Source organism: Pedobacter segetis, from assembly GCF_016623585.1.
GTDB classification, from domain to species: Bacteria; Bacteroidota; Bacteroidia; order Sphingobacteriales; family Sphingobacteriaceae; genus Pseudopedobacter; species Pseudopedobacter segetis.
Genome location: NZ_JAEHFY010000017.1, coordinates 57,672 through 103,595, shown reverse-complemented (window position 1 = coordinate 103,595; position 45,924 = coordinate 57,672). Strand labels below are relative to the sequence as shown.

General features: G+C 35.2%; 49 protein-coding genes (1 of these 49 cut by a window edge). 25 read left to right on the top strand and 24 right to left on the bottom strand.

Annotated features, from left to right (window positions below; genetic code table 11):
* Positions 1-98: 98 nt before the first annotated feature.
* The 11 genes from I5M32_RS12650 to I5M32_RS12600 all read right to left on the bottom strand — a co-directional run bounded on the left by I5M32_RS12650 (position 99) and on the right by I5M32_RS12600 (position 14,174).
* Complete coding sequence (locus I5M32_RS12650; protein ID WP_200586920.1) at positions 99-479, bottom strand: GxxExxY protein; 381 nt, start codon at positions 477-479, stop codon at positions 99-101.
* 394 nt (positions 480-873) lie between these two features.
* A complete protein-coding gene (locus I5M32_RS12645; protein ID WP_200586919.1) occupies positions 874-1,038 on the bottom strand; it encodes a hypothetical protein in 165 nt (54 codons plus the stop codon).
* Positions 1,025-1,489 carry a PIN domain-containing protein gene (locus tag I5M32_RS12640; RefSeq protein WP_200586917.1) on the bottom strand — a complete coding sequence of 155 codons (465 nt, stop codon included), beginning with the start codon at positions 1,487-1,489 and terminating at the stop codon, positions 1,025-1,027. The genes I5M32_RS12645 and I5M32_RS12640 overlap by 14 nt, the downstream gene beginning before the upstream one ends.
* Positions 1,490-1,730: 241 nt before the next feature.
* Positions 1,731-2,231, bottom strand: coding sequence for a cytidine deaminase (locus I5M32_RS12635; protein ID WP_394370321.1), 501 nt, complete (start codon positions 2,229-2,231; stop codon positions 1,731-1,733).
* Between the two features lie 203 nt (positions 2,232-2,434).
* A complete protein-coding gene (locus I5M32_RS12630) occupies positions 2,435-4,339 on the bottom strand; it encodes a DNA topoisomerase IV subunit B (protein WP_200586913.1) in 1,905 nt (634 codons plus the stop codon).
* A 198-nt stretch (positions 4,340-4,537) separates the two neighbouring features.
* A complete protein-coding gene (locus I5M32_RS12625; protein WP_317193134.1) occupies positions 4,538-5,842 on the bottom strand; it encodes a prephenate dehydrogenase in 1,305 nt (434 codons plus the stop codon).
* A 315-nt stretch (positions 5,843-6,157) separates the two neighbouring features.
* Positions 6,158-6,835 (bottom strand): peptide-methionine (S)-S-oxide reductase MsrA, encoded by a 678-nt coding sequence (gene msrA / locus I5M32_RS12620; protein WP_200586911.1) that lies wholly within the window; start codon positions 6,833-6,835, stop codon positions 6,158-6,160.
* Between the two features lie 156 nt (positions 6,836-6,991).
* Positions 6,992-8,533: a YifB family Mg chelatase-like AAA ATPase gene (locus tag I5M32_RS12615; protein ID WP_200586910.1), complete on the bottom strand. Its 1,542-nt coding sequence runs from the start codon at positions 8,531-8,533 to the stop codon at positions 6,992-6,994.
* A 115-nt stretch (positions 8,534-8,648) separates the two neighbouring features.
* Complete coding sequence (locus tag I5M32_RS12610) at positions 8,649-10,295, bottom strand: amidase (protein WP_200586909.1); 1,647 nt, start codon at positions 10,293-10,295, stop codon at positions 8,649-8,651.
* 116 nt (positions 10,296-10,411) lie between these two features.
* The gene (locus I5M32_RS12605) at positions 10,412-12,478 is read right to left on the bottom strand and encodes a carboxy terminal-processing peptidase (protein ID WP_200586908.1); all 2,067 of its coding nucleotides are present in this window, start codon (positions 12,476-12,478) and stop codon (positions 10,412-10,414) included.
* A gap of 166 nt (positions 12,479-12,644) precedes the next feature.
* Positions 12,645-14,174 (bottom strand): glycoside hydrolase family 10 protein, encoded by a 1,530-nt coding sequence (locus tag I5M32_RS12600; protein ID WP_200586907.1) that lies wholly within the window; start codon positions 14,172-14,174, stop codon positions 12,645-12,647.
* A gap of 259 nt (positions 14,175-14,433) precedes the next feature.
* Between I5M32_RS12600 and I5M32_RS12595 the strand changes: the two genes are divergently transcribed.
* Complete coding sequence (locus I5M32_RS12595) at positions 14,434-15,336, top strand: hypothetical protein (protein ID WP_200586906.1); 903 nt, start codon at positions 14,434-14,436, stop codon at positions 15,334-15,336.
* A 90-nt stretch (positions 15,337-15,426) separates the two neighbouring features.
* Here the strand turns inward: I5M32_RS12595 and I5M32_RS12590 are convergent, their stop codons facing one another.
* From I5M32_RS12590 to trmD, 3 genes are all read right to left on the bottom strand, one after another.
* Positions 15,427-16,569: a mechanosensitive ion channel family protein gene (locus tag I5M32_RS12590; protein ID WP_200586905.1), complete on the bottom strand. Its 1,143-nt coding sequence runs from the start codon at positions 16,567-16,569 to the stop codon at positions 15,427-15,429.
* Positions 16,570-16,671: 102 nt separating this feature from the next.
* Positions 16,672-17,019, bottom strand: coding sequence for a 50S ribosomal protein L19 (gene rplS / locus I5M32_RS12585; RefSeq protein WP_200586903.1), 348 nt, complete (start codon positions 17,017-17,019; stop codon positions 16,672-16,674).
* A gap of 239 nt (positions 17,020-17,258) precedes the next feature.
* Positions 17,259-17,933: a tRNA (guanosine(37)-N1)-methyltransferase TrmD gene (gene trmD, locus I5M32_RS12580; protein WP_200586901.1), complete on the bottom strand. Its 675-nt coding sequence runs from the start codon at positions 17,931-17,933 to the stop codon at positions 17,259-17,261.
* 189 nt (positions 17,934-18,122) lie between these two features.
* Between trmD and pheS the strand changes: the two genes are divergently transcribed.
* The 3 genes from pheS to I5M32_RS12565 are packed head-to-tail and all read left to right on the top strand — an operon-like array spanning position 18,123 to position 20,177.
* Positions 18,123-19,178: a phenylalanine--tRNA ligase subunit alpha gene (gene pheS / locus I5M32_RS12575; protein WP_200586899.1), complete on the top strand. Its 1,056-nt coding sequence runs from the start codon at positions 18,123-18,125 to the stop codon at positions 19,176-19,178.
* Between the two features lies 1 nt (position 19,179).
* Entirely contained in the window at positions 19,180-19,602 is a 423-nt protein-coding gene (locus I5M32_RS12570) for a Rieske (2Fe-2S) protein (RefSeq protein WP_200586898.1), read from the top strand.
* A complete protein-coding gene (locus tag I5M32_RS12565) occupies positions 19,602-20,177 on the top strand; it encodes a TetR/AcrR family transcriptional regulator (protein ID WP_200586897.1) in 576 nt (191 codons plus the stop codon). Before I5M32_RS12570 ends, I5M32_RS12565 begins: the two co-directional genes overlap by 1 nt.
* Here I5M32_RS12565 and I5M32_RS12560 read toward each other — a convergent pair.
* Both I5M32_RS12560 and I5M32_RS12555 read right to left on the bottom strand, forming a co-directional pair.
* Entirely contained in the window at positions 20,153-20,563 is a 411-nt protein-coding gene (locus I5M32_RS12560; protein ID WP_200586896.1) for a type II toxin-antitoxin system VapC family toxin, read from the bottom strand. The two genes, I5M32_RS12565 and I5M32_RS12560, sit on opposite strands and share 25 nt — an antisense overlap.
* Positions 20,554-20,784: a hypothetical protein gene (locus I5M32_RS12555; RefSeq protein WP_200586895.1), complete on the bottom strand. Its 231-nt coding sequence runs from the start codon at positions 20,782-20,784 to the stop codon at positions 20,554-20,556. The genes I5M32_RS12560 and I5M32_RS12555 overlap by 10 nt, the downstream gene beginning before the upstream one ends.
* A gap of 97 nt (positions 20,785-20,881) precedes the next feature.
* Between I5M32_RS12555 and I5M32_RS12550 the strand changes: the two genes are divergently transcribed.
* The 14 genes from I5M32_RS12550 to secG all read left to right on the top strand — a co-directional run bounded on the left by I5M32_RS12550 (position 20,882) and on the right by secG (position 32,284).
* Entirely contained in the window at positions 20,882-21,934 is a 1,053-nt protein-coding gene (locus I5M32_RS12550; protein WP_200586894.1) for a helix-turn-helix transcriptional regulator, read from the top strand.
* A gap of 55 nt (positions 21,935-21,989) precedes the next feature.
* Positions 21,990-22,376: a hypothetical protein gene (locus tag I5M32_RS12545; RefSeq protein ID WP_200586893.1), complete on the top strand. Its 387-nt coding sequence runs from the start codon at positions 21,990-21,992 to the stop codon at positions 22,374-22,376.
* A gap of 26 nt (positions 22,377-22,402) precedes the next feature.
* The gene (locus I5M32_RS12540; RefSeq protein WP_200586892.1) at positions 22,403-22,687 is read left to right on the top strand and encodes a hypothetical protein; all 285 of its coding nucleotides are present in this window, start codon (positions 22,403-22,405) and stop codon (positions 22,685-22,687) included.
* A 216-nt stretch (positions 22,688-22,903) separates the two neighbouring features.
* On the top strand, positions 22,904-23,524 hold the full coding sequence (locus I5M32_RS12535) for a hypothetical protein (protein ID WP_200586890.1): 621 nt from the start codon (positions 22,904-22,906) through the stop codon (positions 23,522-23,524).
* Positions 23,525-23,641: 117 nt separating this feature from the next.
* Entirely contained in the window at positions 23,642-23,896 is a 255-nt protein-coding gene (locus I5M32_RS12530; protein ID WP_200586889.1) for a type II toxin-antitoxin system Phd/YefM family antitoxin, read from the top strand.
* On the top strand, positions 23,893-24,150 hold the full coding sequence (locus I5M32_RS12525) for a Txe/YoeB family addiction module toxin (RefSeq protein ID WP_200586887.1): 258 nt from the start codon (positions 23,893-23,895) through the stop codon (positions 24,148-24,150). Before I5M32_RS12530 ends, I5M32_RS12525 begins: the two co-directional genes overlap by 4 nt.
* A 99-nt stretch (positions 24,151-24,249) precedes the next feature.
* Entirely contained in the window at positions 24,250-24,810 is a 561-nt protein-coding gene (locus I5M32_RS12520) for a DUF4142 domain-containing protein (protein WP_200586885.1), read from the top strand.
* A gap of 125 nt (positions 24,811-24,935) precedes the next feature.
* Positions 24,936-25,751: a serine O-acetyltransferase EpsC gene (gene epsC / locus I5M32_RS12515; protein ID WP_200586883.1), complete on the top strand. Its 816-nt coding sequence runs from the start codon at positions 24,936-24,938 to the stop codon at positions 25,749-25,751.
* Positions 25,751-26,623, top strand: coding sequence for a cysteine synthase CysM (gene cysM, locus I5M32_RS12510; protein WP_200586880.1), 873 nt, complete (start codon positions 25,751-25,753; stop codon positions 26,621-26,623). Before epsC ends, cysM begins: the two co-directional genes overlap by 1 nt.
* A 322-nt stretch (positions 26,624-26,945) precedes the next feature.
* The gene (gene miaB / locus I5M32_RS12505; protein ID WP_200586878.1) at positions 26,946-28,370 is read left to right on the top strand and encodes a tRNA (N6-isopentenyl adenosine(37)-C2)-methylthiotransferase MiaB; all 1,425 of its coding nucleotides are present in this window, start codon (positions 26,946-26,948) and stop codon (positions 28,368-28,370) included.
* 169 nt (positions 28,371-28,539) lie between these two features.
* On the top strand, positions 28,540-29,784 hold the full coding sequence (locus I5M32_RS12500) for a sigma-54 interaction domain-containing protein (protein WP_200586876.1): 1,245 nt from the start codon (positions 28,540-28,542) through the stop codon (positions 29,782-29,784).
* Positions 29,785-29,787: 3 nt separating this feature from the next.
* A complete protein-coding gene (locus I5M32_RS12495) occupies positions 29,788-30,303 on the top strand; it encodes an LptE family protein (protein ID WP_200586868.1) in 516 nt (171 codons plus the stop codon).
* Positions 30,304-30,346: 43 nt separating this feature from the next.
* The gene (locus I5M32_RS12490) at positions 30,347-31,942 is read left to right on the top strand and encodes a hypothetical protein (protein ID WP_200586866.1); all 1,596 of its coding nucleotides are present in this window, start codon (positions 30,347-30,349) and stop codon (positions 31,940-31,942) included.
* A 9-nt stretch (positions 31,943-31,951) separates the two neighbouring features.
* Entirely contained in the window at positions 31,952-32,284 is a 333-nt protein-coding gene (gene secG, locus I5M32_RS12485) for a preprotein translocase subunit SecG (RefSeq protein ID WP_200586864.1), read from the top strand.
* A gap of 72 nt (positions 32,285-32,356) precedes the next feature.
* On the opposite strand, the gene msrA (I5M32_RS12480) is transcribed toward secG, so the two are convergent.
* Complete coding sequence (gene msrA, locus I5M32_RS12480) at positions 32,357-32,905, bottom strand: peptide-methionine (S)-S-oxide reductase MsrA (protein ID WP_234461949.1); 549 nt, start codon at positions 32,903-32,905, stop codon at positions 32,357-32,359.
* A 100-nt stretch (positions 32,906-33,005) separates the two neighbouring features.
* Here msrA (I5M32_RS12480) and I5M32_RS12475 point away from each other — a divergent pair, with 100 nt between their 5' ends.
* Positions 33,006-34,019 carry an aldose epimerase family protein gene (locus tag I5M32_RS12475; RefSeq protein WP_200586862.1) on the top strand — a complete coding sequence of 338 codons (1,014 nt, stop codon included), beginning with the start codon at positions 33,006-33,008 and terminating at the stop codon, positions 34,017-34,019.
* 7 nt (positions 34,020-34,026) lie between these two features.
* Here the strand turns inward: I5M32_RS12475 and I5M32_RS12470 are convergent, their stop codons facing one another.
* The 3 genes from I5M32_RS12470 to pgi all read right to left on the bottom strand — a co-directional run bounded on the left by I5M32_RS12470 (position 34,027) and on the right by pgi (position 37,153).
* Positions 34,027-34,368: a HopJ type III effector protein gene (locus tag I5M32_RS12470; protein ID WP_200586860.1), complete on the bottom strand. Its 342-nt coding sequence runs from the start codon at positions 34,366-34,368 to the stop codon at positions 34,027-34,029.
* 62 nt (positions 34,369-34,430) lie between these two features.
* On the bottom strand, positions 34,431-35,393 hold the full coding sequence (locus I5M32_RS12465; RefSeq protein WP_200586858.1) for a Fic family protein: 963 nt from the start codon (positions 35,391-35,393) through the stop codon (positions 34,431-34,433).
* Positions 35,394-35,512: 119 nt separating this feature from the next.
* A complete protein-coding gene (pgi, locus tag I5M32_RS12460) occupies positions 35,513-37,153 on the bottom strand; it encodes a glucose-6-phosphate isomerase (protein ID WP_200586856.1) in 1,641 nt (546 codons plus the stop codon).
* 235 nt (positions 37,154-37,388) lie between these two features.
* On the opposite strand from pgi, the gene I5M32_RS12455 reads away from it, so the two are divergent.
* The 3 genes from I5M32_RS12455 (at position 37,389) to I5M32_RS12445 (ending at position 40,805) form a co-directional block, all read left to right on the top strand.
* The gene (locus I5M32_RS12455; RefSeq protein WP_200586854.1) at positions 37,389-38,705 is read left to right on the top strand and encodes a M16 family metallopeptidase; all 1,317 of its coding nucleotides are present in this window, start codon (positions 37,389-37,391) and stop codon (positions 38,703-38,705) included.
* Between the two features lie 45 nt (positions 38,706-38,750).
* Positions 38,751-40,145 (top strand): M16 family metallopeptidase, encoded by a 1,395-nt coding sequence (locus I5M32_RS12450; RefSeq protein ID WP_200586851.1) that lies wholly within the window; start codon positions 38,751-38,753, stop codon positions 40,143-40,145.
* Positions 40,146-40,373: 228 nt separating this feature from the next.
* Positions 40,374-40,805, top strand: coding sequence for a nuclear transport factor 2 family protein (locus I5M32_RS12445; RefSeq protein ID WP_200586849.1), 432 nt, complete (start codon positions 40,374-40,376; stop codon positions 40,803-40,805).
* A gap of 142 nt (positions 40,806-40,947) precedes the next feature.
* Here the strand turns inward: I5M32_RS12445 and I5M32_RS12440 are convergent, their stop codons facing one another.
* The gene (locus I5M32_RS12440) at positions 40,948-41,691 is read right to left on the bottom strand and encodes a LytR/AlgR family response regulator transcription factor (protein ID WP_200586847.1); all 744 of its coding nucleotides are present in this window, start codon (positions 41,689-41,691) and stop codon (positions 40,948-40,950) included.
* Entirely contained in the window at positions 41,688-42,737 is a 1,050-nt protein-coding gene (locus I5M32_RS12435; protein ID WP_200586845.1) for a sensor histidine kinase, read from the bottom strand. The genes I5M32_RS12440 and I5M32_RS12435 overlap by 4 nt, the downstream gene beginning before the upstream one ends.
* A gap of 248 nt (positions 42,738-42,985) precedes the next feature.
* Between I5M32_RS12435 and I5M32_RS12430 the strand changes: the two genes are divergently transcribed.
* Positions 42,986-43,501, top strand: a complete 516-nt coding sequence (locus tag I5M32_RS12430; RefSeq protein ID WP_200586843.1) for a DUF2452 domain-containing protein — start codon at positions 42,986-42,988, stop codon at positions 43,499-43,501.
* Here the strand turns inward: I5M32_RS12430 and I5M32_RS12425 are convergent.
* Positions 43,452-44,282: a Rossmann-fold NAD(P)-binding domain-containing protein gene (locus I5M32_RS12425; protein WP_200586842.1), complete on the bottom strand. Its 831-nt coding sequence runs from the start codon at positions 44,280-44,282 to the stop codon at positions 43,452-43,454. The two genes, I5M32_RS12430 and I5M32_RS12425, sit on opposite strands and share 50 nt — an antisense overlap.
* Positions 44,283-44,360: 78 nt before the next feature.
* On the opposite strand from I5M32_RS12425, the gene I5M32_RS12420 reads away from it, so the two are divergent.
* The gene (locus I5M32_RS12420; protein ID WP_200586840.1) at positions 44,361-45,047 is read left to right on the top strand and encodes an OmpA family protein; all 687 of its coding nucleotides are present in this window, start codon (positions 44,361-44,363) and stop codon (positions 45,045-45,047) included.
* A 196-nt stretch (positions 45,048-45,243) separates the two neighbouring features.
* Positions 45,244-45,690: a hypothetical protein gene (locus I5M32_RS12415; RefSeq protein WP_200586838.1), complete on the top strand. Its 447-nt coding sequence runs from the start codon at positions 45,244-45,246 to the stop codon at positions 45,688-45,690.
* 86 nt (positions 45,691-45,776) lie between these two features.
* On the opposite strand, the gene recA is transcribed toward I5M32_RS12415, so the two are convergent.
* A protein-coding gene (gene recA / locus I5M32_RS12410; RefSeq protein WP_200586836.1) for a recombinase RecA crosses the window boundary here: on the bottom strand, positions 45,777-45,924 show its final stretch. 881 nt of this gene lie beyond the right edge of the window; only the last 148 of its 1,029 coding nucleotides appear in the window; its start codon lies beyond the right edge, outside the window; it ends in the stop codon at positions 45,777-45,779.

The window sequence follows — 45,924 nt, the reverse complement described above, 5'->3', positions numbered from 1 at the left end:
TTGTTTTTGACCTCTAAGCTTTTTGATCAGGTCGTTTGTTTAAACCGCAGTGGACTCGGAGGTCACAGAGCTGGTTTGGTTGTTGTTTTTGTAAATTATTAATATTCATTTATAACTCTCTTGATTCCATCTTTCAACAATAAAACATTAAAATTGATGAGCAATCCTAATTTACATTCCGATAATTTTAAATAAGTTAATGTTTGAGCTAAATAAATATCGTTCATTTCTTTGACAGATTTAATTTCAATTATTAGCCTGTTAGCTACAAATAAATCTAAACGATAGCCACATTCTAACTCTACTCCGTCATAAAATATGGGTAAGGCTTTTTCTTTTTCAACAAATAAACCACTTTTCTTCAATTCATAAAATAAACATTCTTTGTAAACAGATTCTAACAATCCCGGCCCTATTTCTTTATGAACCTTAATTGCAAAACCAATTACTTTTGTTGCCAAAGAATTTTCTAACTCCATTTATAAATCAAATTTATTTAACTTTTAGCTTAAGCACAATCCAACTCCGTAACCTTCGCGTTCTCCGCGGTTAAAAAATTGTCCTAATCATGATTTCCAGTATTAATGGATTAAAACAATTTTACATGCCTTAAGATTATCTACCCAACTCCGTGTACTTTGCGCACTCTGCGGTTAAAAAACTGTCTTAATCATGATTTACAGTATTAATGGATTAAAATAATTTTACATGTCTTAAGATTACCTACCCAACTCCGGTTTGCAAGTTTAAGCTGTGCCCGAATTATTGCAATGATTTCCGCCCGAGTAAAAACATAATTAATTTTCACAAAAGGAAGTGAAAGCACTTCGCCCGGGCATAGCTTGAACTTGCTGTTATGTATAGTGCCTTCTATTACGCTTGTCCTACAAGTTTGCTCTTGCTTTCGGTCAACTTTTTCTTGATGTAGTCTTTTAATTCTTCAAAGGTCATATTTTGGGTTTCAGAACTAATTTTGTCCCTAGTTTCCCTCATCATTTTAACTGAGTCAAATGTTTTTTCTTTTTTAATCGTTTCCATATTTAACAAGGTCTCTTGGGCTACGGATTTCAATAATTGGAAAGCCAAGTCGCATATTAACAGAATTGTAGCCTTTTATTCTGTCAAGATTTACGATGTGTTTAAAGTTCCAACTGGCAAGAACGTCAACTTTATTTATTGTCGCCAACGCAATGTGCCTGCAATCTTCTAAACTAGTTCTGCCTACCACTTTTTCAGATATGTAAGTGTCGGCAAGTTTTATGGCATCTTCGGTCAGTTCTATGCGTTCAAATTTGTCGGAAGAGAATTGTAAAAGATGATTTCTAACATGTTCTGGAGCATTGATTAACTCAAGGTCGAGAAGGTCGGAAACAACAAAAATAACCTCGTTTCTTACAAATCGTTCAAATAGCATAACTGTAGCTTCTTTGAATTCTTCGTCAAAATAACCGCCCACAACTGATGTGTCTATGTAGATTCTCTGCTTCATTGGTGTAAAGATAGCGAAAAAGTTGTTTTAACAGATGCCATTGTGTTCGGTCTAGGCATTATACATAAGGTTTACTTTGCGCCCTCTGCGGTTAAAAAATTGCCTTAATCATGATTTCCAGTATTAATGGATTAAAATAATTTTACATGCCTTAAGATTATCTACCCAACTCCTTCTACTTTGCGCCCTCTGCGGTTAAAAATTTACCATGCTACTTTCAAAAACATTTCTGTGGTTAATATTATCCTCTCAACCTATCCTCAAAGAACAAAAAAGGCAAAAAACTACCCACGCCCCTCGCCTTCCAAATTGGCCCATCAATACAGTATAACAAAATATCAAATTCTTGCTCTTGCTTTTTTTCTGATTCTGCCATCACCTGTAAACAAGCGCCACATGGTGTGGTGGGAAGTTTTAATTCAAAACTATCTGTACTTGCGGTAATAGCGATCGATATGATCTTATCATCAGGATAATTTGCGCCAATTGCAAAAAGAGCTACACGCTCTGCGCACAGGCCAGAAGGATAAGCAACGTTTTCTTGGTTACTGCCATAAACAATTTTCCCCGAGGTTAACTTCACGGCCGCACCAACCTTAAACTTAGAATAGGGCGAATGGGAATTTTTTAAGGCTTTTACCGCCTCCAAACAAAGTTCCCTATCCGTTTCATTTAATTCATCTATGCTCCCAAAATCATCAAAAGCAATATTTATTTCTTTTTTTATCAATGATTGTTTTATTTTTAAATGGGCGTTTTAACACGCTATCCACTATAGTTTTTTTGCTATCTGCTAAATGGCAAGCGCAAAAAAAGCATGCCCGACTACTGGCGTGGCTGCCGTTACTATTGTTAACGCAAATTCTAATGTTTTTAAATATTAATTATTCTTAATTAATTCAGTTAATCTGCTTTAAACTTTTTTGCCTTAAGCTTTCAGCCTATTTATGCTGCTGTTTCTTCTAATGCTTCTGCTGCCTGTTTTGCATCGGCAATAATATCGGCATCATCTTTTTCTATCCTTAAATTTTGGACAATGTGTTGCTGCCTATCCATGGTGTTTTTGCCCATGTAATACTCTAATAAGTTTTTAATCTTGGTTTCACCCTGTAAGATCACAGGGTCCAAACGGATATCTTCCCCAATAAAGTTCTCAAACTCATCTGGTGAAATCTCGCCTAAACCCTTAAACCTAGTTATTTCTGGCTTGCCGCCGAGTTTATCTATTGCCAAAACACGCTCTTCATCGCTATAGCAATAAATGGTTTCCTTTTTGTTCCTTACCCTAAACAATGGGGTTTGCAAAATAAAAACATGGCCGGTTTTAACCAGATCTGGGAAAAACTGCAAGAAAAAGGTCATCAGCAGTAAACGGATGTGCATCCCATCTACATCGGCATCGGTGGCAACCACTATATTATTGTAGCGTAGGCTTTCCAAACCATCTTCGATATTTAAGGCGTGTTGCAGCAGGTTAAATTCCTCGTTTTCATAAACCACTTTTTTGGTAAGGCCATAAGCGTTTAATGGTTTCCCTTTAAGCGAAAAAACAGCTTGTGTTTTCACTTCCCTTGCCTTTGTGATAGATCCCGAAGCAGAATCTCCTTCGGTTATAAACAAAGTGGTCTTTTTACGGTCCTCTTCGCTCAATTTTTCATCATCCAAATGCCATTTGCAATCACGTAATTTACGGTTGTGCAAACTTGCTTTTTTAGCCCTATCGTTAGCCAATTTTTTGATGCCCGCAATATCCTTACGTTCCCTTTCAGATTGTAAGATGCGTTTTAAGAGCGCATCGGCAGTTTCTGGGTATTTATGGAGGTAATTATCTAATTCTTTTTTAATAAAATCGTTAACAAATGTTCTTACCGTTGGCAGATCTGGGCCAATGTTTAGCGATCCTAATTTTGTTTTGGTCTGAGATTCGAAAACCGGCTCTTGTACCCTTATCGATATCGCTGCCACAATAGATGCCCTGATATCCGAAGCATCGAATTCTTTTTTATAAAATTCCCTAATCGTTTTCACAACCGCCTCTCTGTATGCTTGTTGATGGGTACCTCCTTGCGTGGTATGTTGCCCGTTTACAAAAGAGTAATATTCCTCGCCATATTGCTGCCCGTGGGTCATGGCAATTTCAATATCTTCTCCTTTTAAATGGATAATTGGGTACCTATTGGCTTCCGCATCGGTATTTCTTGCCAAAAGATCATATAAACCTCGCTCTGAAAAGAATTTTTGCCCGTTAAAATTGATGGTTAAACCGGCATTTAAAAAAACATAATTCCAGATCATGTTTTCGATAAATTCTGGGATATATCTGTAATTTCTAAAGATGCTTTCATCAGGGATAAAAACTACGGCCGTTCCGTTGCGTTGTGTAGTCTCTATTTCGGGATTGTCCTTAACTAACTCGCCCTTTTCAAACTCTGCCTTTTTGGTTTTCCCATCTCGGTAAGATTGTACCGTAAAACTCCCCGAAAGGGCGTTTACCGCTTTAGTACCCACACCGTTTAAACCTACGGATTTTTGGAAAGCCTTAGAATCATATTTACCGCCCGTGTTAATTTTGGATACACAATCGATCACTTTGCCTAAGGGAATCCCTCGCCCATAATCACGGACAGCAACTTTATGATCGCTAACCGTAATATCTATGATCCGTCCTGCGCCCATCACAAACTCATCTATAGAGTTATCCATGATCTCTTTCAAAAGCACATAAACGCCATCATCATAAGCAGAGCCATCGCCCAATTTACCAATGTACATCCCGGGCCTTAGCCTAATATGCTCTTTCCAATCTAGCGATCGTATGCTATCATCATCGTAATTTACTTCTTCAGCCATTTCTTAGATTTAAGTATTGCGATTTTAGGTACAAGAATTCTAAAACGCAATCAACCTTTACAAAGCTAAAATTTTACGCAAAATGGGCAAGGATAAGATTTCAACATTTTAAGAGAAACAATCAGTATTTCGGTAATACAGACTTTGGGATTTGCAGCAGCAACCTTTTTATTAAAACCTATAAATTCTTTGTTATTTTTAAGACAACCTTCTAATTAACTCTGCGCTCTGCACCCTACCTTTTTCTAAAAGTGGTTCAAAAAAGGCTTTAGCTTGTGCAAAATGTTCTTTATAGCCGTTCATATCTTTGTATTTGATAATAGAAGCCCATTCTCTTACTGCGGTATGAAATTCTAAATCATCGCCACGGATGCTTTTATCAAATAATGCCGTTTGTATGGTTTCTTCTAAAAGCTTATCGTTTTTGAACAAGTATTCTACGATCCCCAAACGGAGTTTAAATGGGGGTGTTTGCCCTACCAAATTATCGTAAGGGTTGATGTTGAGCTGATGCCAAGCATCAACCATGGCCAATAAACTTAAATGCGAATTGGGTTTTGCCAAGGCACTATTGCTGCCAATGCTAAACTCCTTCATAATTTCATCATCAAACAAAATAAGGTTATGCTGCCCATGAAAAACAAAATCACGGGCCTCATAAATCCTTTCCCTAAAGTTCTTTTCATCCTCTTGGATCATCATTTTAAACAATGCCGATTCTGATTGGGAATAAACCTCGATTTGTTTAGCGGCGTAAGGGTTTAAGATTGCCAAACCCCCGTAAATGTGGGCTTTGTAGCTAAAGATCCTTAAAGTGGTTAAAATCTTCACGTTATCAATCCCAGAAACATAGGCCCCGCTTTCCCAAGGATAGCAACCAGCGTTTTTCCAAGCCGTACCCATGCTTTCAAAACCCATGTGAGTTACGGCTTGCGTATCGGCCATGATCTGATCATGCTGATGATAATCTTTAAGTTCTATAATTTCAGATTCTAGGGTTTTAAGTATTTCTAAGGCTCTTTGATAGCTTTTTTTGCTGATGCGATGTGGGGCTACGATGAGTTTTTGGCCTTTGGTTTCAAAACCTGGGCCATGTAAGGCGTGGGTTAATATAATTTCGCAATTGCTTGGGAGATATTTTTCAAATGCGGCAACTTCTGGTGTTTTAACAGAGGTCATTCCTGTTACTATTGCCCCATCTTTTACAGCTTCGGCAGAGTTTGCTACAACTTCATCAATTTTCTCTGCCTCAACGGCATAAAAAATAAAATCGCAGGTATTACAAATTTCTTTGGCATCATCCAAAACGGTAATACCTAACGGAGAAAGTTCTTCTTTGAGCGTTAGCTTTCTATCGGGTAAATCGCATCCCAAAACTTCTAACCCTGCTTTTGCGAATGTTAGAGCGTATAATTTGCCCATATCACCCAAACCAATAATCCCGAGTTTCATATCGGCTAAGTTAGTTGAATTAAGAAAATGAAAGGAATATTTTGATGAGATTTTATTTATGTTTTTCCCAAATTCTCGATTTTTGAGAATAATCTTTCATTAAAATATTGTTGCTTCTAAAACGGGTTGATCGTAATGTTAAGAAGACTTTTGTGCGTAGATTTTATTTCTTCAAACTTTTTAGAAGGTAAATTAGGTATTTCTATTTGTTACTCTTGTTATCCCAACGTTTCTGATATTACAACTATTAAATCTTTATCGCTTATGATTAACAATTTGAAAAAAGACACAGAAATTTTTAAATAATTTAACCCGATTTAACCTAGTAAAAAAGGACTTTTGATCAATTCAAAAGTCCTTCAATTTTTAAGCTCCGGGCTTTAATTTACCTTTATATGTTTTCTTAAACTTTTCATAACGTGGTAAAGAAACGTTTCTAACGTAAGGGTTGCTATCTCCTTTACCGCTATTAATGTAGTTTTGGTGATAATCTTCTGCTTTGTAAAAAGCATTTAGTGGTTTCAACTCTGTTACAATGGGGTTTGCAAAAGCATCTGAAGCACTTAATTTTTTGATTTCGTTCATGGCAATCTGCTGCTCTTCTGGGGTTTGATAGAATAGGATAGAACGATAAGAGCTTCCTCTATCTGGCCCTTGTTGGTTTGGGGTTGTTGGATCATGAGAAGCAAAAAACACTTTTACCAGCTCTTCATAACTGATAATTTTGGGGTCGTAATAAACTAGAACGCTTTCTGCATGGCCAGTAGTTTCTGTGTTTACCAGATCATAAGTTGGGTTAATGGTTGTGCCACCGGCATAGCCAGAAATAACATCTTTTACACCAACAACAGATTCAAAAATATGCTCGCTACACCAAAAACAACCCTCTGCAAAGGCGGCAACTTTTTCTCCTTTAGGAGGTGTAAGATCCATTTTTAAATCTTTTTGGTTTGCTTTTTTTGAGGAGTTTGTTTGCCCGTTACCATTGCATGAGCTTGCTATTATTGCAAATAAGCATAAACTCATTAATTTTAAATATTTCATGGTTTGTTTTTATATTTTTTGTAGATAAACGCAAAAGAAGTATTAAAAGTTTTTGCAAAAGGTTTGAGGTTCTTCACACTTAGGTTAATTATAATTGGTAAAAATCGATTTAAAGGTCCAATTCATCAGAAATGAATGATTAAATGATATTATAAGCTAACCTGCCCAATTCTCTCTATCTAAACTTCTAAAATGGATGGCCTCTGCTAAATGTTCTATTTCTATTTCTTCACTTTCGGCCAAATCTGCAATGGTGCGGGCAACTTTAAGGATACGATCGTAAGCCCTAGCAGATAATCCTAATTTTTCCATCGCCTTTTTTAGAAGTAACTGTCCTGCATCTGTTATCTTACAGATTGCCCTTACCATTTGGGGACTCATTTGAGCGTTGGAATAAATATTTTCGTTATCTTCAAACCTTTTGTTTTGCATTTCCCTGGCCTTGATCACTCTTTCCCTTACCACTTCGCTTTTTTCTGTTTTCCTTTCGGAGGATAGCTCTTCAAAATTTACGGGCGTAACTTCTACATGTAAATCGATACGATCTAATAAAGGCCCGCTTACCTTGCTTAAATATTTTTGTACAACGCCTGGGCCACAAACACATTCCTTCTCGGGATGGTTGTAGTAGCCACAAGGACATGGGTTCATGGCGGCAATCAACATAAAACTTGCCGGGTAATCTACCGACATTCTTGCCCTTGCAATGGTTACTCTTCGTTCTTCTAACGGTTGGCGCATCACTTCTAGAACAGTACGCTTAAACTCTGGTAATTCATCTAAAAACAAAACCCCGTTATGCGCCAAAGATATTTCACCGGGTTGCGGATTACCTCCGCCACCAACCAATGCAACATCAGAAACGGTATGGTGAGGAGAGCGAAAAGGCCGGCGGGTTAATAAGGCATCAGAGGCAGCCAGCTTGCCTGCAACAGAATGTATTTTTGTGGTTTCTAAGGCCTCATGCAAATTTAACGGCGGTAAAATAGTAGGTAACCGTTTAGCCAACATGGTTTTTCCTGCACCCGGTGGACCAATTAAAATAGCATTATGCCCGCCGGCGGCGGCAATTTCTAAAGAACGTTTAATGTTTTCTTGCCCTTTTACATCGGCAAAATCTGCATCATAATTATTGATGGCATGGTAAAACTCATCGCGAGTATCAACAACAGTTGGCAACGGTTTGATACCTTTTTGAAAAAAATCTACAATTTCATTGATATGGCTGATGCCGTAAACCTCTATACCGCTAACTATTGCAGCTTCCCTAGCGTTTTGTTTGGGTAAAATGAAACCTTTAAATTGATCTTTTTTGGCTTGGATAGAAATAGGTAAGGCACCTTTTAAAGCCTGAACTTGCCCGTCTAGGGAAAGCTCTCCCATGATCAAATAATCGCCAATTTCTTTGTCTGGGATTTGCTCTGAAGCAGCTAAAATCCCTGTTGCGATGCTCAAATCATAAGCAGAGCCTTCTTTTCTGATATCGGCGGGAGCCATATTGACCACTATTTTTTTTCTTGGCATACGCAAACCGCTATTGGTTAATGCACTTTCTATACGATGCATGCTTTCTTTAACGGCATTATCTGGCAACCCTACGATAAAATAAATGGGCTTTCCGCCAGAAATATCAACCTCAATGGTAATCGTAATGGCTTCTACCCCATAAACCGCACTTCCAAATATTTTAACTGGCATTAATTACAGGTATTGATTAACATAAAACCAAGCATTTCTTTTTAAGTAAAGCTAATTTATTTTCTCATAAGTTGCATAAAATGCTATTACATGATTTATTAATAAAACAATAAACTTATGATAAAGTTGGTTTTGGAATAGCTGTTGGGACAAATTTTGGGGCTTCTCTTTTTTTAGTTGCTTGTTCAAAAGCGTAGGCAATATTAATTATTTCAGCTTCTTGATAAGCATCGGCAATAAAAGAAATACCTATTGGCAAACCATGTATCATACCCATTGGCAATGTTATGTGTGGATAACCTGCAGTAGCTGCTGGGCTAGAAAAGGAAAATCCGGTTCCATAATCGCCATTAATATTATCTATGCAAGCAGCTGGCCCATTTGAAATACCACAAATAGCATCTAAACTATTCTCTTTTGATACAGCACTAATGATAGACCTAGATTGGGTAGATTTCTCTAAGGCTTCTTTATAGTCTTTACTGTTTAGATCTCCCTTTGCCTCACTGCTAATTAATGTTTCTTGCTTAAAAAAAGGCATTGCAGTAACTTCATTTCTATTGTTAAAAGCAATAATTTGTGCTAAAGTTTTAACTTTTGCGTTTGCTGTTGAAAGGTATTTATTAAGTCCGTCTTTAAATTCATACTGTAAAACATCAAACTCACTATCTCCAGCTATTTTGTTGATTTTTTTGTTCAAATCAACTTCAATCATTTCTGCTCCTTTAGATTTCATCAATTCAATGGCGTTTTTGAAAATCGAAACCACCTCATTATTACTATCTCTCAAAAAGGATTTTTCTATTCCAATTCTTTTGCCCTTTAAAGCATCAATATTAAGGTTTAAAGTATAGTCTGTTTTAGCTTTTCCTTTACTTTGCAATGTAACGGGGTCTTTAGGATCTACTCCTGCCAAGATGCCTAAAAAGATTGCGGCATCTTTTACCGTACGTCCCATTGGCCCTGCAGTATCTTGAGTTGTAGAAATTGGGATTATCCCTGTTCTGCTCAATAAACCTACCGTTGGTTTAATTCCCACCAATCCGTTTATTGAAGACGGAGAAGTGATTGATCCATCGGTTTCTGTACCTATACCTATCACACAAAAATTCGCAGAAACTGCGGCTCCTGTTCCTGCACTTGAACCAGATGGATTTCTATCCAGAATATAGGGCATCCGGGTTTGGCCCCCACGGCTGCTCCAACCACTGGTAGAGTTGGTTGATCTAAAATTTGCCCATTCGCTTAAATTGGTTTTGCCCAATAAAACAGCTCCTGCCTCTCTCAGTTTTTTAACTATAAAAGCATCCTCACTAGCAATATTACCAATCATTACCGTAGCACCTGCGGTAGTCATCATTTTATCTGCGGTATCAATATTATCTTTAATTAAAACCGGTATGCCATGCATTTTACTCCTAATCTTCCCATTTTTTCTTTCTTTGTCTAATTGTTCAGCAATGATTAGAGCGTCTGGATTGAGCTCAATTACTGCATTTAAAGAAGGGCCGATCTTATCCATGGCGGCAATTCTTTTTAAGTATAGTTTTGTGATTTGCTTAGAAGATATTTCTCCTTTAACCATCATTGCTTGTAATTGGTCAATTGTAATTTCATTGAGTTTGAAATCATCTATATAAAAGTTATCAGAAACAGGCTCTTTATCTAGTTCTTTAGCCTGTAAACCAAATGAAGATGCCGCTAAAGATGTAGATGCCAAGGTGGCAACCGAAGTATTGATAAGAAATTTTCTTCTATCCATTATAACTAAAGGTTAAGTGATTAAAAACAATCTACAATTTATAGAATTTTAATAGAATTTATAAAAAAAGCCCGAGAATATCGGGCTTTTTAAATTTTAATATGGATTTTAACCGCTTATTTTTTAGCTATTTTTGGGTCTGCAATGTAATCTGTCATTATTTTCATTGATTCGTTTTGTATAAAATCAAAGTTTTCTTCTTTTAAGGGTTTTGCTTCTCCTTTTTTAAGGGGAGGCAAACCCCTCAGTTTCCTTAGATCATTGTCACGCTTTAAGTTTTTCTCTTCTTGCTCATCCCGTTGTTTTTTTAATTCTTCTTCGTTTAAAGGCAAAGTGGTTTCTGCATCTTTTTTCTTAAACTCTTGAATGTCTTGAAGTAGGTATTCATAATCTTTACTTGTTTTCATCCTTTGGTTATGCAATACATTAAGTTCTGCAATGGTGGGTTTCAAGTCTGCAACTTTAGTATAATTACTGCTTCTTATGGTGTCAAATGGTAGGGCAGAAGGTTCCGAACTTTCCCCATATTTATCTGCAGGGAAAACCGTAGGGAATAAAATATCTGGAATTACTCCTTTATGTTGTGTAGAATTGCCATTTATGCGGTAAAATTTACCCATGGTTAAATTGATCTGATCATCTTTATCAGAAAATTTAGAATCTATCCTTTTCATGGCTATGGCCGATTGTACCGTACCTTTACCATAGGTTGTGTTTCCGATAATGATACCCCTTCCGTAATCTTGTATAGCACCTGCAAAAATTTCTGATGCCGAGGCACTGAACCTATCCGTCATGATCGCCAAAGGGCCAGACCAACTAACCGATGGGTCTTCATCTTCATCAACCTCAACTTTACCTCTATAATCTTTAACCTGTACAACTGGGCCTTTGGTGATAAACAATCCGGTAAGATCTATGGCTTCATTTAAAGATCCACCGCCGTTACCTCTTAAATCTATGATCACCCCATCAACATTTTCATTTTTTAAAGAATCTAAAATCATTTTCACATCTCTTGTGGTTGATTTGTAGTTAGGATTACCAGCTTGCATCGCTTTCCAATCTGCGTAAAAAGCCGGAATCTCAATAATTCCATAATTATACGTTTTACCGTCTTTAGTAATTGATTTGATTTTTTTCTGAACAGATTGATCCTCTAAGATTATTTTATCCCTAACGATGGATATAATTTTTGGCGTTGCAGATAGATCTTGGTTTTTAGAAAGGATTTTTAACCTTACGGTAGTTCCCTTTTTACCCCTGATCAATTCTATGGCATTATCTAACCTCCATCCCACAACATCAACAAATTCTTCATTCCCTTGCGCCACACCTATAATTTTATCATCAATGGCCAATTTCTTGATCTTATCTGCCGGCCCACCTGGCACAATACTTTTTATGGTTACAAAATCGTTTTCAGAAGATAGCGTTGCACCTATACCTTCTAAAGACCTTGCCATATCTATGTTAAAATTGGCCGCATTTGCAGGGTTGAAATAACTGGTATGCGGATCGATGCTACTTGTAAAAGCAGTCATGATTATTTGAAAAGCATCCTGATTATTTATCTTTTTAGATTGGGATAAAAGATTATCGTATCTTTTGGTAAGGTTAGCTTTTATCACAGAATCTTTTTGGTTTGAAAGCTTTAGGTTTAAATAATCATATTTAACCTTTTTTGCCCAAGATTGGTTGCTTTCTTCTATGTTTTTAAAATATGGCAACTTTTCGCGATCATAGGTATAAGTTTCTGGTTTAGTGAAATCGAACTTGTTTTGCAATTCTTTTAAAGAATATTGCAATCTTTCGTTATATCTTTTCTGATAAACGTTAAACATATAAAAAGCGGCCGTTAAATCTCCGTTTTTCATGTCATCATCAAAAGTTGTACGGTATTGTTCAAAATCTTTAATATCAGATGCCAAAAAATAACTCTTGTTTCCGTCTAAATCTTTTAAATAGTTGTTAAAGATCACAGATCCCAAAGAATCATTTAAACTTATTTTCTTGTAGCCCAAATTGGTAACCAGTTCGGCAATTTCTTTTGTTACTAAAGATTGCCTTGGATCTGGCTTTAAGTTGTTAGATCCCGGGACATCTATATCGGTTATCCTGGGGGCTGCAGAACAAGCTATGGTTGCTGCTATAAATAATCCTAAAAAAACTCTCTTTAACATATTCTTTAATTTTTCAAACTCTATAATCACGGTTTAACTAACGTTATTTGTTTACAAATAATACTCCAATAAATAAAAAAAGACAGTAAAATACTGCCTTTTTATGTAACAAGTTTAGTTATAAAAAAGATTTAAACAAATCATTAAATTTTTTTAACAGGTTATTTTAATTTTTGAGACCAATTAAAACCGGTATAGAAGGCTCGCTCTCGTTCTTAACCCTATCTAAAGTGGTAACAACATAACTATATATTTTCCCTTTTTCTGCAGTGGTATCTTCAAAAGAGGTAATATTTCCATAATAGATCATTTTGATGTTTTTTGCTTGGCTAAGATTTATTGTGCTGTCTTTATCAAAACGATAGACCACAAAACCATAAGCTTTGTCTCCGTCTTTGGCAACCAATGGCTGTTTCCAACTCAATAAAACACCTTTATCATCTTGCAAAGCCAACAAATTTTGCGGTGGGTTGGGGGCAACAGAATCTAACCAAAGCATTAATGGGGGCAATGCCGGATATTTAAAATAATTGTTGGCCAAGGTATCTGCTATGCCCAATGGGTTTTTGGTTAAAGATCTTGAGCTAAAAAATACACACCCTTGCACTCTTGGGTTGTTGCGGTAATAGGCAATCTGCCTACTTAGTTCTGTTGGGTTTTTCCAGGCAAGCTCCTTGGTTGCATTAACCTTGTATGCACCAATGCCTATATAAAGATGCCTTCCGTAAGTGTTATCGCTCCACCAATCTACCAAATTAGCATAAGGTGCGGCTTTTGTTTCAAATGCCCAATAAATCTGAGGGTTAATGTAATCTACCCAGCCCTCTTTTACCCATTTTCTTGCATCTGCGTAAATTCCATAATAAGAATCGCCACCGTAACTTATTGATCCCTCTGGGTCTTGGCTTTTATTTTTCCAGATACCAAAAGGGCTTACCCCAAATTTTATGTATTTTTTATGTGCATGGATGCTGTCGTTCAATTCCTTGATCAATAGATCAACATTATTACGCCTCCAATCTTTAATATCGCTTATTCCGTTGTTGTATTTTTTAAACGCCTCATCATCATCAATAAACTGACCTTTGACAGAATAAGGGTAAAAATAATCGTCAAAATGTACCCCGTCTATATCGTAATTATCAACCACATTTATAATTATCTTATTAATATAAGCCCTTACCTCTGGTATGCCGGGGTTAAATAGTTTTTTGCCGTCGTACTTAAAAAACCATTCTGGTTTTGTTTTAGTGATATGGTTGGCCACTATGTTTGCGTCGTTTGCATCAAAAGTTGCCCGGTAAGGGTTAAACCAAGCATGTAATTCCATCCCCCTTTTGTGGCACTCTTCTATGGCAAATTGTAGCGGATCATAGAAAGGATCTGGTGCCTGCCCCTGCTTGCCCGTTAGGTATTGAGACCAAGGCTCGTTAGATTTAGCGTAGAAAGAATCAGTTGCTGGCCTTATTTGAAACATGATCGCATTGATACCTTCTTGCTTGTGCTTATCTAATAAAGCTATAAATTCTTGTTTTTGCTGATCTGTAGTTAAACCCGGTTTGCTTGGCCAGTCTATATTTACCACCGTTGCCACCCAAACCCCCCTAAACTCTCTTTTTGGCAAATCATTATTCTGTGCATAAATGCCCATGCTTAAAAAAGAGGTCAAGATAGATAAGAGCCAATATTTTTTCATTAATAGATTACTGTTTTGATGTTTGAGCGGCAAAGATAATTATTCTTTTAAGATCAAATTATTGATATTGATCAATGTTAAGATATTTTTCTTTTTGATCTTGATATGATAGGGTTAAAAAAACCGTTTAAAAAAAAGCAAAAAATTTTGCGCTTTAAAAACCAATTAAATACTTTTTATTATCATTACACTTTTTTAATATAGTTTAATGGAATAATTTTTGTTAACAAATCGTTTAAATTTCAAACAAAGAACTAAAATGGAAAATCAAGAACAAAAGAAAAGAGATACCAATAAGATTTATTTTCTTATAGCGGTTATAGTTGCTTTACTAGGTACCAACATGTACCTATATTTCCAAAAAAACAAATCTGACCAAAGGATAGTAACCGTTAGTGATGAAAAGACGGCTTTACAAACAGAGCTTGAGAAGCTAGAGACAGAGCTAGACCAAGCTAACAATTCTACCACAGAGCTATCAACAGAACTTAAAACAAAAGATGATGAGCTAAAGGCAAAGATCGCACAACTTAAAACAGCGTTGAACAAAGGTACTTTAACCGCTGGAGAATTGGCAAAGGCAAAGGAAGATGTGAAGCAATTACGATATTTTGTGGGGAAGTACACCGCTGATATTGATGATCTTATGAAGAAAAATGCAGCATTGACTGGTGAACGCGACAGTTTAAAAACCACCGTATCTAATGTAAAGCAACTTGCCGACAATTTGAGTAAGGTAAACGATTCTCTTTACACAAAAGTAAAGGCCGGTGCAGCTTTGAAAACTTCTCAGATACAAATAGGTGCCTTTAAAATTAGGAACAGTGGCAAAGAAACCGATGTAACAAGAGCAAGTACCGCACAAAAAATTAAGGTAATGTTTACTGTGGCAAATAACCCAATTGCAGAAAAAGGGAGCCACGATATTTATATGAGGGTTTTAGATCCTGCCGGGAACTTGATCATTGGTGAGGGAGGCTCTTTTACCGCTAATGATCAAGATCTGCAATATACTTACAAAACGGCGATTGAGTTTAACGGAGATGCCAAAACCTTTACCCTAGATTGGACCAACAGAAATAATTTTGAGATAGGCACCTATTCTGTGATTTTATATGCCGACGGATATACCATGGGCAGAGGAAGTTTTAGTTTGAGATAAATAAAGAACATATCAAAAAAGCCGATTAGAACCCACTCTAATCGGCTTTTTTGTGTTAGGTTTATTTTCTAGATTGTTACAATCATAAAACTAATCTTTTGAAATCTTAACTCCTTTATCTCCAAATTCATGGTACAATGTTCTGGACGGAAAGGCAAAATCGGCACCGTTATTTAAAACGATCTCCATTATTTTAAAATTGATTTCTTCTTTAATCCCCATATAAATGGCATAGTCAACAATTTCTATATAATATAACACTTGTATATCCAGCGAAGAATCCCCAAAAGCATCAAAAGCCACCAAAGCATCCATACTTGTTTCATGATGTTCGTCTATATAAGCTTTTATTTGCTGTGTTATGGCCCTTATGGTTTTTTCTGATGTCCCGTATAAAACGCCAACGTTAAATTTAACCCTTCTCAAATTCCTGAGGGTTAAATTTTCCAAAGGGCTATCGATCATCTTTTTATTGGGGATAATTACTAAAGTTTTATCAATCGTCCTTACGGTAGTGCTCCTAAAACCTACCTTCTCTACTACGGCATCGTACCCGGCAACATGTACAAAATCTCCAACAATAAATGGCTTATCCGCAAAAATGGTAAAGGAGCCCAACAAGTTCTGTAAAGTATCTTGCGCAGCCAATGCAATTGCCAAACCCCCAATACCTAAACCGGCAATAATGGTGGCCACGTTCAAATTAAAAACCGCCCCCATTACAAAAAACACCCCAAAAATAATGGTTACTATTTTTGAGAGCTCTCTTAAAAAAGGCACCAGCTGATCATCTGTCTTAGAATCTGTTAAGCTTGCCTTATATTCAAAAACATGAGAAACAAAATCTATTACCCTTAATAAGATCCTAAATGTAGAGTAGATGATCATAAACAAGAAAACCTTGTCTAGTATTTCTATGATGGTTATCGTGTAAACAGACTTGTTGATCGTTCTTTTAAAAACAACTTCATTTAATGGGTAATTAAGCTGGTTAACAGCCAAATACAATACAATAACCATGATCAGAAACTGTATCGGGCCAATCAATAACTCTACAAACTTATCTGCCCTAACCTGCTTGGCAAATCCTTTAAATAAAGTAAAGATCAGCTTACTAATGAACTTAGAGAAAACCCTTTTTAAGATGATACCGAATAAGATGATACCGAGAAACAGCAGATAGTTTTTGATACTGTTTCCTAAAACTACTTGGTTAAGAAAAGAAAGACCCATGGCTAAATAATTAATGTTGCTTAAAAACAGCCTGTTTAAATGTGGTAAAACAAAAAAACCTCCCGACGAAAATCGGAAGGCTTCATGAAAAATATTTTAAGATTAAACCCTTTTAGATTTAATACGAGCAGCCTTACCAGTAAGTTCACGTAAGTAAAACAATTTTGCTCTTCTTACCTTACCTACATTGTTTACTTCAATTTTTGCGATATTTGGTGAATTGTAAGGGAAAATACGCTCTACACCAACACCGTTAGACATTTTACGCACCGTAAAAGTTTCAGTAGCATTCTGGCTATTTCTTTGGATTACCACACCCTGGTAAACCTGAACACGTTCTTTAGCACCTTCTTTAATCTTATAGTGCACACTAACAGTATCTCCGGCCTTAAATGAAGGATGAGACGGCTTTGCGATGGTTTGTTCTTCTACAAATTTTACTAAATCCATGATTTCTTGAGATTTAAACGATAAAAAAATGATTATCGCCCCTTAAATTTCGGAGTGCAATATTAGGGAATAATTTTTACAATTAAAAGTAGAATTTGAAAATTATAAATCGAGATTTAAGTTTTTGATTTTATGATCGCAAACGTTCCGTTTATAAATTCATCTAAACCTATAAATACCTAGATGATCTCTTTCTTTTCAAGAAGTTGTTCTACTATTGCAGTTTCAGGTTTAATTAATCATTCTAATAAATCTGGCCTGCGTTCTTGTGTGCGCTTTAAAGCCTCCTCATGTCGCCAATTTGCTATCTTAGCCTGGTCTCCGCTTAATAAAACATCGGGTACTTTATGTCCGTTCCAATCTGCCGGGCGAGTATAAACCGGAGCGTCCAATAAATCATCCTGAAAAGAATCTGATAGTGCCGATGTCTCATCATTTAAAACCCCAGGAATAAGCCTTACAACCGCATCAACCACTATTGCAGCGGGCAACTCGCCACCAGAAAGCACATAATCCCCAACAGAAATCTCTTTAGTTACATAAATGTCTCTGATGCGTTGGTCGATACCTTTATAATGCCCACAAAGGATGATCACATTTTTTAAAGATGAAAGCTGGTTAGCCATCGCTTGGTTTAAAGTATTCCCATCCGGAGACATAAAAATCACCTCATCGTAATCCCTTTCACTCTTCAGTTTTTCTATACATGCGGCAAAAGGTGCGATCTGCATTACCATACCACTGCCTCCACCATACGGATAATCATCTACGCTCCTTTGTTTTTGTGTAGAATATTCGCGTAAATTATGCACCACAATCTCGGCTATTCCTTTTTTTTGGGCCCTTTGTAAAATAGAATGTGCAAACGGGCTTTCTAACAATTGGGGCAAAACAGTAATGATATCAAAACGCATAATGCAAATGTATGATTTTAGATAGTTTTTTATTAGGGCGTTGGGGCGGGCTAAACATTGCAATATTTTTGTGAAAAACAAAAAGCCCGCCCATAAAACAGGCGGGGATTTCCATTGCTATCCGTAAAGCAAATAATAAGATCAAAAAGTCCAAAATTATCGAAACTTTTTTTCTTAAATTTGTGGCTTATGCAGTCTAAAATCAATCAATATACTAGTGAAATCGAAGCTTTTGAACCCAAGTCGGCAGAAGAGCTAGAGCAATTTCGCATCAAATTTTTAGGTACAAAAGGTATCATCAAAGATTTGTTTGACGAATTTAAAGCCGTATCGCCAGAACAAAAACGTGTTTTAGGAAAAGTATTAAATCAGTTTAAGCAATTAGCCGAGGCAAAGTTTAACGATAATAAAGATAATTTTACTGGCGCAGCACAAGATGCAGCAGCTTCAGAAGATCTAACCTTACCCGGCGAAGGTTTTGAAATCGGTGGCAGGCATCCATTAAATTTAGTAAGAAAAGAAATTGTAGAAATCTTTAAAAGATTAGGTTTTGTTTTGGCCGAAGGGCCAGAGATTGAGGACGATTGGCATAATTTCTCGGCACTAAACTTCCCAGAAGAACATCCGGCGAGGGATATGCAAGATACCTTCTTTGTTGAAGCATCTTCAAATCCAGAAACTGAAAAAGGTAAAAAAAGCGAATTTGCTTTAAGAACCCATACCTCATCCGTTCAAGTACGTTTAATGGAACATGGCAAGCCTCCTTTTAGGGCTTTGATGCCCGGTAGGGTTTATCGTAACGAGGCTATTTCTGCAAGGGCGCATTGCTTTTTCCATCAGGTAGAAGGTTTATATGTAGATGAAAACGTTTCATTCGCAGATCTTAAACAAACATTGTATTATTTCGTTCAAGAATTATACGGTGAGGGAACAAAACTGAGGTTTAGGCCCTCTTATTTCCCCTTTACAGAACCATCTGCAGAAATGGATATTTCTTGCACCATTTGCAAAGGTGCAGGTTGCCAAATGTGTAAATATAGCGGTTGGGTAGAAATCTTAGGTTGCGGTATGATAGATCCAAACGTTTTGGATAATGTGAATATCGATTCTAAAAAATATACTGGCTTTGCGTTTGGGATGGGGATAGAGCGCATCACCAATTTAAAATATCAGATCAAAGATTTACGTTTGTTTTCTGAAAACGATGTTCGGTTTTTAAAACAGTTTCAAACGGAAACCATATAAGATGAAAAAATTAGCTTTCTGTCTCCTCATCATTTTTTGTGTTGCAGGTTTATCTTGCACCAAAGACAATGGCGATCTAATTCCCGATGTTCCGGTTAACTTTTCGGGCTCTTTATCATTTCAGCTTTCAAAATTAAACCAAGTTGGCGGAGTAGAAGTGGTTACAAATACAAATATTGGGGTAGCGGGATTAATTTTATACAATAGCGGAAACGGCATTTTAGCTTATGATCGTTGCAGTTCTGTAAACCCCAGCCAAAGAAACCCTGTTTATCAAATTAACCAAACCCCTTTGGTAGAGGATAAAGTTTCTGGCGCTTATTTTAATTTGAGCGATGGTTCGCCATCTAAGGCACCCGCTATTAGGCCACTAAAAAGATATAGCGTAAGTATAAACGGCGATTTGCTCACAGTATTAAACTAATGGAAATAGACAAGATTAAAGAAAGTATCAAGAAAGCGGCACAAGATCTATTTCGTAAATATGGTTACCATAAAACAAGCGTGAACGAGATTGCAAAGAAGGCAAAAATCGCTAAAGCTACCATCTACAAATATTTTGAAAGCAAAGAGCTGGTTTTACATGCCATTTTAATGGATTACCTAAAAGTGAGTTTAAATGAACTGATCCAAAAAGACAAAAAAAATAACGATAAAGAACAACACCTTACCAATTTGATACTGAAAGTGAGCAAGCTTTCTTATACCGTTTGTAACGAGTTTATCGGTTGGGATTTTATCAGGGAATCTACCAACGCCCAGGGTTTCTTAAAAGATCTTTCTGATGAGCTAGAAGATTTACTTTTTGCAGAATTTATGGCCATTGAAGAATTGAACGACGATGAAACCTACCCCGAAAGACTTCGTTTCTTGATCAAAGCTAGCAAAAGCATCATCTTCTCTTTTGCCTTTACTTCCGTTTCTGATGCCGATGTAAGAAAGAATTTTATATCGTTCCAAAAAGAGATTTTGCCTTATTTGGTTAAGGCGGCGTTGTAAAGTTTAAGATTTTCTATAAAGATAAAGTCTTTAGTATTGTAAGTGAACAATTCTATTCCTGTATTTAGAGCTGTAGCTGCAATCATACAATCGGGAATTGATAATCCATGGCTTAACCTATAATTATTTAAAAGCTCAAGAGAAATTTTTGTAATAGTTTCGCTTAACAAAATGAAGTTAAATGTCTTTAAGTTTTTTTGTACTTTAATTAAGTCCAGTTTATTCTTTACCCCAACCATCAATTCCATATAACTAATGGCTGAAATTAATACCTTATCAATCCCAATAATATTGTTGATGATATGCTTCGTTGCTAAATGTCTATTTTTTGTGTTGTCCCAATAATCTATTAAAACATCCGAATCACAAATAACTTTTACTTCCACGCTTCCTCTCTCAATTTCTTTGCATTAAGGTTGGCGTTAGTAAAAATTTCTTCCATTTCTAAAGTATTTATTTTTCCTTTACCTTTTATAATCGAAAATTTTTGAAGCTTTTCTGGTTTTGATTTTTCATTTTCAATAATAGAAAAATCAAAATATTTTGAAATGCTTTTTAAAGCCTCTAAAGTTTTTTTGTTTTTATATTTAATAACTAATTCTGGCATCTTTCAAGGATTTATATAAAAGTACATTTTTTAAGAGAGAATTTAAAAAGTGATAAAATAAAAAACGTAATTTGAATTCATAAAAACCAACAAATCAATGCCTTCAAAATCCACTCGCTTATTATTTCTCTATAAAGAATTAAGAAAAGGTCCTTTAGATATTATCAAGCTAAAAAGTATTTCCAAACAAAAAGAGTGGAATGTTTCTGATAGAACACTTTATAGATACATGGATGAACTTGAACGTGATTTTCAGATTGAGGGAGAAAATATTCTCATTAATATTCTGGAAAATAATAAAAAGCAATGGAAGATTACATTTGATGGAAATGGAAATGAACACCTTACTGAAGACGATATTCTCACTTTCTTTCTTTTAAAAGATTACATCCCTCAATCTATCAAACAAAACAGAGAGCATTTTTTCGATAAGTTTTATGAATGGTGCTGGAAAAGACTGAGTAAAAGCAAAACGTATTTTTATATCAATAAACAGCCTGATTGCTTTATCAATGCAAATTTTGCAGAAACGGTTTACTCACAAGAAGAACAGGGTTTCTTAAAATTACTCATAGAAGCAATACAGGAACTCAGAACTTTAAGAATCAAATATCAGTTTGATTATACCTCACTTCCAATAGAAATGCCTGATACAATTACTATTATTCCTCTTAAAATTATCTTACATAGAGGGACATTGCATATTTGTTATTGTAGTTTAAATGAAGAAAAAATTAATCTAATTGCTTTAGACCAAATTATAGAATTACAACATGAAGGTTATTACTTAAAAAAACAAATCCCTCAAAATTTTGAAAATTTATTGGAAAAGCTATTTGGCATTACAAATAATATCAATGAACATATTTACGATATAGAATTAGAGATCAGCAGTACTTTAGGTGAGTTTATCAAAAGAAGAACCTGGCATCCTTCACAAACATTTAATTTATTAGAAAACGGGAACTATCTGATGACTTTAAAATGCGGAATTAACCGAGAATTAGTAGGTTGGATATTTAGTTGGATGACCAATATAAAAGTGATTAAACCTAATTTATTAAAAGATTTGGTGCAAAGTAAAGCGGCTGAAATTATTAATCTATACGATGCTGATACAGCTTTAAGTCCAAATAATACCTTCAAATAGTGTTTGACAAAAATTGACAGACTGTTGGTTTAAGTTTAAAAATAAATTTAAACTTATGGATCTCTCAATTCTCAAAAACAAAAACTCCCTTATTGTAAGCATTTTACTTTCATTAATAAGTTTCTTTCTCCCTTGGATTGGCTTTACTTTTATAAATCTCTCCGGATTTGATATTCTAACCATGAATAACAAAATAAATGGTGTTTATGATGCTACCTCAATTTATATTTTACTTGAATTAGTTTTATTAATTGGAGCATTATTTTCAATAAAAAAGATTATTCAAAAAATCTTAGCGGTTCTCGCTTTTTTATTTCTTCTTTTAACTTTCTATTATATTACAGATACCCCCATTTGTTACCATAAAAGTTGGTATTATCATCACACTTCTTGGAAATATCATCTCATTGATTATCGCTTTTCAAAAAAGTTCATCAAATAAAATCATAAACTCATAACATTTTAATTATGGAAGATATATTGAATCAATTGGTACAAGATGAAATCTTACATACAACAAATCAAGGAACAGACTACCTATTTATTACCAGAAGCAATGATGGGGGCGTAACTTACTCGATAAATCAAAATCGAAAAACATTGCCTTACGATACTATTATGAATGCATTTAATGACTTTAACAATCAAATAATTATTAATCGTAATTGGTATAACAATTACAATAAGCGTGAATCAAAAACACGTCCATGCAATCTTGCTATTTTAAAAACTTTGTTAAATAGAATTCAATGAGGAATTAACTTAATTCCATAAATATATCACCAATAACCTAAAATTATATTTAAAATGATTCTAATCCCCTTATTACTCTCGTTTGTGATTTACTATTTCTTGAATGGATATTTTTCAAATAAGACCAAACAATGGAAAATTTTAATCGCTATTGTTTCATCATTAACTATTTTCCTTTTAATCGTCTTAGGAAAGTCGTGGCATGATAGCTATAACATGAAAAAAGATACTGAGAATAATAATGTTTCAGAAATTAAATCAAAAGAAACTATTGAATCTACAAGAAAGTGCCTAGTTGGAGCGGATTGGATATTAAAACCGGCTAATAGAGTAATAGCAGCCTGGAAATTTTCCGAAGATGGCACATTTAATTTTAGTACAGAAGCATTAGGTGGTTGTAGTGCATGGGGAAATTGGAAGATAATATCTCCTGATAAAATTCAAATTAATTATACACGATTTACAGGTGGTATTAATTTGAATGATGAAATCATAACGTTAACAGACTGCAATTCTTTAAAAAGTGGTAAAATCGAGTACTCAAAACAAGAAGGTTCTGTAAATGAAGATATAAATTCTATTGATGGGACATACCTATACAAAGACGATTCTGCAGAACTTGAAATAACAATAAGTGGAGATACTTGGACTGGAAAAACAACAGTAATAACTGGATTTGGATCAGATTACGATAATCAAAATACTAATTACGACAATGGTATCGTAAAAAACAACAACCTTTATAACAGCTCTGGAACTGTAAAGGTTGGCTACATAAATGGTAACTCTTTAATCACATCAGTTGGAGAACACTCTGTGACTCTTCTCAAAAACTAAACAAGAATTTATAGTTATTAAACATCTAAATGTTACACAAATATTGAATATTGGTATAGATATTATTACCTAGTATTTAATAAATGTACATATATTTGTACATAAATAAGTACAAATATGCTAACTACTACCCTATCACATTTTAGAAAAGATATTAAAAGCTATTTTGATAAAGTCTCCCAAAATTTTGAAACTCTCATTATAAATAGAGGAAGAGATAGTGGTGTAGTGATTATTTCATTAGAGGAATATAATTCATTATTGGCAACTAATCACGAATTAAGCTCCTTAAAAAATGAAGAAAGATTAGATTCTGCTATTCAAAAGATAAATAACAAGGCTACTTTTGAAAAAGATTTAATAGAATCATGAAGTTTATCTTTGTAGAGAATTCCTGGGAGGATTATCTCTATTGGCAAAAGACGGATAAAAAACAGCTATCAAAAATTAACGATTTATTAAAAGATATTTCACGAACTCCTTTTTCTGGAATTGGAAAGCCAGAACCTTTAAAACATAAGTATAAAGGATATTGGTCTAGAAGAATTAATGATGAGCATCGTCTCATTTACAAAATCCAAGAAGATGAAATCATCATTGCTAAATGCAGGTTTCATTACGATTAACATAACCTAAGCTATTAATTTACAGTATTTTATTCCTAAAAAATAATCTTGGTCTAGTTTTTGGAAGTTTTTAGTTTTTACATCAAAAACTATAAAAACATGAAAAAATTAATTTTAACGGCCGCAATCGGTCTAGTAGCACTTTCTTTTCAAGCTTGTAACAATCAACAAGCAAGTACAGACACCAAAGACAGTTTAGATTCTTTAAACGATCAATCACAGGTAATGACAACCGATGATGGCTCAGAATTTTTAACCGAAGCAGCAAGCGGTGGAATGATGGAAGTTGATTTGGGCAAATTGGCGCAAACCAACGCAATGAGCTCTAGAGTAAAAGATTTTGGCAACATGATGGTAACTGATCATTCTAAAGCAAATGATGATCTGAAACAATTGGCAATGACCAAAAATGTTTCTTTACCAGATATGCCAATGAAAGATCAACAAGATCATATTGCCGATTTAAAATCTAAAATTGGAAAAGATTTTGACAAGGCCTATATGAGCATGATGGTTAAAGACCATGAAGATGATATTGATAAATTTGAAGATGCCGCAAAAGGTAAAGATGCCGATGTTGCCGCATTTGCAAATAAGGTTTTACCTACTTTAAGAGTTCATTTAGACTCTGCAAAAGCAATTAATGACGCTATTAAATAATAGTAATCAAAATTTTTAAAGGCGATGGATCAAAACCATCGCCTTTTCTTTTTTACAAAAGCCAAACAACAAAAAAATCACAAACCCTATTAATCTTATATAGTTTAATTTACCTTTGGCTAAAGATGGAGAAAGAGTTTATTAAAATCCTTTTTGAAAGACAGCAAAGGGCACAAGCGATACCAACAAATCAGTCTATTGCAGATTGGGCTTTAGAAATTATAGGTCTTTTATTCCCCGAAGCATCCGATAAAATTTTTAATTCTGATGAAGAAATTACACAAGAATTTACCAAGCTTCAAAATCAGTTAAAGGCGCTTTTAGATGCTACCCAAGCTTGTAAAGATTGCCATAATGATATTATTGCAGCGCAATTTATTGATGATATTCCTAGTCTTTACCAAAGATTAAAAAAAGATGTTACCGCTTTAAACGATGGCGATCCGGCCGCAAATAACGAATTTGAAGTTATTCGCACCTATCCTGGTTTTTGGGCAATTGCTTTTTACAGGATTGCCAATCATCTTTTAAAACTAAACACACCACTTATACCTAGGATCTTAACAGAATATGCCCATTCTAAAACAGGCATAGATATTCATCCAGGGGCGCAAATAGGAGACTATTTTTGCATCGATCATGGTACGGGCATCGTAATTGGGGAAACTGCAATCATTGGCAAAAATGTAAAATTGTATCAAGGGGTAACTTTGGGCGCATTAAGCGTGAGCAAGAATTTAGCAGGTACAAAAAGGCATCCAACGGTTAAAGATGGGGTTGTTATTTACAGTAATGCCACTATTTTAGGTGGCGATACCATCATTGGCGAAAACAGCGTAATCGGTGGAAACGTATGGTTAACAAAAAGCGTCCCTGCAAATGCCACGGTTTATCATACCCCATCTATAAAAGTTATCGAAAACTCTAATCATCCCGTGTAATGGCAACTATTTTAGATTTGGTGGGGAATACTCCTTTAGTAGAGATCCAAAAATTAAACCCTAACCCAAAAGTTAAAATTTTCGCAAAGTTAGAAGGCAACAATCCCGGTGGAAGCGTGAAAGACCGGGCAGCTCTGAGCATGATCAAAAGTGCTTTAGATAGGGGCCAAATAAATTCGGGAACAAAACTAATAGAAGCAACTAGCGGAAACACAGGCATCGCTTTGGCGATGATCGCTAATTTATTCGATTTAGAAATTGAATTGATCATGCCAAAAAACTCTACCAGAGAACGTACCCAAACCATGGAAGCTTTTGGTGCGAAAGTGATTTTGATGGATGGCATTGAAGATTGCCGCGATTATGCAGAACAAAAAGGCGCATCTGGTGATTATTTTTTATTAAATCAGTTTGCTAACGCCGATAATTATTTAGCGCATTATAAAACCACCGGGCCAGAAATTTGGAAAGATACCCACCACAAAGTTACCCATTTTGTAAGTTCTATGGGCACAACGGGAACGATAATGGGAACTTCCATGTTTTTAAAAGAACAAGATAAAAACATACAAATTATAGGTTGCCAACCAACAGAAGGTTCATCTATACCCGGCATCAGAAGGTGGCCTAAAGCTTATTTACCAAAAATATTTGATGCTTCAAGAGTTGATAGCGTGATTGATGTATCGGAAGAAAACGCCACGCAAACCGCTCGTGATTTAGCAAAAAGAGAAGGGATATTTGCAGGGATGAGCAGTGGCGGAGCTTGCTTTGCAGCTTTAAAGCTCGCCAAAGAATTAGAAGAAGGATTGATTGTTTTTATTGCTTGCGATAGAGGCGATAGATATTTGAGCAGCGATCTATTTGCATGATTTTATAGAACATAGGCAAATTGCCACCCTTAGATCAATCCAAAAACCATCGTTATGTTAGATGGTAATTAAAATCACGCAATCAGGTTCTCTATTTGCGTGGCAGCCTTTAAGCTGAGATATTTCCAATCATCAACATAATGTTAAAAATAGAAAACCCCTTAATTTGATGGCATTAAACGTCGCCGCATTAAAGCTTTATTAAATTTTTTCTCCTACAAAACTTTTCAAAGATCATTTAATCATCATTTTTAAAATTACCGCCTGCCAAACTGTCATTTACATTAAAATTGATTAGTTTTGCAATCCAAACATCAAACGCATGATAGCATTAGATTTACCTTCTAAACAACACGATGAAAGCAGGCAAGGCGAAGCTTTGATCTTAGAAAAGAAATCAAAAAAAGACGGAAACGAACGTAAGCTTTATATAGAAAGTTATGGCTGCGCCATGAATTTCTCTGATAGTGAGATTGTTGCTTCAATTTTAAGTGAAGATGGTTTTAGCACCACTTCAGAATATGAAGAAGCAGACGTGATTTTCATTAATACATGCTCTATCCGTGAAAACGCAGAAACTAGGGTCCGTAACAGGCTAAAACAATTTAAAGCAATAAAAAGACAAAATAAAGATTTAGTTATCGGTGTTTTGGGCTGTATGGCAGAACGTTTAAAATCTAAATTTTTAGAAGAAGAAAAATTGGTTGATGTGGTTGTAGGGCCAGATGCTTACCGCGATTTGCCTAATTTAATTGCCCAGGTAAACAGTGGGCAAAAAGCGATAAACGTTTTATTATCAAGGGAAGAAACTTATGCCGATGTTAGCCCCGTAAGATTAAATTCTAACGGGATAAGTGCCTTTATATCAATTATGCGTGGTTGCGATAATATGTGTTCTTTTTGCGTAGTTCCTTTTACAAGAGGGAGGGAACGCAGCAGGGATGCTTACTCCATTGTAAAAGAGGCTGAAGATTTACGCGATGCGGGTTATAAAGAAATCACTTTATTAGGGCAAAACGTTGACTCCTATAACTGGTCGCCAGAAAATAGTTCGGCAAAAATTAATTTCGCTAATCTTTTAGAGATGGTTGCCCATGTAAGCCCAGATATGAGGGTTAGGTTTTCTACTTCGCACCCAAAAGATATCACTGATGAGGTTTTAGAAACTATTGCCAAACATGAAAATATTTGTAAACATATTCATTTACCCGTTCAATCTGGAAACTCTAGGGTATTGGATTTAATGAACAGAACTTATACCCGAGAATGGTATTTGAACAGGATTGATGCCATTAGAAGGATTATCCCAACTTGTTCTATCTCTACAGATATTATCTCTGGGTTTTGCAGCGAAACAGAAGAAGATCATCAAGAAACATTAAGCATGATGGACCTGGTTAAGTACGAGTTTGCTTATATGTATTCTTACTCGGAAAGACCCGGCACACCAGCTGCAAAAAAATTGGATGATGATATCCCAGAAGAAGGAAAACAACGCAGACTAAGGGAAATCATCGCCCTGCAACAAGAACATAGTTTTTATAGGGCGCAAAAAAGGGTTGGAAAAACCGAAAAGGTTTTAATAGAAAGTCTATCGAAAAAATCGAAATCGGATTTTTGCGGCAGAAGCGACCATAACCACATGGTGATATTCCCTGTGTTAGAAGGTTACAAACCCGGCGATTATGTAAATGTTCTTATTGAAAGAACTACTACTGCGACTTTGATAGGTTATATTGTGAGTTAGTATGGAAACTTGAGATATATCGAATAGAAAAATAATATTCATGAGCAAAATATCGTTTTTTAATTTCTTAATATCTTACCATCATCTCAAATAATACACCCATAATTAATTGACTAATAGAAGAGGGTTTGCAGATTCTCATATCTCAAATCTCAATACTCATATCTAAATGGACGTACAAGAAATTAAACAAAGGTTTGGGATTATTGGTGGTTCGCCGCTGATAAACAGAGCCATAGATATAGCCCGACAAGTGGCACCAACAGATATTACGGTACTGATCACTGGCGAAAGCGGATCTGGTAAAGAAGTTTTTTCACATATCATCCATCAGTTAAGTGCTAGAAAACACGGGCCTTTTATCGCAGTAAATTGCGGTGCTATCCCAGAAGGGACGATAGATTCTGAACTTTTCGGGCATGAAAAAGGTTCCTTTACCGGCGCACATGAAGCCAGAAAAGGTTATTTTGAAGTGGTAAACGGTGGCACCATTTTTTTAGATGAGGTTGGCGAATTACCCTTAGGTACGCAAGCCAGGTTATTAAGGGTAATAGAATCTGGTGAGTACATTAGGGTGGGTTCTTCAAAAGTACAAAAAACCGATGTTAGGGTGGTTGCTGCAACAAACGTAGAAATGTTTGATGCCGTAAAAGCCGGTAAATTTAGGGAAGATCTGTATTACAGGTTAAATACCGTACCGCTTAAAATACCCCCTTTAAGAGATAGAAAAGAAGATATTCATTTGATCTTTAGAAAATTTGTAGCCGATTTTTCTGATAAATACCGCTCGCCAAATGTGGTACTAGATGAAGGTGCCATACAAGTTTTGATCAATTACGGTTGGCCGGGAAACGTGAGGCAATTAAAAAATATTGCCGAGCAGATTGCTGTTCTAGAAAAAAACAGGAACATCACAGCTCAATCTATCCTCAATTACATCCCAAACGACAACCGCAGCACCTTACCCATGCGGATGAGCCAGAACGGCAGTAAAGAAGATTTTTCTGAACGCGATATCCTTTATAAAGTTCTTTTTGATATGAAAAAGGATATGGTAGAACTAAAAAAACTGGTAGTAGATATAATAAATCACGGAGGAGGCGTTTCTAAATATGCAGAAAATAACCCTCAGATAATTAATTCTTTATATGAAGATATAGAAATGCCTGATAACGAATCTACCCTTACTATTCAGCACCCATCAAACGTTGCCAACAACCGCCAAGACGATTATCATATGAATCATCAAGACGTAGAAGAAGTAGAAGAATCACTTTCTTTGGTAGATAAAGAGGCAGACATGATCAAAAAAGCATTAAAAAAGCATAAAGGCAAAAGAAAGGCCGCTTCAGAAGAATTAGGCATTTCAGAACGCACCCTGTACAGAAAAATTAAAGAGCTAAACCTTAACTAAAACATGAAAGATAAATTAGTTTTTTTCTTCATCATCCCATTTTTAATTTTACAAAGTGGTTGCGGAGTTTACTCATTTACGGGGGGGTCTATCTCTGCAGGGATGAAAACCGTATCCGTTTTAGTTTTCGAGAACACGGCACAGCTGGTTAATCCTAATTTAAGCCAAGCTTTCACAGAAGATTTAAAAAATCGTATCCGTACACAAACCAGTTTAAGTTTTGTACGTACCGATGGGGACGCGAATTTTGAAGGCAGAATAACGGATTATACCATCCAACCGGTGGCAATTCAGGCAAATCAGCAACAAACAGCGGGCTTAACCCGTTTAACCATTACCGTACAAGTTAAATATGCCAATAAAATTGAGGTAGATAAAAGCTTTGATCAATCTTTTACCCGCTTCAAAGATTTCAATTCGCAAGGTGCGCCGTTTACCACGCAAGAACCTGCATTGATAAAAGACATCAATCAACAATTAACAGAGGATATTTACAACAAGGCTTTTGCCAATTGGTAGGCTTTTACTACCTTCACGCATATAAAAACAAAAGGGCAACAACGTGAGCAAACAATTAACCGAAGCCGATAAATTTTTGAGTTACCATTCCAATCCAATCCAGGTAGGTAAAAATCAGCTTTCGGAGCTCAATTCTTTAATCAATGAATATCCATATTGCCAAAGCTTACATTTTTTAGCCGCAAAAGCGGCAGCAGAAGACCATGAAAAAGCAAGCTATCTTGCTAATGCCGCAACCTTCGCTTCTTCTAGGGAAACGCTGTTTGATTTTCTCGAAAATCCCTTAAACTTCCATACTCCCATATCAAAACAAGAAGAAATAACAGAACTTGTTGAAGAACAAAACAGCAATCCAGATTTTGGACAAGCCTTCGGTATTGATTTAAACCAAACTATTGTTAAGGAGAAGGTTGAAGATGAGGAGGATAAGGTTGAGGATAAAGAGGTTGAGGTTGAGAAGGTTGAGGTTGAGGAAGAAAAGACCGATGAGATAGTAAATGAGGTTGAGGAAGATGAGGTTGAGGAAGAAAAGACCGATGAGATAGTAAATGAGGTTGAGGGTAAAGAGGTTGAGGAGGATAAGGTTGAGGAAGAAAAGACCGATGAGATAGTAAATGAGGTTGAGGAAGATGAGGTTGAGGAGGATAAGGTTGAGGAACAAACACAAGAAGGAACATCAGCGGTTGCAGAAAATAAGGCTGAAATTGTTGCTGAAAATGAAAATCTAGAAAAGCCAGAAAAAGAACATGATCAGGCTTTCGCCGATGTTGAAACGGAAAGAAACTTGGAGGGGCAAACAATTGAGGTTGAGAAGGTTGAGGTTGAGGCAAAAGAGGTTGAGGAGGTTGAGGAGGATAAGACCGATGAGATAGTAAATGAGGTTGAGGAAGGAAAGGTTGAGGTTGAGGAAGAAAAGACCAATGAGATAGTAAGTGAGGTTGAGGTTGAGGAGGATAAGGTTGAGGAAGAAAAGGTTGTGGATAAAGTTGAAAATGACCAGCCTGAAAGGAAGAAAAAATCTTTAGAAGAGATATTGTTCGATAGTCCGGCACAATCAGATTTTTTTGCTTTCTCGATAGATAAAACATCGAATAAAGAAAAGCCATCAGAAAACGCCGAAGAAAAAATTGTTCAATACCATGATGATACTTTGCCTTATACCTTTTTATGGTGGCTTAATAAAACCAGGAAAGAACACGCGAGCAATAATCAGCCTTATACAAAAAGAAAAACTGCCCAACAACAAACGGCAATTATAGAAAGCACCCTAAACCATCAAATTGCAGAAAATATATTCCACCTAAGGAGCGTAGATGAGGTTGTAGAAAACAAAAAAGAAACAAATTTTACCGTTCCGTATGATTTTAGACAAAAAGAACATAAAATAATAGAGAAATTTATTGCCGAAGAACCCCAGATAAAACCACCTGCTGCAAATAAAATAGATACAGAAAACAAAGCAAAGAAAAGCTCTGAGGATAGCAACGAGGTGGTTTCTGAGACCTTGGCCAAGATTTATGTGGAGCAGATGCTTTATCACAAAGCCTTAGATGTTTACAAAAAATTAAGTTTGAAATATCCAGAAAAAAGCACTTACTTTGCAAGCCAAATAAAATATTTAGAGTTAAAAGTTAATTAGAAAATAAGTATGGTTACGTTTTTAGTGATTTTAGGAATTTTAGTTAGTATTGTTATCGTATTACTTATTTTAGTGCAAAACCCTAAAGGTGGCGGCCTTACCTCTGGTTTTTCTTCTTCAAACAATATTATTGGCGTACAACGTACCGGAGATTTCTTAGAAAACGGAACTTGGGGATTGGCAATAGCTATTATGGTTATCGCTATTTTGGTTAATATTTCTGCCTCAAAATCTGGTGCTACGGTAAAGTCCGACTCTAAAATACAAGAACAGATCGATAAAACCGCCGCTCCATCTGCATTGCCACAAATGCCTACCACAACAGATACTACAAAGAAATAATATATTCTTATTACCTAAAAAAGACCTTTTAGCTTTCGTTAAAAGGTCTTTTTTGTTTTAACGATATTTCTTTTAAAGTAGCTCTGGTTTAATTTTATCCCTAAAATTTGCTGCAAACTTTTGCAGTTTAGGTTCTATTACCGCCATGCAATAACCTTGGCTTCTGTTGTTTATAAAATAATTTTGATGGTGGTCTTCTGCTTTGTAAAATTTATCAACCGCAGATATTTCTGTAACAATAGGCTTAGAGAACACTTTCTTTGCATTTAATTGATCGATCATTTCTTCAACGTTTTTTCTTTGCCCTTCATCCTCATAAAAAACAACCGATCGGTATTGTGTGCCTTTATCTGCACCTTGCTGATTTAAGGTTGTTGGATCATGGGTTTTAAAAAAAACCAGCAATAATTCTTGAAATGAAACCACATCAGCATCATAAGAAAGCTGTATTATTTCTGCATATCCGGTTTTGCCTGCGCAAACCGCTTGGTAAGTTGGCTTTTCGGTTTGGCCGCCCATATATCCCGAAGTTACACTTTGCACTCCGTTAAGCGCCGTAAATATTGCTTCTGTACACCAAAAACATCCTCCACCAAAATTTGCCCTTTTAATATTCATCATCTACAAACGATAAATCTTAGTTTTAGTTTTATCAAATTCTTGCTAGATATTATCAATAATTTTAACAATTTAGACGATAATTACCATAAAGAAATCTAAGATGAAGTTGCAACTTTTTACATTAACCAACCAAAATAACATGAAGGTAACCATTACTAACCTTGGGGGTAGGGTGGTAAGCATCTTCGTACCAGATAAAAATGGTAAAATGGTTGATGTTGCTTTGGGTTATGATAATTTACAATGCTACTTAAAAGATAATGAACCTTATTTTGGTGCTATTATAGGTAGGTATGGAAATAGGATTGCCAAGGGAAAATTTAGTTTAGGTAATAAAGAATATCGATTAGAAATAAACAACGGCCCAAATGCTTTGCATGGTGGCAGCGATGGTTTTCATAACAAGGTTTGGCAAGCAGAACAAATTGATGATCACGTTTTAATACTCGGTTTGTTTAGCCCCGATGGGGAAGGTGGGTATCCCGGAAATCTGAACGTTAAAGTAACTTATTCTTTAACCCCAGAAAATGCTTTAAAAATAGATTATGAAGCTGAAACAGACAAGAAAACCATTATTAACCTAACCAATCATTCTTATTTTAATTTAGATGGGGAGGGAAACCTTTCTATCTCTGACCATGTTTTAACTATTGATGCAGATCATATAGTTGAAGTAGATGAAACCGCTATTGCTACCGGTAATTTATTAACGGTAGAAAATACCCCATTCGATTTTAGGAAACCTAAATCTATCGGCAATCATATTGATGATGAACATCAGCAAATAAGGTTTGGGCAAGGTTATGACCATACTTTTGTTTTCAATAAAAAGGAAGGTTTAGAAAAAGTAGCTTCAATTTATAGTGATAAAACAGGTATAAATTTAGATGTTTTTACCGAGGAACCCGGGCTGCAATTATATACGGGCAACTTTTTAGATGGGAAAGATAAAGATGGGAAAAACGGTAATCCTTATCCGCATCGTTCTGGGTTTTGTTTAGAAACACAGCATTTCCCAGATTCCCCAAACCAGCCAAATTTCCCCTCAACCGTATTAAACGTCGGAGAAACTTATAATACCACCACCATTTATCAATTCGGGATCCATCAATAAAAAATGATCACTTAGCGGTTAAAGCAACATCTTCAAATTTAACCCCATCCCAACCATTAGCCATAAACTGACGGATGTTTTGGTGGTCATTATCTTCTGATGTGTTTAAAACAGCTTGATAGTGTTCTGCAAATAAAGTTAAAGTGTTTTCTTTTGATAAATTATTCAGTTGCGCAAAACAGAAAACCTTTGCGCTGCCCTGGTTTTGATAATTTTCATTGTAGGCCTCGCCATTTTTAAAAGCAGTTGGTGTATGGTTATAATTTTCATCAATGAAATAGATCACATCTGAAAATTGTATTTTATTCTCTTTTAAATTGGTAATTAAGTTTTGGATTTTGTCTTTCATTTTAGATTTTAAAACGCAAATATAATATCAGATTTTCTCTATTTAGTTTTTTTTGAGAACAATTATGATTGATCTATAGCAAGATATTTACTTAAATTTCTACTGCCAATTTTTCTTATTTTTTTTAAACCAATGGCTTTTAAAAGGTCTCTACTTGCAGTGGCTGTAGAAATATCTTTAAAAACATTCATATAATCTTTGCGTGAAAACTCCTTATTTCCCAAATCTAAAAAATAACTGATCCGCTGTAAATCGTTTAAAGTTCTGTTTTTGTAGGATAACAATTCTTTTAATGATTGATCTATTATATCAAGCATAAAAGAAATAAATAAAGTTGAGTTACCTTCTCTATCGCTAAGTGATAGAGATTTATAATAATCATCTTGATTTTTATAGATCAGTGTTTCAAATGATAGAAACTCGAATACTGGGAATTCTTCCATCAAGATTAAAGTTTGCCAAAGTCTTCCCATTCTGCCATTGCCATCTAAAAAAGGATGGATAAATTCCATTTCATAATGAAATACACAACTTTTGATTAGCGTTAACTCATCCTCACTCTTTAAATAATTGAATAAATCTTTCATTAAATAAGGTACGTTTTGATGGGGAGGAGCAATGTGGGTTATTTGTTCTCCTTTAGAAATCCCTACACTTTTATTTCTATAATTCCCAGCATTATCTATCAAACCTTTCATCAATATTTGATGTGCTCTTAAAAAAGATTTACTAGAAACTGATTTGAATTTATTTATCTGATCATAAACTTCTATTGCATTTTTAACTTCTAAAATGTCTTTCTTAGGCGCTAAAACAAATTGATCATCAATAATTGCTGAAATTTGTTCTTGGCTAAGTGTGTTGCCTTCTAAACTTAAAGAAGAATGAATGGTTTTGATCTTGTTTTGTTTTCTTAACTGTGGAGAAGTTTTACTTAAATAATTAGCCTTTACCTCGCCTAATTTTATTGAAACAGAGGTTATTAATCTTAGAATTTCAGAAGTTATTTGATATGGAGGTTTCATTCGATAGCATCATTTGATACTATCAAAGATAAAATTTTAATCTACACCATAAAAAAATCCTTGTTGGGTGTTACACACAAGGATTAAATTCTTATTTAAGATTAGTTTAATCGAAATCGCTATCTCCAATCTTTATATAAGTTAATCAGCCCATTGGTAGAGCTATCATGAGAAGAAACTGGGTTGTTTTCTTTTAATTCTGGAAGAATTTTCCCGGCAAGTTGTTTACCCAATTCTACCCCCCATTGATCAAAGCTAAAAATGTTCCAGATAATGCCCTGTACAAAAATCTTATGCTCATACATGGCTATTAAAGAACCCAAAACCCTTGGGGTAATCATTTTTACCATGATAGAATTTGTAGGCCTGTTACCTTCAAAAACCTTAAACGGTGCAATCTTGTCTCTCTCGTCCTGATTTTTGCCTCTCATTTCTTCCAAAACTTCCTCTTCGGTTTTACCGTTCATCAAGGCTTCTGTTTGGGCAAAAAAGTTTGATAAAAGCATTTTATGATGTTCGCCGAGTGGGTTATGTGATTTTGCTGGAGCAATAAAATCACAAGGGATTAATTTTGTACCCTGATGGATCAATTGGTAAAATGCGTGTTGGCCGTTTGTGCCCGGTTCTCCCCAAATTACTGGGCCAGTTTGGTAGTTAACCTCATCGCCATTTCTATCAACATGCTTGCCGTTACTTTCCATATCTCCTTGCTGAAAGTAAGCTGCAAAACGGTGCATATATTGATCGTATGGAAGAATTGCCTCGGTTTCTGCTTCAAAGAAATTGTTGTACCAAATGCCTATTAAAGCTAAAATTACAGGCATATTTTGGTCAAACTCTGTATTTCTAAAATGGTTGTCCATCTCATGGGCACCACTAAGCAATTCCTCAAACTTATCAAAACCTATCGAAAGCGCAATTGGTAAACCTATAGCACTCCATAAAGAATATCGTCCGCCTACCCAATCCCAAAAACCAAACATATTTTGGGTATCGATACCAAATTTGCTAACGCCATCTTCATTAGTAGAAAGAGCGGCAAAATGCTTTGCAACATCTGCATCGGCTGCGCCACTTTCTAAGAACCAATTTCTTGCGCTATGTGCATTGGCCATGGTTTCTTGTGTGGTAAAAGTTTTAGAGGCCACTAAAAACAAAGTGGTTTCTGGGTTTAATTTTTTCAAGGTCTCTACAATGTGCGTCCCATCAACGTTAGAAACAAAATGTAGGTTTAAATGATTTTTATAAGATTTTAGTGCCTCTGTAACCATCACAGGCCCAAGATCAGAACCGCCGATACCTATATTTACAACATCTGTAATCGTTTTGCCGGTATAACCTTTCCAAGAACCAGAAATTATTGCCTCAGAGAAATTTTTCATCTTCGCCAAAACCTCGTTTACATCTGCCATCACATCTTTACCTTCAAACATTACAGGGGTATTGCTCCTGTTCCTCAATGCCGTATGTAAAACTGCCCTATCTTCTGTTTCGTTGATTTTCTCTCCATTAAACATGGCGTTTATCGCATTTTCCAACTCACATTCTTTAGCAAGTTGAAATAACAAAGCCATCGTTTTCTCATCTATCCTGTTTTTAGAATAATCAAGAAAAATATCGTTAAAAAGAAGGGAGAATTTTTTGAAACGCTCGGGGTCTTTAGCAAATAAATCTTTCATGTGCGTATCTGCCATATCAACCAAATGATTTGAAAGATATTCGTAAGCCTGCGTTTGGGTAAAATTGATTTTAGAAAGCATGTCCTTTTGTTTTTTGGCAAAGATAAAATTTTATTACCTGTATCGGGACTATTTTGAAAGTGAAAAAAATTGGAGCATGATCATTTTGATTCTAAGGGTTTACAAAACCTTTAAAATCCCTTAATCTCATTAATCCTGATAAAGACAAAAAACAAAAACCTTATTCCTATTAATCATGATACAATCAAAGAAATAGTGGGGATAATTCTTAAATTGCATATCCTAAAATTTAATTATGATAAAGAAAATTATAACTGCTTTGTTATTGGTTGCCAGCACCCAACTTTACGCCCAAAACAAAGTTGACGATGTTAAAGCATTTACCTTAAAGAACGGAATGAAGTTTTTGGTTTTGGAAGATGCTTCTATCCCCAATGCCAATATGTATTTATTCTATAATGTGGGCTCTAGAAACGAACATCCGGGGATTACCGGTTTATCGCATTTTTTTGAACACATGATGTTTAACGGCGCAAAAAAATACGGGCCTAAGATGTTTGATAGAACCATGGAGTTTAATGGTGGGGCAAATAACGCCTACACTACCGAGAATGTTACCGTTTATACCGATTGGTTTCCTTCAAAAGCCTTAGAAACCATTTTTGATTTAGAAAGCGACCGCATTGAGAACCTAAGCATCGACCCAAAATATGTGAAATCAGAGCGTGAAGTAGTATTATCAGAAAGAAGAACTGGTTTAGAAAATTCGCCTTGGAGAACACTGGGCGAACAGGTAAGCGCAACAGCTTTTCAAGAACACCCTTACCATTGGAGCGTGATCGGGTATGAAGAAGATATTAAAAACTGGACAAAAGAAGATCTAGAGAATTATTTTAAAACCTATTACGCACCAAACAATTGTACGGTTGTTATCTCTGGAAACATTAAACTAGCAGATGTTAAAAGATTGGCCGAAAAATATATGGCTCCTATACCCGCACAAAAACCGGGGCCAAAAGTACATTTGGTAGAGCCTCCTCAAACCGGCGAACGTAGAATTACTGTTAAAAAAGAAGTGAACGCACCTTATATGATCGTTGCCTACCATGTCCCTAATTCTAAAGACAAAGATTATTACGCCTTAGACATTTTGAGTTCTATTTTAACCGGGGGTAATTCTTCTAGGTTATACCATTCTTTGGTAGATGAAAACCAATTGGCTACCAGCGTTTTTTCTGATTACCGAGCAAGTTTTGATCCCACCTTATTTGAAATTTATGCCTCTGCTAATAAAGGAAAATCTACAGATTCTATAGAAAACGCCATATACAAAGTTATTGATCAAATTGCAAAAGATGGGATAACAGATAAAGAGCTAGAAAAAACTAAAAACCAGAAACTGATGAGCTTTTATCGCTCTATAGAAACAATTGATGGCAAATCTAATAGCTTGGGAACTTATGAATTATTCTTTGGCGATTATAAAAGAATGTTTTCTGCCCCAGATGAATATGCAAAAGTAACCAAAGAGGATGTTAAACGCGTAGCAAATCAGTACTTTAAAAAATCTAACAGAACAGTTGGTATCTTAAAATCAAACGTAGAAGAGTAAAAAGTTATAAGTTTAAAGAGGCCTAAAATCTCATATCTAATTAACATGAAGAAAATATTATCAATAACTATGTTGGTTGCTTTAATAGTAACCGCACCAATAAAAAAATCTAATGCACAGGCTGCCTTTAAAGTTCCGGCTTATGAAAAAACGACATTAAAAAATGGCTTAACCATTTATTTGATGGAGCAGCATGAGGTGCCTACCATTAGCGTTTCTATGGTTATACCTGCGGGCGCAATTTATGATGGCGATAAAAATGGGCTTGCATCTTTTACTGCCGATGGTTTGCAATACGGCACAAAAAACTTTTCTAAATCTCAAATTGAAGAGCAGTTAGATTTTTTAGGCGCATCGTTAAACACCTATTCTAGTAAAGAATTTGCAGGCTTATCTGCCAAATTTGCAAAAACCGATCAAGACAGAGTATTCCCCATCATCAAAGAAGTGTTGCTTTATCCTGTTTTTGATGCAAAAGAATTTGAGAAAGAAAAAACCAGGGCTTTGCAAAACCTCATTAGGGCAAAAGAAAGCCCAAGAAACGTAATCAATGATTATTGGGACAAATTTATTTATGGCGATCACCCGTATGCAAACCCGGTTGGTGGCAAATCAAGTACTTTAAAAAACATAACAATTGATGATTTAAAATCCTTTTACCAGAAAAATTATATCCCAAATGGTTCTGCAATTGCCATTGTTGGCGATTTCAACACTAAAACTATGAAGGATAAAATTTCTAACCTTTTTAAGGATTGGAAAAAAGGAGAAGGAAATAGTTTAAAAATTACAACACCAGAACCTTTACCAAATAAAGCAAGGGTTTTATTGGTTGATAAAGAAGATGCAAGGGAAACAACCCTATTAATTGGTGGTAAGGGAATTAAAAGAAACAACCCAGATTATGTAGCTATACAAGTTATAAACACCGTTTTGGGAGGCAGGTTTACCTCTTGGCTAAACGACGAATTAAGAGTAAACTCTGGTTTAACCTATGGCGCAAGAAGTGGTTTTGCACCACTTAAAAATGCGGGTACATTTAGCGTTTCTACATTTACTGCAACAAAAACTACCCAACCTACCATTGATAAAACATTAGGGGTTTTAAAGAAAATTCATGAGAAAGGAATAGACGATGAGACCCTAGCATCTGCAAAAAACTATATTAACGGACAGTTCCCTCCAGATTATGAAACTTCTGGGCAATTAGCAGGTTTGCTTACGCAAATGTTTTGGTACGGATTTGACGAATCTTACGTTAATAATTTCCAAGCAAATGTTAACAGCTTAACATCGGCGAAGGCCAAAGAGATAATTGCCAAATATTTCCCCGATGAAAACCTGCAATTCTTGTTTATTGGTAAAGCTGCGGATATAAAAAACATAGTAGAAAAGTATGGCACACTTTCAGAAAAAGATATTAAAGCAGATGGGTTTTAACTGAAGAAAACAAAAATAATAATAAAGCCCATGATTGAATCCATGGGCTTTTTTGTTTAAAATAAGTTTTTAAAAAAGCTTGTATGGGTTAAAATTATTCGTAATATAAAATATAATAATCTGTTTTTTAGTTAATTATAAAATTTAATTCTAATATCTGTAACTTTTGGTTAAATGGCTGCGTCTATTTAGAAAAGCAATTAGAAAAATTAAAACCCTAAAAAAATCATGAAAAATTTAAACATTAAAACCACCCTTTTAGCTTTGGCACTATTAGTAAGCTTTAGCTCTTTTGTAAAAGCAAACTACTTAACAGAAGGAACCAATCTGCAGTTTAGCGTAAACAGTTATATAAACAAAATTAAAACTGGCTCTTACAAAGAATTGACCAATATCTTAGCCGACGACGTAAAATTTAACATGACCAGAAATGGGAAAGTTGTTACGCATGGCAAAAGAGAAGAGCTTGCTTTTATGAAGCAAAACAAAGATGTGGTACAACAATGTAAAGTAGAATCTGCAACTTTAGTAAGTACCGCTAACTACAGCTTGGTAAAAATAAGTTCTGTTTATGCAAACTTTACAAGAGTAGATTTTGTAACCTTAGTAAAAGCAAAAAACAATTGGCAAATCACAGATGTAACCACAGATTATAAATAAAATTTGATTGATCTTAAAAAAATATTTTGTCATTCAGAAATGAATTCGGGGTCTTATCAAAAATGGTTATCATGATGCTTAACCTGCAAGTTAGATACTGAAACAAGTTTAGTATGACAAAATATTATTATTTCCCAAAATACTAAATATCAAAACGTTTTCTCAAAGCCTCAGAATTGCCCCGGCTACTGGTAAATTTAATTTGCTCTTTATTGTTCATCACAAAAACCAAAGCACCATTAAAGCTTTTTCTTATCTCCTTTATAAAATTTGTATTGATAATTACACCCCTATGGATCCTACAAAAATCGTCGGGAAGCTTTTCTTCTAAACCACTCAAGGTAAAATCGGTAAGGTGTTTACTTCCATCTTCGGTATGTAAAAAAACATATTTGTCTTCTGCCTCAATGGCAACAATCCTATCTAAGGCAATCAATAGGATCTTATCGCCAATTTTAACTGTTAAAGTTTTAATCTCTTTCTTTGGCTTTAGTTCGTTTAGTAATTGTTGTAAAGGTAACGCCATCGGTTTATGCGTTTCTTGCAGCTTTTCCATGCTTTTTTCCAAACGTTCTTTCTCTATTGGTTTCAATAAATAATCTAAAGAATTTTCTTCAAAAGCTTTAATGGCATATTGATCATAAGCGGTAGTAAAAATCACTTTTGGTTGCTTTTTAATTTTAGAAAGCATTTCAAAGCCGTTCATTACTGGCATTTCTATATCCAAAAAAATCATATCGGGCTGCATTTCTTCTACCAGCTTTAAACCCTCTTTCCCATTGCTGGCTTCGGCAATAATTTCTATGAACTTATACGGAGTTAATAATCTGGTTAACCTTTGGCGAGCCAATTCTTCATCGTCAATAATTATACAAGTGATGTTCATACGTTCGGGATTGTGATTTTTATCAATTTTTCAGGTTCGTTACTTATCAGCAGCGCATATCTATCGCCATATAAAAGTTGTAATTTTTCATAGGTACTTTGCAACCCATAACCGGCATTCAATTCTTCGGGGAAAGGTTTTCCATTATCAGAAACCATCAAAACAATTTCTTTTTCTTGCTTAAATATTACCAAAGTTAGTTCCCCTGCTTCAATTTTATCTTTTAAACCATGTTTTAGCGCATTCTCAATTAAAGGCTGTAAAATAAAACGAGGAATTAAAATATTTAAAGTGTCATCAGCAATATCCATAGTAAAATTAATACGATCGCCAAAACGTACTTTTTCAATATCTAAATAGGTCTTCGCAATTTCTACCTCTTCTTTTACTGATGTTAGATTTTCATTTTGGGTATTAATGCTATACCTAAATAATTTAGAAAGCTTTAAGGTCATATCTTCTGCCCTATCCGCATCGATATGGATCAAACTTGCTATACTGTTTAAAGAATTATATAAAAAATGAGGGTTGATGCGGGACTGCAGGGATTGCAACTCTGCTTGGGTTTTCATTTGGTTAAGCTTTACTATATCAAGCTCTTTTTTCTTTAATTGCACCTCTAAATTTGCTCTTTGGCCTTGGTAAACACCCACAATAGTAGTAACAACCAAAGAAATCAATAAATTGATCAAAAGCTGTTTAGGCTCAGAAAAAACAGCATAACTGGTATGTAAAACAAAAATTTTGAGTATAAAAGTACAGGCCTCGGTAGCGATCGTCATGCCCACCAAAGCAGCAGAATAGTACAGGCCCCAGATAAAATAAATATTCTTCGGGATATATTTTGCCCTGTAATTATCCACCATTTTTATCAGAAAAGAAATAGATGTGGCGATAGAAACACTATACATAAACGTAACCCCGATGTAGGTCCATTGAATTTTATTGGTAGAAACCAAGTAAAAAACTACCAGAACAAGGGCAACTATCAGCCCTAGCTTAAAACCATTTAAAAAACATTTAAAAAAATCTTTTATCCCTAACATCTTATGGCTAAGTTAAAACTTTGAAATTTGGTTCCGGCTTAAAACCGCTCAATTGCAATATATCACTATGAATGGTTTTTTTTATACGATGAAACAAAAACCATAAGCCAGAATAATGGTTTATAAAATAATTTGGGCGTTTGGGAGGTCAGCCAGCTGGCGGGTATATCTTTTTTTGTAATCCTTATATTCCGCTCTGGATGAAAAAAAAAAAGATGCCGATTAGATTCCTAACGCAGCAATCAACAATGTTTATCAAAAGAACCATGACAGCTAATTCTACAAAAGACCCTGCACAAGAAACAGAATATTATACCGGCGAAGCCAAATTCTCACCGGTCCCAATGTCGGTTAGTTCTCCTGCAATAAAACCCATCGATAAAAATAAGATAAGGGCCAACGCCGTAGAAGCTATGCACATGCAGGCCCACCAACAAATTGCCATGCTGCGCAAACAAGCAGAACTTATTATGCAACAGGTAAAAGAAATTGAAGACAGGTTAAAAATATCAGAACTAATCTATAAAGCAGAAATGCGTTTTAAACCTGTAATGGGCCAAATTTATCATCTTTATGAAAAAGAAGAAAAAGGCAGCTTTTTAGTGAGCATGATCGCACCACAAGAATGGGGACGCTCTAAAAAGTTTAGCCGTTTTCTTTCTACCATCCGTTTACTGTCAGATTCTACTTGGGATATTTTGGATAAAGCAACGTTTAACTTTGAGGAGTTTGAGAAAGCCATTCCATTAAATCGGGATGTTTAAAATGGTAACCTGTTTTTATGATTTTTTTTGCATCAACAACTTTAAAATCTCCTTTTTCATTTAAAAACAGGGCGTTTTTACCATAAAGCTTTAAACTCGCTAGATCATAAAAATCAGTTTTTGAAGGATGCGTAGGGGCAACTCCATTGTAAGTTTGCTTCCATAACCCGTTTTCTATTACATGGCAGATCATCCCAATACAATCATCCAAATGAATAAGATTAACGGGGTTTAAACCATCGGGTATGTTTTCTTTAGCCGCAAAAAACCTCCCAGGGTGCCTATTTGGCCCAATTAAGCCCGCCATTCTTATAACGGTAGTCTCTATGTTTTCTAACCCATTAAAAATCTCCTCAGCAGCCAACATCCTCAAAGCAGGGGCAGACTTTGCCAGATCTAGTTGCTCTTCATCAACAATACGGTTAATTTCTGGATAAACAGACGTAGAAGAAATAAAAATTAATTTCTTTACGGTACTCTTGGTAACCTTATCAGCTAATTGTTTCATTTTTAACCCATAATCATCTGGTACATCCTTATTTCTTCCTGGCGGTACATTTATGATCAATAAATCAACATTTAAGAAATCGGTTAAATCATCGGTAAATTTTTCGGGATCCAATCGTACTAAATAAGGTGCAATACAATGTTCTTTTAAAACGGGTAATTTTTCTACAGAAGTGGTAGATCCTTTTATCAGATAGTTCTTATCAAGCAGTTTTATAGCTAAAGGAAATCCTAACCATCCGCATCCTAATATGGCAATACTATTTACTTCCATTTTTATCATCCCACAAAAATACAAATAAGATTTTTTGGCATTTGCTTTGTTTATAGATTGTAAATCAAAAAGTAAGTCATGAAAACTAATAAATTAAAAATAACAGCATTAAGTTTGGCCGTAGCCTTTGGGGTTACTACTGTAATGCCCGCTTGCAAATCATTAACAAAAACACAAAAAGGTGCAGGTATAGGTGCCGTTGCAGGGGGTACGATAGGCGCATTAATAGGGAAAAAAGCTGGTAATACAGCGGTTGGCGCAATAATAGGAGGCGCAATTGGTGGTACGGCCGGCGCATACATTGGCCGTAATATGGATAAACAAGCCAAGGAAATTGAACAAACGGTTCCTGGCGCACAAGTAATACCTGCGGGTGAAGGTATTATTGTGAAATTTGATTCTGGTTTGTTGTTTGAATTTGGAAAAGCATCATTATCTGCCGATGCTAAACAAAACATCAACAATTTAGCATCTTCTTTAAACAAATATCCTAATACAAATATTTTGGTAGTAGGGCATACAGATAATGTAGGTTCCGATCCCTTTAACATGAAATTATCAGAAGAAAGGGCCGCATCTGTTAAAAATTATGCAATGTCTCAAGGTGTTGATGCCAACAGGTTAAAAACAGAAGGAAAAGGCGAAACCGAACCGATTGCTTCTAATGATACCGATGCTGGAAGGGCACAAAACAGAAGGGTGGAGATTGTGATAATTGCCAATGATAAAATGAAAGCAGAGGCAAAACAAGCAACCGCTAATTAATTAGATCCTTATTTAATATAAATAAAAAAAGGAATCTTTTTATCGGTTCCTTTTTTTAGCTCCTAATTTTAAAATTGTCAATACAGTTTAATAAAAATTGATAAATTATAAAATAAAATTACAATAAATTGATTTTTTAATATTTAATTGCCTTTTTTGTATAAAATATATTAATAACACTTTAACCTCATTTATCATGTTTGGAAAATTAAATCAGATAGTAAAAGAAAGCTCTCAAAAAGATGTTTTCTTAAATGCCGGAATAGCAGAAAATTCTTTAGAAGCCGCAATTAACGAGGCATCTGGGGTAATGGTTGATGTATTGAAAAACCAGGTGGAGACTGGGAAAGCAAAAGATGTTTTAACGGTTTTTAAGGGAAGAAAATCTGAACGTGAGACGATTATTATGATAATGGTAAAGAAATTTGCGAATCGTTTAAACAGGTATTATGGGATAAATTCTTTAGAAGCAAGAAAACTATCAAATTGCATTATACCTATTGCAATGGATAAATTTATTTTAGAAATAGCAGAAGATAAAAAAGAGGGAAACGGGATTTTTCTGTTATTAAATTGGTTAGGCGGGAACAGGGTAAATTTTGAAAAATTCTTTATTAGAACTAATCAATTACAAATAGCTTAGTAACGTTATTAATTATAGCCATTTGAGTTGAAATAAAAAAAGGTGCTGACAAAATCAACACCTTTTTTTTGACGGTAAAGTTATATTTAATCTTCAGGTTCAATAATAATGTTATCTCCCGTAACAACTGCTTTTATTTTGCTTTCCAACTCGTCTGAAAGCTCTGGGTTATCTAACAATAATTGTTTAACGGCATCCCTCCCCTGCCCTAGTTTTGTTTCTCCGTAGCTAAAC

Excerpts from the sequence above, each read along its gene's own strand:
- I5M32_RS12650 (WP_200586920.1), bottom strand. The coding sequence starts at position 479 with ATGGAGTTAGAAAATTCTTTGGCAACAAAAGTAATTGGTTTTGCAATT.
- I5M32_RS12595 (WP_200586906.1), top strand. The coding sequence starts at position 14,434 with ATGGAAAATCAAGAACAAAAGAAAAGAGATACCAATAAGATTTATTTT.
- I5M32_RS12550 (WP_200586894.1), top strand. The coding sequence starts at position 20,882 with ATGCCTTCAAAATCCACTCGCTTATTATTTCTCTATAAAGAATTAAGA.
- I5M32_RS12525 (WP_200586887.1), top strand. The coding sequence starts at position 23,893 with ATGAAGTTTATCTTTGTAGAGAATTCCTGGGAGGATTATCTCTATTGG.
- I5M32_RS12475 (WP_200586862.1), top strand. The coding sequence starts at position 33,006 with ATGAAGTTGCAACTTTTTACATTAACCAACCAAAATAACATGAAGGTA.
- I5M32_RS12545 (WP_200586893.1), top strand. The coding sequence starts at position 21,990 with ATGGATCTCTCAATTCTCAAAAACAAAAACTCCCTTATTGTAAGCATT.
- pgi (WP_200586856.1), bottom strand. The coding sequence starts at position 37,153 with ATGCTTTCTAAAATCAATTTTACCCAAACGCAGGCTTACGAATATCTT.
- I5M32_RS12645 (WP_200586919.1), bottom strand. The coding sequence starts at position 1,038 with ATGGAAACGATTAAAAAAGAAAAAACATTTGACTCAGTTAAAATGATG.
- I5M32_RS12455 (WP_200586854.1), top strand. The coding sequence starts at position 37,389 with ATGATAAAGAAAATTATAACTGCTTTGTTATTGGTTGCCAGCACCCAA.
- I5M32_RS12600 (WP_200586907.1), bottom strand. The coding sequence starts at position 14,174 with ATGAAAAAATATTGGCTCTTATCTATCTTGACCTCTTTTTTAAGCATG.
- I5M32_RS12570 (WP_200586898.1), top strand. The coding sequence starts at position 19,180 with ATGAAAAAATTAGCTTTCTGTCTCCTCATCATTTTTTGTGTTGCAGGT.
- rplS (WP_200586903.1), bottom strand. The coding sequence starts at position 17,019 with ATGGATTTAGTAAAATTTGTAGAAGAACAAACCATCGCAAAGCCGTCT.
- I5M32_RS12610 (WP_200586909.1), bottom strand. The coding sequence starts at position 10,295 with ATGGATAGAAGAAAATTTCTTATCAATACTTCGGTTGCCACCTTGGCA.
- cysM (WP_200586880.1), top strand. The coding sequence starts at position 25,751 with ATGGCAACTATTTTAGATTTGGTGGGGAATACTCCTTTAGTAGAGATC.
- I5M32_RS12535 (WP_200586890.1), top strand. The coding sequence starts at position 22,904 with ATGAAAAAAGATACTGAGAATAATAATGTTTCAGAAATTAAATCAAAA.
- I5M32_RS12495 (WP_200586868.1), top strand. The coding sequence starts at position 29,788 with ATGAAAGATAAATTAGTTTTTTTCTTCATCATCCCATTTTTAATTTTA.
- I5M32_RS12630 (WP_200586913.1), bottom strand. The coding sequence starts at position 4,339 with ATGGCTGAAGAAGTAAATTACGATGATGATAGCATACGATCGCTAGAT.
- I5M32_RS12605 (WP_200586908.1), bottom strand. The coding sequence starts at position 12,478 with ATGTTAAAGAGAGTTTTTTTAGGATTATTTATAGCAGCAACCATAGCT.
- I5M32_RS12440 (WP_200586847.1), bottom strand. The coding sequence starts at position 41,691 with ATGAACATCACTTGTATAATTATTGACGATGAAGAATTGGCTCGCCAA.
- I5M32_RS12445 (WP_200586849.1), top strand. The coding sequence starts at position 40,374 with ATGAAAAATTTAAACATTAAAACCACCCTTTTAGCTTTGGCACTATTA.
- miaB (WP_200586878.1), top strand. The coding sequence starts at position 26,946 with ATGATAGCATTAGATTTACCTTCTAAACAACACGATGAAAGCAGGCAA.
- I5M32_RS12465 (WP_200586858.1), bottom strand. The coding sequence starts at position 35,393 with ATGAAACCTCCATATCAAATAACTTCTGAAATTCTAAGATTAATAACC.
- I5M32_RS12565 (WP_200586897.1), top strand. The coding sequence starts at position 19,602 with ATGGAAATAGACAAGATTAAAGAAAGTATCAAGAAAGCGGCACAAGAT.
- I5M32_RS12435 (WP_200586845.1), bottom strand. The coding sequence starts at position 42,737 with ATGTTAGGGATAAAAGATTTTTTTAAATGTTTTTTAAATGGTTTTAAG.
- I5M32_RS12420 (WP_200586840.1), top strand. The coding sequence starts at position 44,361 with ATGAAAACTAATAAATTAAAAATAACAGCATTAAGTTTGGCCGTAGCC.
- I5M32_RS12425 (WP_200586842.1), bottom strand. The coding sequence starts at position 44,282 with ATGGAAGTAAATAGTATTGCCATATTAGGATGCGGATGGTTAGGATTT.
- I5M32_RS12615 (WP_200586910.1), bottom strand. The coding sequence starts at position 8,533 with ATGCCAGTTAAAATATTTGGAAGTGCGGTTTATGGGGTAGAAGCCATT.
- I5M32_RS12590 (WP_200586905.1), bottom strand. The coding sequence starts at position 16,569 with ATGGGTCTTTCTTTTCTTAACCAAGTAGTTTTAGGAAACAGTATCAAA.
- trmD (WP_200586901.1), bottom strand. The coding sequence starts at position 17,933 with ATGCGTTTTGATATCATTACTGTTTTGCCCCAATTGTTAGAAAGCCCG.
- pheS (WP_200586899.1), top strand. The coding sequence starts at position 18,123 with ATGCAGTCTAAAATCAATCAATATACTAGTGAAATCGAAGCTTTTGAA.
- I5M32_RS12520 (WP_200586885.1), top strand. The coding sequence starts at position 24,250 with ATGAAAAAATTAATTTTAACGGCCGCAATCGGTCTAGTAGCACTTTCT.
- I5M32_RS12470 (WP_200586860.1), bottom strand. The coding sequence starts at position 34,368 with ATGAAAGACAAAATCCAAAACTTAATTACCAATTTAAAAGAGAATAAA.
- I5M32_RS12540 (WP_200586892.1), top strand. The coding sequence starts at position 22,403 with ATGGAAGATATATTGAATCAATTGGTACAAGATGAAATCTTACATACA.
- I5M32_RS12640 (WP_200586917.1), bottom strand. The coding sequence starts at position 1,489 with ATGAAGCAGAGAATCTACATAGACACATCAGTTGTGGGCGGTTATTTT.
- I5M32_RS12530 (WP_200586889.1), top strand. The coding sequence starts at position 23,642 with ATGCTAACTACTACCCTATCACATTTTAGAAAAGATATTAAAAGCTAT.
- msrA (WP_234461949.1), bottom strand. The coding sequence starts at position 32,905 with ATGATGAATATTAAAAGGGCAAATTTTGGTGGAGGATGTTTTTGGTGT.
- I5M32_RS12430 (WP_200586843.1), top strand. The coding sequence starts at position 42,986 with ATGTTTATCAAAAGAACCATGACAGCTAATTCTACAAAAGACCCTGCA.
- I5M32_RS12555 (WP_200586895.1), bottom strand. The coding sequence starts at position 20,784 with ATGCCAGAATTAGTTATTAAATATAAAAACAAAAAAACTTTAGAGGCT.
- I5M32_RS12450 (WP_200586851.1), top strand. The coding sequence starts at position 38,751 with ATGAAGAAAATATTATCAATAACTATGTTGGTTGCTTTAATAGTAACC.
- I5M32_RS12500 (WP_200586876.1), top strand. The coding sequence starts at position 28,540 with ATGGACGTACAAGAAATTAAACAAAGGTTTGGGATTATTGGTGGTTCG.
- epsC (WP_200586883.1), top strand. The coding sequence starts at position 24,936 with ATGGAGAAAGAGTTTATTAAAATCCTTTTTGAAAGACAGCAAAGGGCA.
- msrA (WP_200586911.1), bottom strand. The coding sequence starts at position 6,835 with ATGAAATATTTAAAATTAATGAGTTTATGCTTATTTGCAATAATAGCA.
- I5M32_RS12415 (WP_200586838.1), top strand. The coding sequence starts at position 45,244 with ATGTTTGGAAAATTAAATCAGATAGTAAAAGAAAGCTCTCAAAAAGAT.
- secG (WP_200586864.1), top strand. The coding sequence starts at position 31,952 with ATGGTTACGTTTTTAGTGATTTTAGGAATTTTAGTTAGTATTGTTATC.